A 57378-nucleotide genomic window follows, 5' to 3' on the forward strand; every position below is an offset into this window, starting at 1 on the left:
TTTTTGAAAGCCTCGGCGGCAAACGGGCTTGTGCCGCAATTGGTAAGCAATGTAGACGGCCTGAACATCAATGGCGGCAAGAGGCAGGATATCGGCCTTTACCTGCCGGCCCATGGCGACAACGAGCGCAAGTAACGAATGACGCGGACCGGATTCATTGAGGGCTTGAGACAGATTGCTGCCCGCGTGCGGCGCAATTACCGGGCCATGCGTCAGATTCTGGCCAGGCGCAAGGTGCGTGCCGCCCGGTTTAACGACCCTTTGCGTCCCGGGCAAAGACCGCAGGACATCCTGGCGGTGCTGATGCTGACTGTGGGCATTGCGGTGGTGGCCTTCGACGTGCCGACCTATCCCTGGATCAGATCCCTGCCGGATGAATATCGGCGGGCGTTTTCCGCTTTCACGGATTTCGGCAAGGCGCACTGGATCCTGTGGTCGACCGGGCTCGTCTGTCTTGCCTTGCTGGCGCTGGATGCCTCTAAGCTGACGTTCCGGTTGCGCACGGGGGTGGGTGCCGTCTTTACCTATGCGGCCTTCACCTTCTACACGGTCGCGGTCACCGGGATCCTGGCCCTGTTCCTGAAATGGGCCCTGGGGCGCGCGCGTCCGAAACTCTATGAGGAAGCCGGTCCGGTCGCCTTCGACTTCCTGTCGTTCCAGGGACACGGATACACCAGCTTTCCTTCCGGCCATTCCACGACAGTTGCGGCCCTCGCCACCGCGCTGGCGCTGATCTTCCCGACCTGGCGCTGGCTGATCGTGGTTGCCGCGTTCTGGGTCGCATTCAGCCGGATCATGGTCGGGGCCCATTATCCGAGCGACGTCATTGCGGGCACCTTGCTTGGCATGACGTTCACATTCTTTACGGCTCGCGCGCTCGCCCGCCGCCGTATCGGCTTTCACCTGTCGACGGCAGGGCGGATCGAGCCGATCATGAGCCGGCGATCGGCATCCTCTTGTCTGCGTGCCTTCCGGCAGGTCCTGCGCGGACGCCGCAGCCCGTGGCGGACCGATGAGCGGTTCGTGGCCGTGGCAGGCGAACGGGACGGAACGGAACGGTGAAATGACCCAGAGTTTTCGGGAAACCCTCGCAAATGCCACTGGCGATCTTGAGGTCACCGTGGTCGTCCCGGCCAAGGACGAGGCGGACAACCTGCCCATCCTGCTCGATGAAATCGGAGCCGCGCTCTCAGGTCGCAGGTTTGAGGTGATCGTCGTGGATGACGGTTCCTCCGACGGCACCGACAAGGTGCTCCAGGTCTATGCTGCGGAAAACCCCTGGCTGCGCCCGTTCCGGCACGAAACGTCCTGCGGGCAGAGCTGCGCGGTGCGGACCGGCGTGTTGAATGCGCGCGGAGATGTGGTCGCGACCATCGACGGCGACGGGGAAAACAACCCCGACTATATTCCGAAGCTTCTTGATGCCTTGACGGCGGGCGGTCCCGCCGTGGCCCTTGCCGCCGGTCAAAGACTTGGCCGCAAGGCCAGTCTCGCCAAGCGCCTGGCATCGAAATTCGCCAACCGGCTTCGCGGTGCGATCCTGAAGGACAACACACGCGACAGCGGTTGCGGCCTGAAGGCGCTCAAGCGCGAGGTTTTCCTGCAATTGCCCTATTTCGACAGCTGGCACCGGTTCTTGCCGGCGCTCGTCATCCGGGAAGGCTATGGGGTCGTGCATATCGACGTGCAGGATCGACAGCGCCGGCACGGCACATCGAAATACGGAATCTTCGACCGGGCCCTGATCGGGATCCTTGACCTTTTCGGCGTCTGGTGGCTGCGCCGCCGGCGCAAGACCATCCCAAGCGCACGTGCCCTTTCCGGCGCGCCTGACGCCTGATCTGAAACGGACGTACCCATGACCGCGCTCTTCGACTGGCTCCACACCGTCTTCATCGAGCAGTTCAATTTCTGGATCGTGCTCGGCTTCGTTGCCCAGGCAATGTTCATGATGCGATTCGTGATCCAGTGGATCGCATCGGAGCGGGTCGGACGCTCGATCGTTCCGGTCGCGTTCTGGTTCTTCTCGATCGCCGGGGGATCTCTATTGCTGGTTTATGCGATCCAGCGCCAGGATCCGGTGTTCATCGCCGGCCAGGGCCTCGGCCTGATCATCTACTTCCGGAACATCTGGCTGATTTTCAAGGAAAAGCGGCGCGATCCGACGATCTGATCGCGCCGTTTTTTATTGACGTCAGCCGAACGCCTTGCCGAAGGCGTGGGTGAGATCCTTGATCAGGTCTCCCGGGTCTTCAAGGCCGATATGCATGCGGATGGAGCATGTTTCAGGGTCCGGGGCGGTAGCCGTGCGGATGCCGGCCAGCTTCACCGGGATGGCCAGGCTTTCGAACCCTCCCCAGGAATACCCGAGGCCGAATAGCGTCAGCGCGTCCAGGAACACGGTGCGCTGGGCATCCGTCGTGCCGGTTTTGAAGTCGAAGGCAAACAACCCGCTGGCACCAGAAAAATCCCGTTTCCAGATGGCGTGGCCCGGATCGGTTTCCAGGGCAGGATAGTGGATTGCCGCGATCTCAGGCCGGCCCTGCAGCCAGGAAATGACTTCCAGAGTGTTCTTCATGTGCCGTTCGAGCCGGACGGAAAGGGTCCTCAGTCCGCGCAGCCCCAGGTAGACATCGTCGGGTGCGACATGAACGCCCATGAAGCCGTGGAAGTCGTTCAAGGCCGGCCAGGCCTTTTCGCTTGCGGCAATCGTGCCCAACATCACGTCGGAATGTCCGACGATGTATTTCGTGCCGGCCTGGATCGACAGATCGACCCCGAGCGATAAGGGCTGGCAATAGAGCGGGCTTGCCCAGGTGTTGTCCATGAGCACGGTCGCGTCGATTTCATGGGCAGCTTTCGCAATGGCCGGCACATCCTGCATCTCGAAGGTCAGCGACCCCGGCGCCTCGGTAAAGACCGCCTTCGTGTTGTCCTTGAACAGGCTGCTGATTTCTTTTCCAAGCGAGGGGTCATAATAGCTGACCTCGATACCGAACTTCGGCAGCACATTGTCCGAGAGCTTGCGGGTGGGGGCATAGGCCGTATCGGGGACGAGCATGTGGTCGCCCGCATTCAGACAGGAAAGACAGGCAAGCGAGATCGCATTCAATCCGGAGTTCGCGAGTTTCGTGCCCGCGGCGCCTTCCATGACCGTAATGGCTTCTTCCAGGGCTTCTGTGGTTGGGGTGCCCCGACGGCCGTAATGGTATTTCTGTCCGCCCGAAGCCATGGTCTCTACGTCGGGAAACAAAACAGTGGACGCATGGACCACCGGGGGATTCACAAAGCCATGAAATTCCGCAGGGGAACGTCCGGCATGCGCCACAACTGTGTCAATGTTATGGGCAGCGGTCGGCGTCTTTTTAGTCATGTTCACCTTCTGTGCATTGTACGGGTAATCATTTCTGCAGTGCGAAACCGGAAATGTCGGATTCAGCGGACCTTAACCCCTTGACCGGTCCCGTCAAATGCCATCGAATGGATCCGTCGGAACCACGGTGGTCCGCCTGGAGGAAAGAACCGGTAAATCCGGTTTGACGCAAGACCGCTAAGCGGGCGTCGAGGGCAACTGCCGTAGGGGGCGATGACTTAATGTATGGGTAAAAAACAAAGGCTGCATTTCCATGTCTAAAAAAATCCTTCCGCTGGTGCTGGGCGCTGCTATGGGCGTCGCGGCGTCGGCTGCGCATGCTGGTACGCTCGAAGACGTCAAGGCCAAGGGCTTTGTACAGTGTGGCGTGAGCCAGGGCCTGCCCGGTTTCTCCAACCCGGACGCACAGGGCAACTGGACCGGTCTGGACGTTGACCTTTGCCGCGCCGTTGCTGCCGCGGTCTTCGGTGACGCTTCCGCCGTCAAGTTCACCCCGCTGTCCGCCAAGGAGCGTTTCACAGCCCTTCAGTCCGGTGAAGTCGACATCCTGTCGCGCAACACCACCTGGACCATGTCCCGCGATACGGCCCTGGGCCTGAACTTCGCCGGCGTGAACTACTATGACGGTCAGGGCTTCATGGTCCGCAAGGACCTGGGCGTGACCTCGGCCCTGGAACTGTCCGGCGCATCCGTCTGTACCAACACCGGTACCACGACCGAGCTGAACGTTGCCGACTACTTCCGCGCCAACAACATGCCGTATGAAATCGTCGCCTTCGAAAAGGCCGACGAAGTTGTTGCCGCTTATGATGCCGGCCGTTGCGACGTCTACACCACGGACGCTTCCGGTCTCTATGCTCAGCGTCTGAAGCTGTCCAACCCGGGCGACCATATGGTTCTGCCGGAAATCATTTCCAAGGAGCCGCTCGGCCCGGTGGTTCGCCAGGGCGACGACCAGTGGTTCAACATCGCCAAGTGGACCCTGAATGCCATGATCAATGCCGAAGAACTCGGCGTGACCTCTGAAAACGTTGACGACATGAAGGGTTCTGACAACCCGTCCGTCAAGCGTCTTCTGGGTGCTGAAGGCGCCTTCGGTGAAGCAATCGGCCTGTCCAACGACTGGGCGTACAACATCATCAAGGGTGTCGGCAACTACGGCCAGTCCTTCGATGCCAACGTCGGTCCGGACACGCCTCTCGGTATTGCCCGCGGCGTCAACGCCCTGTGGTCGAAGGGTGGCGTTCTCTACGCTCCGCCGGTCCGCTAAGGCACGGTTGCGATCCTAAGCCTCAGAGGCCCGGCGACAATCGCCGCCGGGCCTCCCATAACCAGCCAGAAAAATACGCAATCAATGCGTTTGGCTTTTTCAGAGGGTGTGCCCGTTCCGGTCGACGGGGACCTGATGCAACGTCATCGGGATTGGATTTCGGAACAGGCAAATGCGAACGGCGATCTTGAAAAGGGGCCGTTGCAGCTGACTCGGTGAGGTTTTATGTCAGTTCAGGAGCAGCACACGGCGGGACCGCCGGCGCGTGCTTCGTTGATCAATGATCCGAAGGCACGCGGCCTGTTTTACCAGATCCTACTGGTTTCCGGTCTTGTCGCATTGGGTTATTTCATTGTCACGAACACGCTCGCCAACCTGGAGCGCCAGAATATTGCGTCCGGTTGGGATTTTCTGAATACCACGGCAGGCTTCGGCATTATTCAGGCTCTCGCTTCCTATTCGGAGACGTCGAGCTACGGACAGGCGCTATTTGTCGGATTTCTCAATACGCTACTGGTCGCCGTGATCGGCATTTTTTTCGCGACCATTATCGGTTTCGTCGTCGGCGTGGCGCGGTTGTCGAACAACTGGGTGATCTCGCGGCTGGCGTATTGTTACATCGAACTCCTGCGCAACATTCCGCTGCTTCTGCAGATCTTCTTCTGGTATTTCGCGGTTTTGAGAGCCGTCCCGGGCAAGCGGGAAAAGTGGTCTCTGTTTGATTTGTTCCACTTGAACATCGCAGGCTTGCGCGGACCGAAGCCCATTTTTGCGGCGGGGTCCGAGTTTATCGGATATGCGCTGATCATCGGTATTATCGCCACGGTCTTCGTTGCGCGCTGGGCGCACAAGCGTCAGGAAGCTACGGGGCAGCAGTTTCCGACCTTCTGGACTGGCGTCGGTCTCATCCTCGGTTTGCCGATCCTGACATTTTTCCTTTCAGGAATGCCTATTTCACTCGATTATCCGGTCTTCCTTGACACAGGGCCCAAGTTGCAGCGCGGGTTCCAGCTTGGAACCGGCTTCAATGTCATTCCGGAGTTTCTTGCACTGACGACGGCATTGGCGCTTTATACAGCGTCCTTCATCGCGGAGATCGTGCGGGCAGGGATCCAGGCCGTGAGCCACGGCCAGACGGAAGCGGCGCATGCGCTGGGGATCCGTCCCGGGCCGACCTTGAGGCTTGTGGTCATTCCGCAGGCCATGCGGGTGATCATTCCGCCGCTCACCAGCCAGTATCTGAATCTGACCAAAAACTCGTCCCTGGCTGTGGCGATCGCCTTCCCGGACCTGGTGTCCGTCGGCGGTACCGTGCTCAATCAGACGGGCCAGGCGATCGAGATCATCGCGATCTGGATGATCGTCTATCTGTCGCTCAGCCTGATCACGTCGGCCTTCATGAACTGGTACAACCAGCGCATGGCGCTTGTGGAACGATAGGAGCGACCCATGGCAAACGCTGATTTGTTTCACATTCGCACCGAGGAGGCGCCGGTCATGCCGGCGCCGGTCTCGACCACCGGTGTCATCGGATGGATGCGGCAGAACCTGTTCTCGTCCATCCCCAACACCATCCTGACCATCATCGGCATTCTGATCGCCTATTCGATCATCGAGCCTTTCATCAAGTTCGCAATTGTCGATGCGATCTGGACGGGTACGAATCGGGACGCCTGCCTTCCGGCCGAGGCCGGTGGGCATGTGGGCGCCTGCTGGGCCTATGTGAAGGCCTATTTCCCGCAGTTCATCTATGGACGGTATCCGGTAGAGGAAATCTACCGGGTCAATATCGTCTATGCGATGTTCGTGGTCCTGCTTGTGCCGCTGGCGATACCGAGTGCGCCGTTCAAGGCGCTCAACGCGATCCTGTTCCTCTTCGTGTTTCCGATCGTGGCCTATTTCCTTCTGACAGGCCTGGTATTCGGAGACACGGTGATCCTGCCGATTGTGGAAACGGCTGTGTGGGGCGGTCTGCTGGTGACACTCGTCATTGCGGTGACCGGGATCGTGGCGTCACTGCCGCTCGGCATTCTGCTGGCCCTCGGGCGGCGCTCCAAGATGCCGATCATCAAGCTGGTCTCGGTGATCTTCATCGAGTTCTGGCGGGGCGTGCCGCTGATCACGGTGCTGTTCATGTCCTCGGTCATGCTGCCGTTGTTCCTGCCGGAAGGCGTGGTCTTCGACAAGCTGTTGCGGGTTCTGATCGGGGTAACGCTGTTCTCCGCCGCCTATATGGCGGAAGTCGTGCGGGGCGGCCTGCAGGCCATCCCCAAAGGACAGTACGAGGGGGCGATGGCGCTCGGCCTCAGGTTCTGGCAGATGATGGGTCTCATCATTCTGCCCCAGGCGCTGAAGCTCGTCATCCCGGGCATCGTCAACACCTTCATCGGTCTGTTCAAGGATACCACCCTGGTTCTGATTGTCGGCATGTTCGACCTGCTCGGCCAGATCCAATCCTCCTTCTCGGATCCGAATTGGTCCACCCCGACCCAGGGGCACACCGGCTATCTCTTCGCGGCCATCGTATTCTGGTGCTTCTGTTTCGGCATGTCGCGCTACTCCATCTTCATGGAGAAGAAGCTGCACACCGGTCACAAACGCTAGCTGCGCACGGCAGCTCACGGAACGCGGCTGCCGCGTTCCGTCGATAACGAATTTCATGGAGTAGACACTCATGAGTGAGAACGCTGTAAGCAATGAAGAACTGGCGGCCGACCGTTCGAGAATGACGGTCTCGGAAACGGATGTGGCTGTCGAAATCATCAACATGAACAAGTGGTATGGCGACTTCCACGTGCTGCGCGACATCAATCTGAAGGTGATGCGCGGCGAGCGGATCGTCATCTGCGGGCCGTCCGGGTCCGGCAAGTCGACCATGATCCGTTGCATCAACCGGCTGGAGGAACACCAGAGCGGCCAAATCATCGTTGAGGGCAACGAACTCTCAGATGACCTGAAAAAGATCGATGAGATCCGCCGCGAAGTCGGTATGTGCTTCCAGCACTTCAACCTGTTTCCGCATCTGACCATCCTCGAGAACTGCACGCTTGCCCCGATCTGGGTGCGCAAGATGCCGAAGAAGGAAGCCGAAGACATCGCCATGCACTATCTGGAGCGGGTCAAGATCCCCGAACAGGCCGCGAAATATCCGGGGCAGCTTTCCGGTGGTCAGCAGCAGCGCGTCGCGATCGCCCGGTCGCTGTGCATGAATCCGAAGATCATGCTGTTCGATGAGCCAACGTCGGCTCTCGATCCGGAAATGATCAAGGAAGTGCTCGACGTGATGGTGGGGCTCGCCGAGGAAGGCATGACCATGCTCTGTGTGACCCACGAAATGGGCCTTCGCGCGCAAGGTCGCCAACCGGGTGATCTTCATGGACGCCGGGCAGATCGTCGAACAGAACGAGCCGGAAGAGTTCTTCACCAATCCTCAGCACGAGCGGACCCAGCTGTTCCTCAGCCAGATCCTGCATCACTGAGGACGGGTGTTGCACCGAAGCGGCATCGTTTCATGGATATTGCGAGGCCTCACGGGCCTCGCAATTTTCGTTTCGGGCCTTGTTATCCTGGGCCTGCTCGGGATTGTGGTTCCGCGTGGGGCATCCGGCGGGGCGCAAGCGGAAGCTGCCGCTCCGGAGGTTGCCCGCACGATCCTATTGCTGTCCAATCCGATCCATACCGATATCGCCTTGCCGGCAACGCCGGATGTGCTCAAGGAATTCGGCTTCGTCAGTGAAGGTGGCCTGGAACTGGATTACCCCGGCGTTCAATGGGTCATATTCGGTTGGGGCTCACGCCGGTTTTACGTGGAGACACCCCGCTGGGCGGATCTGAAGCCGGGACCGGTTGTCGCCGCGCTTACGCTCGACAGTTCGGTGATGCATGTCGCCCGTGCCGGATATATCGGCACGGAGACGCCGGAAGTGCGCAGCCTGACCCTTTCAGTCGACGGCTTCCGGAAAATGGTTGAGGCGATCCGGCAGGACTTTGCGCCCGAAGGGGATGGGTCCCGCAAGGCGATCGAAGGCGTGAGCTACACGGCCCATGACGCCTTCTTTCCGGCGAAGGGAACGTTCAATGCCCTGAACGGCTGCAACACCTGGACCGCGCGGATGTTGCGGCAGGCGGGGCTGACGACCGGCTGGTGGACGCCGCTTCCCCAGGGACTTCTCTGGTCGATCGATCTGCATAATTGAGGTGACCGATCCGGTCGGCTTACTCTTCTGCCGCCGACGGGTGTTTTTCGATGTTTACGTAACGTTATTTTCGGGGCGGTATTGCTGAGGTTGTGATTACAGCCTCAGGAGAAATTCATGCGGATCATCCGGGATCAATTAATGGCCGTACGTGTCCGGATCGCGCTGTGCGCCTTTCTGGTCCCGGTTCTGGCGAATGCAGCATCGGCACAGGATGTTCCGGCAGAGCTCATCAGAAGCTGGAAGGTCGAGGCAATTTCCGGCGAAACGGTGGATCCTGGTGTCATGGCCAACCTGGAATTCGAAGGCGCCGGCACCGTTGATGGTTCCGGCGGCTGCAATTCCCTGTTCGGTCCCTACAGCATGGAAGACGGCTTCAAGATCGGGCCGCTGGCGGTGACCCGGAAGGCCTGCCCGCCGACTGTCCTCAGCCAGGAGCAGGCCCTCATCAAGGCCATTTCCGCAGTCCGCAATTTCCGGCTGGAAGCGGATAACCAGCAGCTTCTGCTGTTGAATGGTTCGGGCGATGCGGTCGTCCAATTGTCCGCAGTCAAATAATCGCCCCGACAGTGTCAGTCCGTCACGACCTCGGTGTCGTCCCGTCCACCCCATTCAGTCCAGGATCCATCGTAAAGCGTGTGATCCTTGTGGCCCACGAGCGTGAGGGCGAGGGTAATGACGGCTGCGGTCACACCTGAGCCGCAACTGGTCGTAACCGGTTTTTCCAGGTCGACACCGGCATCGGCAAAGATTGCTTTCAGCTTGTCCGGCGCCAGGAAGGTGCCGTCCTCGGCGGTAAAGCCGGTCGAAGGCGTGTTGAAGGCGCCAGGCATGTGGCCACCGCGCAGGCCTGCACGGGGCTCGGGAACTTCCGCCTTGAACCGGGCGGCGGGCCGGGCGTCGAGGATCTGTCGGCTGTTTTCCTGGATCATTTGCTTGACGTCCGAGAGATCCGCGACGGCGCCGTGATTGAAGCGCGCCGTAAAGTGCCGTTCCGGGCGGGTGACCGTGCCGTCTTCCACCGGACGTCCTTCGGCTTTCCATTTCGGCAGTCCGCCGTTCAGAATGAAAACCTGCTCGGCGCCCATGACCTTGAACATCCACCAGGCGCGCGGTGCGGAGTAGAAACCCGCGGAATCGTAAACCACCACGGTCTGGCCGTCGCCGACGCCGAGCTTGCGCATCTTCGATGAAAACACATGCGGAGCGGGCAGGGTGTGCGGCAGGTCGGAGTTCGGATCGCTGACGTCGTCGATGTCGAAGCGGACGGCGCCGGGAATGTGTTCCGCCCGGTACTCCGCATTGGCGTCACGCCCGGCGTTGGGCAGGTACATCGAGGCGTCCAGGAGAACCAGGTCTGGCGCGTCCAGGTGCTCTGCGAGCCATTCGGTGCTGACAAGCGGATTTTCGATCATGGCGTTTCCTGTTTTTCAAGTTTCGTAGAGCCCATGGGACTTGTGCCAGTCCTCGATGGAGAGCTCCGGATAGCGCTGGAAATGAATATGCCCCGGTCCTTCGGGAACCTCCACCCAGGAAGGTTTGTACTCCAGCATGATATGCACTGTCTCCGGCGGTTGCGGCAAAGGTGTATCAATGGCAGAGGCAAGGGGATGGATCAGCTCCGGCCAGCGGGGATCCCACAGCCAGAGCGAGCTACCGCAGCTGCCGCAGAAATGTCGTTCGGCAACGCTTTCTCTTCCGTCGATCACGGCATGATAGGAGCGTTTCATGGCGCCTTTATCGCGGGCCTCGAGGCTTGCCGCTTCCCCCATGAGATTGATGGCATAGCCTCCGCCGCCATCGGTCTTGCGGCAAATGGAACAATAGCAGCGCATATAGGGGTAGGGCGTCTTGCTCTCCAGCGAGAAGGTGACGGCGCCGCACTGGCAGCTTCCTTCGAGTTTCATGGATCCGTACCGTTTTTTAAGCGCTACCAGCCTTCGGCTTACTTGAGCGCATGCGTGCTATGTTCGAAGTTTCTTTGCTCGAATGTTCAGTCCGTCAGGCGAATGCGTACCCGGCGGTTCTGCTTGCCCTTGTTCTCGATCTTGCCGAGCTCGAGCCGGCCGATTTCGGATGTGCGCTGGACATGGGTGCCGCCACAGGGCTGAAGATCGACATCGCCGCCGATGCGCACCAGCCGGACCTTGCCGGAGCCGCGCGGCGGCTTGACCGACATGGTCTTCACCAGTCCCGGATTGGCATCCAGCTGTTCGTCGGTGATCCATTCGGAAGTGACTTCATGATCGCCGGCGGCAAGGGTGTTGAGGGTTTCGACCAGCGCATCGCGGTCGATCTGACCGTCGCTCATATCGAAATCGAGCCGGCCTTCGGAATCGCCGATCTGGCCGCCGGTCACGGGATAGGGCAGGGCGACGGACAGAAGATGCAGGGCCGTATGCATGCGCATCAGCTTGTAGCGCCGAGACCAGTCCAGGTGGACAACGACTTTGGTTCCCGGTGCGGGCAGGGTCTGGCCTTCGGCCGGAACATGCACGATCTCGGTCCGGTCCGCGTCATAGACCGTGGTCGCGATTTCGATCCGGCTGCCGTCGTGCAGTTCCAGATGCCCGGCGTCACCGGGCTGGCCACCGCCGGTCGCATAGAAGATGGTGCGGTCGAGCAGGATACCGCCGCGGTCGTTGACCCCTACCACTTCCGCTTCGCAGGTCCGCAAATAGGCGTCGTCGCGGAACAGGGGCTCGGTCATCGCTCTCTCCTGGAAATGAAATTGATCGGGTGGTCAATTGAGCAATGAACGCGCACCGTTGCAAGCGCCTTTCGCCGCGAAAGTGTCGCCCTGGATCGGTGAAGCTGCTTCGAACTAACCGGCCGTCGCGCGGGAGGCGAGAAGCCGGACAGCGAAGGTGCCCATCAGGCCTGCGAGGGTCCAGTCGAAGATCCGCATGGCGCGCGGAGACTGCTTGAGGAATTGGGAGACAGCGCTTGCGCCGAGCATGATCACCATGCAGCCGCTGAAGCCGAGCACGATGAAATAAAGCGCCAGAAACAGGAGCTTTCCGGTCGCGTCCGGGTCCGAGGCGCTGACGAACTGCGGCAGGAAGGTCATGAAGAACAGGGCGATCTTCGGGTTCAGCAGGTTGATGCCCAGGCCTTGCAGCCAGACGCGCCGCAACGGCTGTCGGGAAGGGGCGGCGGCTTCCATGGAAAAGGAGGAACCGCGGCGGATTGCCTGAATAGCGAGCCAGAACAGATACCCGGCGCCAATCACCTTCAGAACCGTATAGGCGGTTTCCGAAGCGGCCAAGAGTGCCGCTACGCCGAACAGGGCCAGACCCGCGTGGATCGTGATACCGGTCGATGCGCCGAGGACTGCAACCGTGCCCGCTTTGCGACCGCGCATCAGCGTCCGGCTCATGTAGAACATCATGTCCGGACCGGGGGTGAGGATCAGCACCACGGCAGCGGCCGTAAAGGCGAGAAGGACGGACAGGTCGGGGACGAAGGTCATTGCGATTTCCGGAAGGGAGTGAACGGATCAATTGACATTGCAGGATATGGCCGCCGTGGGCAACTCGCCACTCCGCTTCCCAAACCTCCGTTTCACGGAAGAGCAGACATTTATGCCCCGTCCGGCCGCATCCTTTCAGCGGCGGCCGAATGCTTTTCGGCGGGGTGTGCCTACGGAACTCCCCGAAACGGTATGGTTTCTCGGCGGCGCTGCTTCAGGCAAGTCGATCCCGATGTTCCGGGCTGTCACGGATGGGGGATTAAGTCCCGACATACGGCGCGCCGCGGAGTAGAGAACAAGCAGCCCCAGCAGCGATAAAGCAGAAATCGTGAGGACACGATTCCAGAGATAGGCCATGCCGACGTCGGAGGTAATTGCTCCGCTTTCGCTGCTCTTGAGAAGCATTATGGTTTTCGGGGCCCCCAATGCGAAGAAGTCGTAATCCTGGCGGATTTTCTGACCGTTGACCTCGTATTTAAAACTGCATTGATGAAACAGATAGACCTTGGACCGGCATTTCCTGTCCGTGGTCGGAACGAGAGCGGGGCGGAGCTGCTCGCTGCGAAGATTGAAGTCCTGAATGATTGTGCCGTCGAGAAAGAAGAGGGCAGGACCCAATGCAATCAAAATGATCGACAAAATCAGCTTTTTCATCGCAGCCTCCTAAAAAATATCAAGCGTATCTTTCAGGGTTGCGCGTTAAAATTGTTATAATTCGGGTTGATTTTGGGCCCGTACCGCCTGTTCCATCGTCGGACGTATTGCCGGTGCTGATCCGATTGGTTGCTCTATACGGTCAAAGCACCGGAGAAAGGAGCTGGGCGCCCTTGGCGATCACTCGGAAGGCGTAGCTGCGCTTGTCCAGGTCATCGGGGCCGGTCTGCCGGGCGCTGGCGAAATCCTCCTCCAGCATCCGGCTTATCTTCTCGATCATGCGTTCATGGGTGAACCACAGGGTGATTTCGAAGTTGATGCGGAAGGAGCGGTTGTCGAAGTTGACCGTGCCGACCGATGCCAGGTCGTCGTCGACCAGGGTCACCTTCTGGTGCAGAAAGCCGTCCGTGTAGCGATAGACCTTGATGCCCCGGCCGACCATGGTGTCGGCATGGGCGTGACTGGCGAGCCAGACGGTGGTGTGATCGGCCTTTTCCGGCAACAGGATACGCACGTCGACGCCGCGCATGGCCGCAGCATAAAGGGCGGTCTGGATGTCCATGGACGGTACGAAATAGGGAGAGGTGATCCAGAGCCGCTTCCGGGCCCGCGCTGCAGCTTCGGCGAAGGCGATGGAGCAATCCTCCATGTCGTCGGCAGGACCCGTCGGCATCACCAGAATCGGTTCGTCTCCCGGCTGGTCGATATGATCGAGTCTCTCAAACGAGATTTCCTCGCCATTGGCCCATTTCCAGTCCTCCAGGAACGACAAGGCGCAGGCGAGCGCAGACGGACCCGTTACCTTGACATGGGTATCGCGCCAGCGGCCGAATTTCTCCAGCCGACCCATATATTCGTCGGCGACGTTGTGACCGCCGACCCATGCACTGGCGAAATCGGTGACGACGATCTTGCGGTGGTTGCGGTAATTCAGGCGCATGGGGCCGAGCATGCGCAGGTATCGATGCTGTTCGTTGAAGCCGCTGACGAAAATGCCGGCCTCGCTCAGCCGGTTCAGGTAGGCCTTGGACAGGCCATTGCAGCCGACTTCGTCGTAAAGCAGATAGATGGTCAGTCCGTCCTTTGCGCGCGCAATCAAGGCATCGGCGAACTGGCGGCCGAGAGTGTCGTCCCGGAAAATGAAAAACTGGACCAGGATCGTATGTCTGGCCTTGGCAATTCCGTCCAGGATCGAATTGAACGTCGCTTCTCCGTCTATCAGCAAATCGCAGCTGTTTCCGGCGAGAAACGGCAGTCCGGCTATCTTCGACAGCACAGGCCACTGGCGCGTTTCCTCCTGGTCGGTGAGGGACATGCGTTCGGCACGCTTGTGCCGCCCGAGCCGGCCCAGATCGGACTGGATCCGGAGATAATCACTGAAGGACTTCCAGCCGAAGACAAGATAAAGGGGAACTGTCAGGATCGGCAGGAAAAAAAGCGAGAGCAACCAGGCGATGGACCCTTGAGCGGTCCGGCTGTTCATGATTTCCCGCACCGCGCAGACAATGGCGGCGACATAGAAACAAAAAACGATGGCCGCGACGATACCGAGATTGTTGGCGACGGTGTCCACGACCGTTACATCGTGGACCGCGTCGGTTATCAGTCTGGCATCCTGGGTCGGGTCCATCTATTGGTCCTTGTCGGCCACCCTCAGACGAAAGGCGCCGTCAGAGTGCCCGATCGTTCAAGCCAGCCGGGCACGGGCAGGTTCTTCGAGCGCAGGAACTCCGGATTATAGAGCTTCGACTGGCTGCGGGTGCCATGATCGCACAGGATGGTGACGATGGTGTGCCCGCGGCCCAGGTCTTTCGCCAGACGCCGTGCTCCGGCCAGATTGATTGCTGTCGAGCCGCCGAGCAACAGGCCTTCCTTCTCCGCAAGGTCAAAGACCAGGGGCAATGCCTCCTCATCCGGGATCGCATAGGGATAATCGACCGTGATATCGCCGACGATCGGGGTGGAGCGGCCGAGGCCGATCCCTTCCGCGATGGACCCGCCATCCGTCGCCTTTGCCTCGCCGTCCTTGAACAGGTGATACATGCCTGCGCCCAGCGGATCCGCACAGCCAATGGCAATGGTCGGCTTCTGTTCGCGCAGATAGGTCGAGACGCCGGCCAGCGTGCCTCCGGACCCGACCGCGCAGATGAAGCCGTCGACCTTGCCGTCGGTCTGTTCCAGGATTTCAGGACCGGTGGTCAGGTAATGCGCCTTGCGGTTATCCAGGTTGTTCCACTGGTCGGCAAACAGAACGCCGTTGGGTTCGCTCTTCGCCAGCTCTTCGGCCAGCCTGCGGGCCACATGCTGGTAGTTGTTCGGATCGGAGTAGGGCTTGGCCGGGACTTCCAGGAGTTCTGCGCCGCACAGGCGCAGCATGTCCTTTTTTTCCTGTGTCTGGGTTTCGGGAATAACGATGACCGTCCGGTAGCCGCGGGCACTTGCCACGAGCGCAAGCCCGATCCCGGTGTTGCCGGCGGTTCCCTCCACGATCAGGCCGCCGGGCTTCAGATCGCCACGGGCTTCCGCCTCCAGGATCATCTGCCGGGCCGGCCTGTCCTTGACGGACTGCCCGGGGTTCATGAACTCCGCCTTGCCGAGTATTTCGCAGCCGGTTTCATCTGAAAGGCGGTTTAGCCGGATCAGAGGCGTGTTGCCGATGGCATCGACAACGGAAGGACACACAGTCATGAGGCGTTCCCAAATCTTGTTATTCGTCTCATGACCTAATCCGCCAGTCGTGTTTGTTCAAGTTTGCCGCGCAACTTAACGGAACAAATCGTCCTTTATCCGGTCGGCAATCATTCTACTGTCGGGCCTGATCGCTTGTCCGGGATCGATGTAAAATCGCGAAAGACGGTAATCCGACACTAGAAATCGGCCAAGAGACAAAAAAACATCCCTATTTTCAGGCTGGATCGAAATTCAAAAAAAAGCGGCCCGACCCGTAGGTCAGGCCGCGTTTCGCGGGGGGGGATGGAGGTAGGTAGATCGTCAGGCCTGGGCTGTTCCGAAAAGCCAGTTCCAGGCGACCTGAACGCGGGTGGCGGCGGCATGGAAGAAGGCCGTGATCTTATCCCAGATCGTTTCGCCGAGGCTGGCCATCGTTTCCGTCGAAGTCTGTTCTTCCGTGGGCTTTGCCTCGATGAACTCGATGGAAGTTGCCTGATTGCCCTCGTGAACGACACGTCGGGTGAAGACCAACTGGCCGTCTGTCATGACACGGGACTCATCCGTCTTGGCGACTGTCGTCGCGGGATCTGTGGAACTGACCACAATCGCTCGACCGTCCGGCAGGAGGTGGGTTTCATTGGTGCCGACTTCCGAGTCGTAGATGACTTCTCCGTAGGAATCGATCAATTCGACCCAGACGGTCTTCCGGCCCTGGATTTCGATCTCACCAACCCAGATGGTGAGTTCGCTCTCAAGGGGATCTGCTTCTTCCGGCGTGGCAGAGGCCACCGTCACGGCAAGATTATCATCCGGCAGGTTGAAGGTTTCCTGCGGCAGTGAGGCTGCGCTCGCACCAACGGTAAAACCGGCAGCGAGACACACAGCGAGTCCAACGCTTTTTATCAACTGGTACATTTGCGCCTCCCAAGGCAGCTATGACCGTTACGACGTCTCTTGTCCCGAATGTCTGCTTATATAACCGCCTGGCGGCTTCCGGGTTCCATTGTCCGTCGTCACTATTTGGTCATTATTGCACCACAAACCGGACAAAAGGTGTAATATGAATCACAAAACCCTGCGATTTTGATCACGTTTTGTTAATCAATATGTATTTTCAGAGTTTTTCTCTGGGGGATGTATGCTGAATTGGCGTTTTATGCTCGTGATTTCTACTGAGTGTCACAGCGTAGGAGAAAAACGCTCTGCCTTTTGCCGGGGATGCTGTGGCGCGGCCAAAGCGTGCCGGCTTCCGAAATAGCAAACAAAAAAAGCAGCCCTGCGGCTGCCGGGGAACGGGGCCGTTCCAGTGTCTCGAAGGGCGGTCGATGGGGCAACGCGCTTCAAGGGATTTCAGCTCGGGCGGTCACGATGATCTGTATTGTTATATTCCCGCCAAGCTGTCGGGCTGCCGTGGCCCATGATTATAAAAAGATTCCGGTTGCACTCCTGAAAGAGGGCAATGCCAGTTTCGTTCGATCTGCCGTTTGTTCTCAGGGAATTTTGTAGCAGCGACGCTCACATTTATTCTCTGTGATGCATCTTCCATGAGTGGCAGCTTTTAAAGAATAGAATGGGAACTTTGTGATTCCAGCAATATTGTCAAATTTACGATAATTGTATGGAGAACGTTACGTAGATGTCATTGCCTTATAATTAAGTTGTTGGAAAATCATATGATATATCGCTCGAATATGTTTCATGTGCACTATATTATTTTTGTGTATCTCTTTTCATGTCTGGTTATTTTTGCCTGAACCGACTTTTGGAGATTTCGTAAACAGAAGTCATTCTGGTTGCATGGTTTGCAACCATTGCAGGTGTTTTGAGATTTGCCGCTGTAAAACTCGGGCAGATGTCCGAAATGAAGGCACAAAAAGATCGGCATTGACCGGCGATAACCGGTTTCTTTGTGTTTGTGCGGGTCTGCTCTGGTGTGCCTAAGATTGTCCGAAATTCCTGTGCCCTGGCTCCGGTGATTATGCGTAGAAATGACGATCGTTACTCTTTCCAGGTATCTGATATCGTTGGGTATTTCGATAGATGTTTACCTTAGGTTCAGCGCAGAGCTTTCCGGGTGTCTTACCGGACCGGTCAACCGGGCGATGGTGCCGAATACGCCAAAAACGCTTTTGCAACTGAGAATTATCTGCTCCACTGATTTTGTTTAAAGGTCTGATTCGTATTCGTTTTCAGTATTGGTGTTCAAAAGCCAGGCCTCTGTTTAAGAATTTATTTCAGGGCGGCGGGGATTGTTTTGAACAATACGACCAAGTCTGGTCTTCCGGTTTTACGAATTGATGCACGGCCGGAACGACATTTTTTCAAATTTCGCGGAGACGGCGGTGCGGCCAAAACAGGCCGGTTGGAGTTGGCCGATTATGTGCTCCAATGGGGCAGGGCAGCTGTTCTTGCTTGTATCGGCCTGGTGCCTGTGACGTCTGCGGCGTTTGCCGAGGATGGATGGTGGCGCACCGATCTGGGAAAAGACTCTGAGGGCCGGAACCGGTACAAGGTCGAATCCGGCCCGATCGACCAGCATCCGGGTGCTTCGCTCGATACCCTGACCTTTTTAGCGAATTATGGTTTTGGCGCGAGCCGTCCCTTCACGCTTACGGGGTCTACTTCGGTCAATTACGACCTGACGAGTGTGATCCCGATCACCATACAAACGAACGGATATTCCGACTCCGAGGATTTCTTCCACTTGATCGAGGAGGGGAGCTTTCGGGCGAAGGGGGGAACGTATGGTATCGGGACCTTCCTGCAAAGTTATGCCTTTCCAGGCCTGAAGCTGACCGACAAAAAGGGAGGCGCGCTGATCGACCTGACAAACACCGGTTCGGTCAGTCTGAAAAGTCAGGGAACTACCGTCCTGATCGCTTCCTTCGGTACGGATGGAGCACACGGAACAGACAAGGGGCATTTATCGACCCATTCCGGAGGCGGCGGCAAGCCCGGACAGACGGGGGGCAATGTTGTGTTCCGGAATGGTGGCTCCATAGAAGGCAAGGGTGCCACCACCGCTTATGTCGGACGGTTTGACAGGGCTGGAACCGTATCCGTCATTTCCGCCGCAGGTAACGGCGGCCATGGCGGAAAGGCCGGGGGGCTTGCTGCTGGCGGACATGGCGGCGCCGGAGGCCGGGGCGGCAATGGCGGAATTGTCACCGTTGTCAATGGCCTCAATGGTCAGGGCACAATTTCCAGTGCCGCTGAAAATCAGTCAGGTATTCTTGCCTTATCCATCGGAGGGGAAGGCGGTTCGGCCGGCGGTTCGTCCATTGTCTCTTCCGGAAATGATGGCGGCGTCGGCGGCAATGGCGGTATCGTCAGTGTCGACAATGACGGCATCGTCACCACGACGGCCAGGAATGCGACGGGGATCGATGCGGAGAGCATCGGAGGTGGCGGCGGCGCCGGTTCGGGAGGCGGCTGGTTCGGTGGATCGGGGGATGGCGGCAACGGAAACGCCGGAAAAACGGTCGCGGTGGGAAATTCCGGATCTGTGCAAACGTCCGGCAATTCCTCGGTCGGTATTTTTGCATCAAGCACCGGCGGCAACGGTGGCGATGGCGGCAGCAGCTCTTCGATCATCGCGGTCGGGGCCTCCGGCGGGAAGGGCGGTCACGGCGGCGAAGTCCTGATCGGCATATCGGGCAAGGTTAAAACCACCGGGATCAGCGCCAATGGGGTCGTTGGGCAATCTGTCGGTGGCGGCGGCGGGCGCGGCGGCAATGCATCTTCAGCCGGACCCGTCAGCGTTTCGGTCGGGGGAAGCGGCGGAGCCGGGGGCAATGGCGGTGTTGTCCAGTCAGTCGTTACAGGGTCGGTTGCGGCCGAAGGACTGCATTCGGACGGGCTGGTGCTGCAATCGATCGGGGGCGGCGGCGGTCATGGCGGTTCGGCGAAGGGCGTTTCGCTCGGGTCTGTGGCTGTCAATGTTTCCGTCGGTGGCAGTGGTGGCTCCGGCGGCAGCGGTGGAGCGGTCATCGGTTACCTCAGGTCCGGTTCTGCAATCATCACCGGCAAGGAAGCCTTCATCGACGACAGCAGCGGCAAAACGCTTACGCCGGCGGATGTGTCCAAATCGGCCACGGATGCGAGCAAAGGCAATCATTCCTATGCAGTCCTGGCGCAGTCGATCGGCGGCGGTGGCGGCAAGGGCGGAAACGCGGTTTCCGTTGCGGCTGGCGTCAACCCGTCCGGAGCGTCCGTCGGGGTCGCTGTCGGGGTCGGAGGCACCGGAGGGACCGGTGGATCCGGCGGGGCTGTCACGATCAATAATGCCGGCAAATTGACGACCTATGGCCGCCAGGGTACCGCGATGGTGCTGCAGTCGATCGGCGGCGGTGGTGGGTCCGGTGGTTCGTCGACGACAGTCGCGGCCGGTGCGGGCGAAATCGGGGGCGCGGTCTCCGTCGGGATCGGCGGGAACGGCCAGTCCGGAGGGGACGGCGGCACTGTGATCGGGGGCAACAGCGGTGCGATCGAGACATGGTCCAGCCAGTCTCTCGGGATCCTGGCGCAGTCGATCGGCGGCGGCGGCGGTCATGGCGGCAATGTCGTCGACGTCGCAGCCGCTCTTGGAGAAAATGCGGCATCGGCAGGTGTCGGCGTCGGTGGCAGCGGTGGCAGTGGCGGCACGTCGGTGATGGCCTCTGTTGTCCAGGGGGGCACGATCGTCACCCAGGGCGCCCAGTCTCATGGCGCTGTCGTTCAATCGATCGCCGGCGGCGGTGGCGCGGGCGGCAACGTGCACAGCTATTCGGTTTCGGCCGCGACCGGGGCGGGAGGCAGTGGGGGCAAGGCGTTTTCGCCCAGTGTCAGCGTGGGCGGCAGCGGCGGCGTCGGTGGAAAAGCCGGGATCGCATCTCTGTCCAATTCCGGCTCGATTGCCACATACGGCGCCAATTCCTTTGGCGTTGTCGTCCAGTCCGTCGGTGGCGGCGGAGGGACAGGAGGCAACGTCTCGTCTCTTTCTGTCGCTGCTGCGCTCAACCGCAGTTCCGGCAGCGACAGCTATGGGGGAACATCCGTCAGCGCATCCGTTGCTGTCGGCGGCAGTGGCGGAGCCGGAGGCACCGGCGGAACAGCGTCCTTTGAAGCAGGTGCCAGATCCAGCATTCTGACCGATGGTCAGGAATCCAGCGCCGTGGTCGTTCAGTCGATCGGCGGCGGCGGCGGCGCGGGCGGGCATGCGCAATCGATTTCCGCCGCCACACTTGTTTCAAACCGGACCGAGGTCAATAACGGGGTCCTCAATTGGCTGCGTTCCAAATTTCCGGATGCGCCCTGGGACGACCCGGGAACGAACGACCCGGGCAAAAGCTACAGCGCCTCGGCTGCGGTCGGCGGGAAAGGCGGCCAGGGGGCGACCGGCGGGATCGTGGACGTCAAACTGGACGGATCGGCGGCGATCGAAACCAGGAGCGATCATTCCCACGGTGTTCTGGCGCAGTCGATCGGCGGTGGCGGCGGCAGTGGGGGCGTGGCGCATTCCATTGCGATCGCAGGCTATAAAACCGTGGGTCTCGGCCTGACTATCGGCGGTGAAGGCGGATCCGGCAATCATGGCGGCAAGGTCACCATCAGCGATCTGGGCATTGTCGACAGCACGACCATGATTGCCACCAAGGGCGACCAGTCCCACGGCATTCTGGCGCAATCGATTGGCGGCGGCGGTGGAGATGGTGGTACCGCGGGCGCAGGAACATTGAGCATCCCGGGCGTCTCGGGCGTGACCTTTACCACGGCGCTGGGCGGAAAGGCGGGCACCTCCGGGGATGGCGGCGTCGTCAGCGTCACGCGGGATGGAGCCATCGCGACGTCCGGGGCAAATTCCCACGGGATTGTCGCCCAGTCGGTTGGCGGCGGCGGCGGAACCGCATCCCATGGCGGGGCTTCGGACGGGGGCGGAGCCCTGTCGTTTTCCCTAGGCGGCGATGGCGGTGCAGGCGGCGCAGGAGGCAGTGTTACCATCGCCGGCGGTGGCACCATCCACACGACCGGCGAACAGGCCCATGGTCTGGTCGCCCAGTCGGTCGGCGGCGGTGGCGGGATTGGCGGCGCATCGTCCGGTGGTGTTCTGGGACTGTCTATCGGAGCGAGCGTTCATCTCGGCGGCGGCAGCGGGTCCGGCAGCGATGGCGGCACCGTGATGGTGACGAAAGGCGGGTCCGTCATGACGCAAGGGGCGCATGCCATTGGTGTGCTTGCCCAGTCGGTCGGCGGTGGCGGTGGTCTGGTCGGAACCGGAGAATTGACGGTCGGGGTCGGCCTGGATCAGAACATCCACCTCGATTCAGGCGGAAGTGGAGCCGGCGGAACCGTCACGGTTTCCGATGAGGGCCTTTCGACGCCGCTCAACGTCACCACATCGGGAAAAGGGGCACATGCCATTTTCGCCCAATCAGTCGGCGGTGGCGGCGGATTTGTGGTCTATGTGGACAATGATGACACCCGCGTCGACTACCACGCTCCGGCGTCTGCCACGAGTGGCGTCGGTGGCGAGGTCAAGGTTATTTCCCATGGTAGCCTGCAGACTTCGGGGACGAAGGCCTATGGCATTCTTGCCCAGTCGGCGGGTGGGGGATCCTTGGTCCATGCAACGGATTCCGGCTTGACCATTCTTTCGGGCAAGGGAACTTCCGGCATCGTCGATGTGGAACAGTCCGGTACCATCAAAACCACCGGTTACGAATCCCACGGCATTTATGCGGTCGCGGCAAAGGATTATTCCTCATCGGGTTCCGAAGGCTCGTTCAAGGGGGCAATTTCCGTCACGACACGGGGGACGCTTGATGTTTCCGGTTTGGCGAGCGCTGCCATCCGAACGGTCAACGGCTTTTCCGTTTCCGCGCGTTCCGCATCCGGGAAGACAACGACCGAAATCGATGTCGCGGCAGGCAGCAGAGTTGCCTTTACCGGCGATGCGCTTGAGGGGGACGGTATTTATGCCGAAGACCGCATCGGTGATATCAAGATAACCGTAAAGGGGACGGTCGAGACCAAGGGCGATGGGATCACGGACTATCAGTCCGCGATACGGGTCGAAGGCACGGGGTCGATCGATGTTGCCTCTGGCGGCTCCGTCATTGGAACCATCACCGGATCGGGCGGCACCGTCAACCTGAATAACTCCGGTACGATACGGGGCAAGACGTCCGGCCTGTCGCTCTACAATCTGAATTCAGGTGGGCTTCATTACCTGCCGGTCGATCTCCGGGCGAATACCGTTGCGGCGATAGCCACGGAAACGGCCAAGCTCAAGGGCGAAATCCGGCCGGTCCTCACATCCTTCGGCAGGTTTTCCGGGAGCGCCAACCTGCTGAGCGCGAGCCTCTCGCTCGATGGCGACGTCGATCGTGTGACCAATTCGCTCATCACCCAGTACAGCGTTGTGAAAGCCGGTGAAAATTTGGTTCTGAACGGCGTCGACATCGATTTTGGCCGGGCCAACGCGACCGGCAACGAAGGCAAGATCCTCGGCCGGATCTCGAGTTCGGTCGATAGTTGGGTTGTCGGCGGCACAATTGCTTCGGGGGACCAGGCCTTCTACGAGCTGGCGCTCGATGCCGCGAACGCCCATACATCCGATGAACTGTCCTCAACGCTCTCGGCATTGGATCCGAGCCAGCATTTCCACACCACGCAGTCCCAGGCGTCGGTCGGCTCTGCCGGTGCGACGACGCTGCTGAGCTGCGGTGTGGCAACCGGAGCCTTTGCAGCCATCAACGAAGGCGAATGTTCCTGGGCAAAGTCGATTTTCTCGGTTGAGAGAAACTTTGAAACCGGCAGCAAGATCAGCACATCAGGCCTTTCCCTGGGGCGTCAGGTAGCCATTGCCGATCATTGGCGCTTCGGTCTCTCGGCGGGGTATCAGGGGGCGTGGCTCAGCGGTGGCGGTATCAACAGCGAAGGCGATCGGTATCTTGGCGGTGCCGCTCTGAAATATGTCGAAGGCCCGTGGCTTGCCGCCACCACGATCGTCGGGGTCTATTCCGAAGCGGACGCATCCCGGCGGATCACCACCAGTGGCGGAAGGTATACGGCAACTTCGCAACAGCGTGCGGCGTCGCTGACCGGCCGGCTGCGTCTTGCCAGGTTGTTCGAGCTTGGAGCCTTGCAACTGACACCGCTGGTCGATTTCGACGCGCACTGGGTTCACGATTTCGGTTACAGGGAAACCGGTGCCGGGGCCCTGAACCTGATGGTAGAAGAGGAAGACCATGCGCTGTTCGATCTCCGGCCGGCGCTACGCTTAGGGACGGATCTCGCACTGGACGGCGATTTCGTCCTGCGTCCCTATCTGGAAGTGGGCGCCCGATTTGCCCTCAACGACAGCACCATGACCAGTTCCCTGCCGGACAGCGTGTTCGGCACCGATCCGGTCGTCCTTTCGCTCGAACGGGAAGACGTCTCCGGGACGGTGGGTGTCGGCTGGGATATGCTGGGAACGAACGGCTTCGAGGCAAAGTTGCGGTACAATGGAGAGTTGGGCGCGGAGACGCTGAGCCACAGTGTCAGTTTCAAACTGGGTTACAAATTCTGACGGTTCATTCGAAGCATTCCGGACATTTCCTGCGATCCCGTCATTTCGAAAGGTGCTCTTTTTCAGAAACCGAAGTTTCTAAAGGCGGTTACGGAGCGCGTAATGTCTGGCAGGTCGTTTCCGGCGAGTGGATGAAAGCCAGGGGGAAAGCGACCGCGGACGATTGTGCGTTCTCAAAACCCGCTGACACAGGTTTCGCAATGATCCACGCTGGGCGGCTCTGCGAAGAAGGGGCCTGCAAGGGCGCGCCATTTCTGGAAATCGTCGGAGCCGCGGAACTTGACCGTATGGTCTTCCAGGGTCGCCCACTGGACGATGAGGCGATAGAGCGATGGCGTCTCGATGACCTTTTCCAGGCGCATGCCCTGGCAGCCTTCAGCGGCCTTGAACAGGGGGACAGCCTTTTCGACCGCTGCCAGAAACTCTTCGTCGGTGCCTTCCTTGATGCGCAGTTCTGCCACTTCACGGATCATGATCGTTGTTCCATCCCTTGTCTGTTCGTTTTCGGCCATCGCTCCGGCCCACATGTATGGCTCCGGCCCCGGACTGCATCCTGTCCATGGGGAGCAGGAAGATGGTAGCGGAGGAGCGACACCTCCGCCAAGCGCGATCGCACCATTGCGCACATCAGACATGGTTCTGACATGTCCGCCGGCTAAATAATCGGCTGATGAAGCGACCTGTCGGGAAATGGATTTTGGAATGGATGCGAGACAGCTCGCCCGTGTCTTGACTCAGACGATCGAAGACGGTGCTCTTTCCGCGGGCACACAGCTCCCGTCCCAGTCCGAACTGATGAAGGAATACGGCGTTTCGCGTCACGTGGTCAGGAAGGCGCTGGGCCTTCTGGAGGAAAGGCACCTCATCACCAGCTGGCAGGGCAGCGGATCGGTCGTTCGGGGGCGGGAATGGCCCTATCCGATCACCAGCCGGACGCGTATCCATCTCAGCCTGCAGGAATCCGGCGCGCGGATGTGCATCAAGGTGCTCAAGACGCTTGAAAAGAAGCGCCCGTCGCCGGACGTGGCCCAGTTGCTGGGCGTTTCCCTGCGGGAGAAGCTTCCGTTCATCGAGTTCCTGCTGATCGCCGATGAGCTTCCCATCGCGCTGGGCCATCACTTTATCCACCCATCCGTCTCCGTCGATATCCTGCAGAGGGTGGAGGAGATTGGCGAGATTGCGGATGCCTATGCCGCGATCGGGATCGAGGACTATTTCCGGACCCGGACCATGGTGCGGGTCCGGATGCCGAGCGAACGGGAAACGGATCTTCTGGAGATCCCGCGCCAGCAGCCGCTCTTCGTTCTGCTCGGCCTGAACGTCAGCTTAGACCAGAAGCCACTCGAAGTGACCGAGGCGATCGTTCGCGGCGACCGGATCAGGCTGGATATCTAGGATGCTACCAACTTAGGCATTCTATGCATTTATCGCACCAAATCCCGCACTTGGTGCAAAGATTTCGTGACACCCGGTCCCTCTGGCGATCTTGTCACCCGAGTGTCATTCAAACTTGGTTTTAGCCTCTTCGTGCTTGCGGCAACGCGGCGCCTCTGACGTGACTGAGCGCGGGTCCTCCTTCGCGCCGTCAATCGAGTATCGAAACGAGGTCTTGAAGACATGCTTAAGAAACTCTCCCTTGCAATGCTTATGGTCAGCGTCAGTGTCGTTGCTGCCGAAGCCAAAACCGTCATCACCTGCCTGACGAATTCCGGTCACCTGACCCGCCAGCACGAGCCGCTGGTGAAGGAATTCAACGAAATGCAGGACCAGATCGAAGTGAAGTACGCAGCTCCTGCAAAGGACTATGCGGATTCTCACCTGAAGATGATGCGCGCTTCCGCGACCAACACCCTGCCGGATTGTGCCTTCGAAGCCTATAACCAGCTGCCGGCGCTGGCCCGTGCCATGGCCAAGCGCGGTCAGATCGTCGACCTTGCGCCGCTGATCAAGGCCGAAGGCGAAGGCTGGAAAGAGCTCAACTACACCGACAACATGCTGAACCTGGGCCGCGTCGACGGCGTGCAGTACGGCATGCCGTTCAACGCCTCCGTCATCCAGTGGTACTACAACGCCGACCTGTTCCGTAAGGCAGGTCTGGACCCGGATAACTTCCCCAAAGACTGGGACGGCCTGTTTGCCGCCACGCAGAAGATCGCAGCCCTTGGCGACGACATCACGCCGATGTTCATGTGGATGATCAACGGCGATGACTGGGGTTTCCAGACCCTGATCGAAATGCAGGGCGGCGCCATGGTTTCCGAAGACGGTCAGAAAGTGGTCTTCGACGAAAACGACCATGCTCTCAAAGCCATGCAGATGGCACGCCGTCTCGTGACCGACGGTGGCGCGCGTACCGATCAGGATCGTGGCACCCAGTTCACCGCCTTCACCGAAGGCAAGATGGGCATCTGGGGTCTTTCCCCGGCCGGCGCTCGTGACATGCAGGAACGCGTTGGCGATGCCTTCGATCTGCGCTCCACGACCTTCACTGTCTGGAACGATGAAAAAGGCACGCTGCCGACCGGTGGCAATGCCGCGATCATCACCACCCAGGACCCGGAAAAGGTTGCTGCCGTCTGGGAATACCTGAAGTTCGTGACCGGTCCGCGTGGCCAGCAGGTTGCTGCCCAGATCACCGGCTACCTGCCGACCAACCGCCGCACGCTCGACGACGAGTATCTCGGCAAGTTCTACGCGGAAAACCCGTACTACGCGACGCCGATCAAGCAGTATGACCGCGCAGGACCCTGGTATGGCTACCCGGGCACCCAGAACCAGAAGATCTGGAGCGAGCAGCGTTCGGTCATCAAGGCTGTCATGGAAGGCTCGACCTCTCCGGCAGACGGCGCTGCCGAACTCAAAGCCATCGCGGAAAAGCTCTCCGAGAAATAAGCGATTTCAGAAAAATCACGGCAGGCGGGCTCTGGGCCTGCCTGCCTTTTCCTCATTCAAGACGACAGGGGCGTGCCGTGGCAGGTCTGGAACTCAGAGACATCCGAAAGTCTTTCGGCAATACGCAGGTGCTGAAGGGATTGTCCTTTCAGATTGCCGACGGAGAATTCCTGTCGCTCGTCGGTGAATCCGGCTGCGGAAAATCGACCCTGCTGCGGATCATCTCCGGACTGGAAACGCCTGACAGCGGCGAAGTCCTGATCGGCGGCGAGGTGATGAACGCGGCCTCTCCGAAGGACCGCAACATTTCCATGGTCTTCCAGGACTACGCCCTTTATCCGCACATGAGTGTGGCCCAGAACATCTCGATGCCGCTGATCATGGCGCGTCTGCCTCTGCATGCGCGGCTGCCGCTCCTCAACAAGATCAGCCCGAGCGCACGCGCCATCCGGCCGGAAATCGCCTCCGAAGTGGAAGCCGTCGCGAAGCAGTTGCGCATCGAGCATCTCCTGAACCGCCGCCCGGCGGAACTCTCCGGCGGCCAGCGCCAGCGTGTTGCGCTCGGCCGGGCGCTGGTGCGCCATCCCAAACTGTTCCTCATGGACGAGCCGCTTTCCAACCTGGATGCGAAGCTGCGCGTCGAGGTGCGCAAGGAAATCACCGAGCTGCATCAAAGCACCGGTCTGACCTTTGTCTATGTCACCCACGACCAGACCGAAGCCATGACCATGTCTCACCGGGTCGCCTTGCTGGAAAAGGGCCATCTGCTGCAGTTGGCAACACCGAGCGCGCTCTATGCCGATCCGCATTCGGTTGCGGTTGCCCGGTTCATCGGTTCCCCGGAAATCAACATCCTGCCGGTGGACGTGAGTTCAGGCATTGCGCGGCTCGGCGAGACGACGGTTCCGGGCCGTGCGGTGAACATGGACGGCTCCACACTGTTTGCCCTTCGTCCGGAAGCTGCCCGGCTGGTCGACCGGCACGATACGTCGACCGACTTCAAGCTGGGTTTCACACGTCACCTGACCGAAGACCTCGGGCATGAAGTCCTGCTCCACGGCACCCTCGATGCCCTGCCGGAGGCCAGGTTCCGCATGCGTCTCCCGAAAACATCGGACCTGTTGTCCGGCACCAGCCTCGATACGGCGCTGCACGTCGGTTTCGATGCCCGAAGCCTGCTCTTCTTCAATGCCGATGGCGAGCGCCTGCGCGATGCGGCGATCGTTGCAGAGGTTCGGGAGGCAGCCCAATGAGCGCAGCCGCTCTTCCAAAGCAAGAGTGGGGACGGCGCCGGCTTGCCTATTTGTTGTCCGCGCCTGCATCGCTCCTCATCCTGCTGATCTATGTCCTGCCCATCGTTGCGGTCTTCGTGATCAGCTTCACCGACTATTCGCTTGTCTATGACGGCTTCAATTTCGTCGGACTGGACAATTACAAGCAGATGCTCACGGACGAGCATTTCGCCGAAGCGTTCCGGAACACGTTGATCTATGCGGCGATTTTCATTCCGGGCGCCTTCTTCCTTCCGCTGGTCCTGGCGATCGCGATCCAGCGGCGCCGGCGGTTCCGCTCCATACTGGAAGTGCTCTATTTCATGCCGGTCACCTCGACGCTAACCGCCATGACGCTGGTCTGGCGGGCGCTGCTCGACGGCAATCAGGGGGCGATCAACAACATGCTGGTCAGTCTCGGCCTGGACAAGGTCAACTGGCTCGGCGACGGCGATATCGTCCTGATCTCCATCGCTATGGTGTCGATCTGGGGCATCATCGGTTTCAACATGGTGCTGTTTCTCGCAGGGCTGACCGCCATTCCGCAGAACCTCTACGAGGCGGCGAGCATCGACGGCGCAGACCATCCGCTGGACCGCTTCTTCCAGGTGACCTGGCCGCTGCTGGCGCCGACCTCGCTGTTCGTTTCGGTGAACACCCTGGTCACAGCCTTCAAGCTGTTCGACACGGTCGCGGTGCTCACCCACGGCGGACCGGACCGGGCCAGCGAGGTCTATCTTTATCTCGCCTATCTGGAAGGCTTCGAGAATTTCAACATGGCCTATGCCTGCGCTTTGTCTCTCGTCTTTCTGGCGGTTCTGTTCCTTGTTGCCTGGCTGCAGACACGGATGGGCGATCGCAGGAGGACCCACGCATGAGTGTCACCTCGATCGAACAGCCGCAGGCCTCCTGGCTGCGCTTCCTCGCATCGTTCAAGCCGAAGTCGATCGCGGATGCCGTGGGGACGGGTCTCTTGTTCCTCGGCGCCTGGCTCGTCATCTTTCCCTTCATCTGGATGCTGTCGGCCAGCCTGAAACCCGCAGATGAGGTCTACGATTCCAATTTTCACTTCTGGCCTGAGACTTTCAGGGGGGACGTCAACTACTACGGTGTTCTCTTCGATCAGCCTTATCTGACGTTCCTGGCCAATAGTTTCATCGTCTGCGCCGGCATTCTGGTCGTGCAGCTCGTCACGGCGGTGCCAGCGGCCTATGCGCTGGCAAAGCTGAAGTTCAGGGGAAAGACGATCCTGTTCGGATTCGTCGTCGCTTCGCTGACCATTCCGATCAACGTGACGTCCATCCCGATCTACCTCGGGCTGGTCAAGGTCGGCCTGCTGGATACTTACTTTTCGCTGATGTTCCCGTTCTTCGTGTCGGTGTTCGCGATCTTCCTGTTCCGGCAGTTCTTCAAGGACTATCCGGACAGCATCATCGATGCAGCCCGCGTGGACGGTTTCAGCGAGATCGAGATTATCCTGCGCCTGATCCTGCCTGCGGCCATTCCAGCCGTCGCGGCTTTCTCGGTGTTCTCGGTGGTTGCTCACTGGAACGACCTCTACTGGCCGCTGATCGTCGTCCAGAGCCAGGAGAAAATGACCGCGGCGCTCTCCATGCTGCAGTACCAGTCTGAGTTCGACAACGACTACGGCCGGACCTTCGCGTCCGCGACCGTGGTCACCCTGCCGATGGTGGTTATCTTCCTCTTCGCCCGCCGTCTCTTCATCCGAAGCATCACCATGAGCGGGATCAAAGGGTAACGCCCCCTCACGCCGCTCCATCTCCAGAAAAGAAGCAAGACCAGAATGCTTAAGCTTATCGTGCTTTCCGACCTTCACATCGTACCTGAGGGGGATCTGTCACATGGTCTCGATACGACGGAACGGCTGGAAACCGGCATTGACTTCGTGAACCGGCATCATGACGACGCGGACCTGATCGTCATTGCCGGAGACCTCGCCGACCGCGGTGAGAAGGCGGCCTATGAGCGGCTGCAGACGTCGCTCGGAAAGTTCGCGCAAGCTCCCGTCCTGACCCTTGGAAACCATGACAGTCTCGAGGTTTTTGTCGACCACTTCGGCAAGGAGCATGTCAATGCCGAGACGGGCAAGGTCGATCATGTCATCGACAGGAACGGTCACAGGATCATCGTGCTCGACACATCCGTTGAGGGCCAGGCCGGTGGGCGCCTTGAAGAGGGGCAACTCGCGTGGCTGGAACAACAACTGAATGAAGCCGCCGACAAACCGGTGATCATCGTGATGCATCACAACATCACGCTGTTCGGGGTTCCGACCGACGGCATCATCCTGGAAAACGGCGAAGCCTTTGCCGAGTTGGTCAGCGGCAATCGCAATATCCGCTACGTCCTCTCAGGCCATGTGCACATGAGCGTGTCCGGAAACTTCAGGGGCGTGCCGTTCTGCACGATCTCCGGCGGCCACTACAGTATCGAGCCGACATTGGGGGCGCCGACACAGGAACGTTCGGCAGGATATGTTCCGCGCCGGGAAGGCCCCGGCCAGCTCGCGGTCGTTCTGAGCGATGACACGGCAACGGTCGTTCATATGGAAAACTACATCGACCGCCACCTGGTAATGTCGCCGGACCTCTTCTGAGGCGTCGCAAAATACCCCCTGTGGTCGCCATCTGTCGGGTAGCGGTCTCAGGCTGCTTGGCAGGCCAGGCAATGGCTTTGGAGTGGGATAGGACCATCAGCGAGGGAACAGATCCTCGATGATGATCGTGAGGTGTCGGTTCATGGCTTCCGAGGCGCCTTCGGAATCGCGCCGGGCGATCGCCTCGACGATTTCCTCGTGATGGCCGCAGTATTCGCGGCGTTTGGCGTCGGTGATCACCTTCTTCTTGAGCCGGATCCAGGGAGCGCGGTTGCGGATGTCGCCGAGAAGGTTGTTCAGGCTGATCAGAAGTTCGTTGCGCGTGGCGGCATAGATGCGGCTGTGCAATTCGGCGTCCCAGCGCTCGAAACTGGCGAGATCATCCGCATTCACCGCGTGCTCGTGGGCTTCGCGGATCAGCTTGATGTCGGCGCCTGTCGCGCTCGAGACGACGGAGGCCGCCGCCTGGGGTTCGATGATCAGGCGAACGGCCAGGATGTCGGCGGGACTTGCGCCGCTCAGCCGCTTCAGGATGTCGATGAAGTCGCGCGTCGTGCCGGCGGTCGAGACGATCTTGCGGAGTTTTGCCTGTGTGGCCATGGGACTGATTTCCTGAAACCGGCCTATTGGCCGAAATAGTTGCGGCGTCGGGACATAAGGTGGTCGCGCATGGCGCGCGCCGCTGCCTTGCCGTCCCAGTTTTTAAGGGCGATCAGGATTTCCTCGTGTTCGCGTCCATTGGCAAGGCGACGTTCTTCGGTAAAGGTCCGGCGGCGCAGCTCCATCATCGGCGCCTGGCAGCGGATAATCGAGAGGAGGTCGAACAGGTCTGTAAGAAAGGCGTTGTTTGCCGCCTGGTGGATCCGCTTGTGAAACTGGCTGTCCCAGTATTCATGCCGGTCGAGATCGATGGCCTCCACGCATTTCGCGTTCGCCTCGATAATGGCATCCAGTTCGGAAGACGAGGCGTTGCGGGCTGCCGCCTCAGCGCTGTGGGGCTCAATGAAGATCCGCAGGTTCAGGATGTCCAGCGGGCTGGCGTCGAGGAAGTGATCCAGGATGTCGGTGAACTGGTTGTCCGGCCGGTCCAGTACGACGGTTCCGCGGCCGACCTGGCGCTCGATCAGTCCTTCCTCCGCCATCTGGGTGAGGACCTTGCGCACCGTATTGCGCGCCACGCCGTACTCGGTTGCCAGCGCTCTTTCGTTGGGCATCAGTTCGCCCGGCTGCCATTCGCCGCTTTCCAGCCGTTGCTGCAGATCGGATCCCAGTGCAGATGCTTTTCTGACGGGCATATTGTCTCTTTTTACGTGATCCAATTATTTCAAAGGTTCACATAACGAGAACCAATTCAGACAACTTTCTGCATATTGGTTCAATAAATTCAAGAAAAATACTCTTGCAAGGGCCGAATAGTCCTCATACGCTGATGTCAAATATAAGCCAATATTAAATTGGCGCATATGGGAGGAGTGGATTATGCGGGTAGCCTCGATTAGGCATGCCGGGGAGAGGCGTGTCGGTATCGTGAGCGAGGACGGGCAGTCGATTGCCCCGATCGCGCTTTCGGTCGATGAGGCCGAGCACGGCGTCGCGGCGCTGGTCGGCAAGGACCTCGCAACGCTCGAGACCCTTTCTTCGCTGCCACTTTCCGAAGTCGAGCTTGAAGCGCCATTCCCGCGGCCGTCCCGCAATATCTTCTGCGTCGGCAAGAATTATCATGCCCATGCCCGCGAATTTTCGCGCAGCGGCTTCGATTCTTCCGCCGCCCAGGGCGAGGTGCCTGCGCACCCGATCATCTTTTCCAAGGTTCCCGAGACAGTGGTCGCGACCGGCGCACCGGTCATCATCGATCCGGCGATTTCCGAAGCGATCGATTACGAGGCGGAATTGGCTGTCATCATCGGAAAGGAAGGACGCGGTATCCGTGCCGAGGACGCGATGGACTACGTCTGGGGCTACACGATCGTCAACGACGTGACGGCTCGCGATCTGCAGGGCAAATACAGCCAGTGGCTGATCGGCAAGTCCCAGGACACGTTCTGCCCGATGGGTCCGTTCGCGGTGACGGCCGACGAGATCGATATTTCCGACACTGCCGTGATGACGTGGGTCAATGGCGAAGAGCGCCAGAACGCCAATACGCGCGATCTGATCTTCGATGTGCCCACCATTATTGCGACCATATCAGCAGGCGTCACGCTCAAGCCCGGCGACATCATCGCCACAGGTACGCCGGAAGGTGTCGGCATCGGCTTCAAGCCGCCGAAATACCTGCGCGACGGCGACGTGGTCCGGATCGACATCTCCGGCATCGGCACGCTCGAAAACCGGGTCACGGAGCGGCGCCCATGACCACGACGATGACCGCCGGCATGACCATCGAGCAGGAGGGCGAAGGCCCGGCCATCATCCTGCTCCACGGGCTCGGCGCCACGTCGAATTCCTTTCAGCCGCTGATGCCGGCACTCCGGGGACGGCGCGTCGTGCGCCCGGACCTGCCCGGTGCCGGACGGTCGGCCACGCCGCGCGGTCCGATCGACGTGCGTCTGCTCGTCGACGCGGTCCTTAAAGCCGCAAGCGATCTCGGCATCGCGGAAGCGGATCTGGTCGGACATTCCTTCGGGTCTCTGATCGCCCAGCATGTCGCCCAGGCGCGGCCGGCACTGGCCCGCACGCTAACCCTTTTCGGTCCGATCATCGAACCGGCGGACGCCGCGCGCGAACGCCTGAAGGGCAGGGCGCAATTGGCCCGCGACGAGGGCATGGCCGTTGTCGCCGAGCAGGTGGCATCAGCCGGACTTGCATCCGGATCCGACGAAACCAACGCGGCGGCGGTCGCCTTCGTGCGCGAAAGCCACATGCGCCAGGACGCGGAAGGATTTGCGAAGTCCTGCGAGGCCCTGGCCGGTGCGAGCCGTGCCGATGCCAAGGCGCTGAAAATGCCGGTGCTGGTCGTCACGGGCGATGAAGATGCGGTTGGTCCGCCTTCGGTCGCCCATCAACTGGCGGACGAGGTTGGGCGCAGTAAGGCGGTGATCCTGCCGGGCTGCGGACATTGGACGCCGATCGAGAAGCCGGCCGACTGCCGGCGGCTGTTATCCGAATTCGTCGGGAGTGCATGACCGACGCGAATTGAAGTTTGCCGGAAGCTTGGGAGGGCCGACGGCGCAAGGGAGGAACACATGGCTGGTTACACGAATGGCTTGAACGGCGGCGGATCCGTCCTGTTCACCAATGTGCGCATTCTGGATGCCACCGGCGAACAGCCCTATTCGGGTGAGGTTCTCGTTCAGGGCAACCGGATCAAGCAGATCACGCGGGGATCGTCCCGCTTCTCGCAGCCGATGACATCTTCCGGCGCGACGGTGATCGACGGCATGGGTGCAACGCTGATGCCCGGCATGATCGATGCCCACCTGCACCTGTCATGGAACAATGCGCCCGGTATCGACCCCATCCAGATGATGGAACTTGAGGAGCACATGCTCGTCACCATGGAGATGGCGAAGCTGGTGCTCGATGCCGGGTTTACCGCGGGCCGGGGTGCCGCGGCCGCCAAGCCGCGTCTCGACGTGGTCGCCAAACGCTTCATCAACGAAGGCCGCTTCCCCGGACCGCGTTATCTCGCAGCCGGTCCGGAGATCACCACGGTCGGCGGTCTGGGCGATGCCGCGCCGTCGCATATCCCCCACGAAGGGCTGAACCTCGGTATCGTCGTCTCGGGACCGGAGGAAGTCCGGCGCGTGGTCCGCACGCTGATCAAATACGGCGTGGATTCCATCAAGCTCAATCTCTCCGGCGAAGAAATCACCGGCATGGGCGCGGAAGAAACGCCCATGGCCGAAGAGGAAGTGGCGATGGCCGCCTCCGAGGCGCGTTGCCGCAACCGTGTGCTGTCCGCTCACGCCCGTTCGTCCGGGTCGGTGATGCAGTGCATTCGCCATGGCATCCAGAACATCTACCACGCGTCCTTTGCCAACGAGGAAGCGCTCGATGCGCTGGAGGCAGCCCGCGACCGGCATATCGTGGCGCCGGGAATGGCCTGGCTGATCAACACGGCACGCCATGCGGAGCAATGGGGCATCAAGCCCGGGTCCGAGGTTTCCATGCTTTACGAGCGGGAACTGGAGATGTGCATCGACACCATGAAGAAGATGCATCGCCGGGGCATTCGCATCTGTATCGGCGGCGACTACGGCTTTGCCTGGACCCCGCAGGGCACCAACGCCAAGGATCTTCAGATATTCGTCGACATGCTCGGTTTCTCGCCGATGGAGGCGATCCTGGCCGCGACGAAATACGGCGGCCAGATCATGAACATGGAAAACGAGCTGGGCATGATCAAGGAGGGCTATCTCGCCGACTTACTTCTGGTCGACGGCGATCCGCTCTCAGATGTCCGCATTCTGCAGAACCATGAACGCCTGCTCGCCATCATGAAGGACGGCAAGTTTCACAAGGCGCCGCGCGCCAGTGAAGCCCGCCGCCGGCTGACCGCATGATCCACCATGGTTGATACGCCCGACAGCCGTTACAATCCGCTTGCCCAGGGCCAGGGCATGACCCGCCGTCAGGCCTGGGGCCTGGTCGCGCTCGTGGTTGCGGCCGTCTTTATCTGGATGGTCTTCGCCCAGTGGCCGGACTGGCTGAACGCCATCCTGATCTCCAAGAAGGCTTTCCTGTCGGCAATCCTGAACGGGTTGACGCTCGCCGGCCTCTATTTTCTGGTCGCCAGCGGGTTCACGCTGGTGTTCGGGCTGATGCGCAACGTCAACCTCGCGCACGGGTCTCTTTATCTGCTCGGCGCCTATATCGGCTATGAATTTGCGGAATGGACCGGTTACTGGCTCATTGGCGTCGCTGCGGGCTTTCTCGTTCTGGCGGTCGTCGGTCTGGTCATGCAGATCCTCGTCTTCCGTCGGCTCGAGGGCCAGGACTTGCGCCAGACGCTGGTCACCATCGGCATTTCGGTGGTCGCGGCCGACCTGATGCTCGCCTACTGGGGCGGTACCACCTACCAGATCCTGACGCCTCATTGGCTGAGCGGTGCGATCAAGCTGCCGGTGGTCACGGCGGTGCGGTCCAACGGTACGGAAGTGTTCCTTGTCTATCCGTTCTACCGGCTGATCGTCCTTCTTTCGGCCATCGTAATCGGTGTCGGCCTGTGGCTGCTGATCAACCGCACGCGGATCGGATCGATGATCCGGGCCGGCGTCGATGACCGGGACATGCTGGCGGCCTCCGGCGTCAATGTTCACTTCGTCTTCGCGATCGTCTTCGCGCTTGGGGCGGGGCTTGCGGGCCTGGCCGGTGTCGTCGGCGGTTCGGCGCTCTCCGTGGCGCCCGGCGAGGACATCCGCTATCTGCTCGCCTCTCTGGTCGTGGTCATCGTCGGCGGCATGGGATCGATCGTGGGGGCTGCCATCGGAGCGCTGATCATCGGTCTCGCGGAGCAGATCGGGCTCGTCTATTTCCCGACCTACGGCGTGGTGCTGACCTTCGTCATCATGGTGATCACGCTGGCAATCCGGCCCCAGGGCCTGATGGGGAGGTCGCTGTGACGGATCTTTCCCTCAATCCGGCTGCCAGCCACACCGCGTCCCGAAGCTGGATCGAGAAGGTCGGCATCGGCCACGTCCTGCTGGCCTTCTTCCTGCTGATCTATCCGGTCATGGCGAGCGACTTCTTCCTGACCCAGATCGGCGGCTACTCGCTGGTCCTGGGCATGATCGCCCTGTCGCTGATGCTGCTCGCCGGTTACGGGGGCATGGTGTCGCTCGCCCAGATCACGGTCGCGGGAGCCGCCGGCTATGTGGTCGCGATCTTCGGCGAGAACAATTCCGGCGTCTACGGTTTCGGCTGGCCCTGGTGGATCTACGGCCCGCTCGCCATCATGATTGCATCGCTGTTGTCGGCGCTGATCGGCTGGATCGCGGTCCGGACCGAAGGCATCTACACCATCATGATCACGCTGGCCGTGGCGGACCGCGTGCTTCTACTTCGCCCAGCAGAACTACGCGCTGTTCAACGGCTTCCCGGGCTACAACGGTCTGAGGGCGCCGGAGGTCTTCGGCGTCTACTGGCGCGACGCGGTGCCGTTCTACTATCTGTGTCTCGCCAATGCGGTCGTTGCCTATGTCGCCGTCCTCTACGGTGCGCGTTCGACCTTCGGCCTGACCCTGCAGGCGATCCGTGACAATCCGCGCCGGATGCGCGCCATCGGGTTTAACGTCACCGCGCACAAGGTGTTTGCGTGGTGGCTGGCGGGCCTGATCGCCGGGGCGGCGGGCATCCTGCTCGTCTGGTTCAACGGTCGGATCTCGCCGGGAACGATCGCGGTCGGGCCATCGATCAACATTCTGGTCATCGCCATCATCGGCGGGCTGCGCCACCCGATCGGGCCGTTCATCGGCGCCGTCGTCGTCACCCTGATGCAGACCTTCGCGATCGATATCATCGGTGCGGAGCGGTTCAACACGCTCATCGGTCTCGTGTTTCTTCTGATTGTATTCATTTCGCCGGATGGAATTCTCGGCCTGTGGGAGCGGTTCAAACCGCAAGCGGGCAGGGACGATTGGCGGTCGTTCAAAAGGCCGCGAACAAAGCTGAAAAGAAAGGGAGGAATGCATGAATATCAACAGACGTACAATGCTGGCCCTCGCGCTGGCGACCGGTCTGACCGCGCCGACGCTTTCCGTGGCCCAGGCAGACGCCATCAAGATCGGGGTGCTCGCCACGTTCGAAGGCGCCTTCACCGTTCTCGGTGAGGACAGTGAGCGTGGCGCCCTGACCGCCGTTGACGAATTCGGCGGCAAGGTCGCCGGTATGGACATCGAGATCATCAAGGGCTCGTCGGACGCTTCCCCGGACAGCGCGGTGCGGGCTGCCCGCAAGCTGGTCGAGCAGGACGGGGTCAAGGTTCTCATCGGCCCGCTTTCGGGTGACGAGGGCATCGCCGTCAAGGACTATGCCAAGACCCAGCCCGATGTGACCTTCCTCAATGGCAGCTCCGCCGCACAGGACACCACGCTGCGCAATCCGGCGGAAAACTTCTTCCGTTTCTCGACGGACGGTGCGCAGTGGATGGCGGGCCTCGGCAACTATGCCTTCAACGAGAAGGGCTACAAGAAGGTCGCGACCGTGGCGGAAGACTATTCCTTCCCCTACACGCAGGTCTTCGGCTTCATGGCGGAGTTCTGCAAGGCAGGCGGTACCGTGCCGTCGAAGTCCTGGGTGCCGATCGGCAACAAGGACTATTCCTCGGTGATTGCCGCCATTCCGGATGACGTCGATGCGATCTACGTCGCCCTCGGCGGTGCGGATGCCGTCAACTTCCTGTCCCAGTACAACGATGCCGGCGGTCAGGCGCCGCTCATCGGCGGATCGATCACCGTCGACCAGACCGTGCTGACGGCCAAGGGACGCATGCGCGACGTGCTGATCGGCACGCCGGCGGCCGGCCCGACCGCCGACACCAATGACGCCCAGGCCTGGAAGGACTTCTCGGCCGCTTACAAGAAGCAGGATGGCGCGTTCCCGTCTCCGTCGCTCTTCGCCCATGCCTACTACATCAACATGAAGGCAGCGCTCCTGGCTCTTCAGGAAGTGAACGGCGATCTCTCCGACGGTGGCAAGAAGTTCCGCGAGGCTCTTTCCAAGCTCGAGTTCGAAACCCCGACCGGCAAGGTGTCGCTGGACGAGAACCGCAACGCGGTTGCCGACATGTTCCTCACGGAAGTGTCCGAGGCCGCCGACGGAACGCTCGTCAACAAGCTCATCAAGGTGACGCCGCAGGTCAACCAGACCCTCGGCATTCCGAAGGATGAGTTCCTGGCCCTCGGCGCGGTCAGCCGCGAAAACCCGAGCTGCCCGTAAGCGAAACCAACCGGAGAGGGTCTGATCATGGCAACGAATGTCGCCGCATCACGTCTGCAGGGAACCGGCGCCAATGCGCTGGAACTGGATGACGTCGGCCGGCAGTTCGGCGCCCTGACGGCCCTCTCCGGCATCTCGATGAGGATCGCGGCCGGGGAACGGCGCGCGGTCCTCGGATCGAACGGCGCTGGCAAGACCACGCTGTTCAACACGATCACGGGCGACTTCAATCCGACGAGCGGCACCATCCGCTTTTTCGGCGAGGACATCACCACGCTCGCGGCCCACGAACGGATCCGGCGCGGATTGCGCCGCACCTACCAGATCTCGCAGCTTTTCACCAATCTCACCGTGCTGGAATCGGTCTATCTCGCCTGCCGCGGCGTTTCCCGCCGCCGGTTCTCGCTGCTAAGGCCGAGCCCTTCCGACGGGGCGATGATGCAGGCGGAATCGATCGTGCACGCCGTCCATCTCGATGACGACCGGAAACGCCACGGTGGGCATGTTGTCCCACGGCCAGCAGCGGCAGCTGGAAATCGCGCTTGCCCTTGCCGGTGCGCCGCGTTTTATCCTTTTCGATGAGCCGGCCGCCGGCCTGTCGCCGACCGAACGCCGGGACCTGATCGAGATCCTCAACGCCCTGCCGAAGCACATCGGCTACATCATCATCGAACACGATCTCGACGTGGCGCTGCGCGTTTCCGAATACGTCTCCATGATGCACAACGGCCGGCTCTTTACCGAAGGCACGCCTGAGGAGATCGAGAACGATCCGACGGTCCAGGAAATCTATCTGGGAGGCGGGCATGGCTAGATCCTCCGAGAACAAGCCGCGCGCCGCACTCCAGATCGACGACCTACACGTATATTACGGCGAGGCTCATGTGGTGCAGGGCGTGTCGCTCTCGCTCCCGTCGGGCGTCATGAGCGTCGTCGGCCGCAACGGCATGGGCAAGACCACGCTCTGCAACGCGATCACCGGGCTCAAGGAGGTCCGCTCCGGCTCGATCCGGCTTCACGGCCGGGAAATCTCGCGCCTCGAACCGCACCAGATCCACAACGCCGGTGTTGCTTACGTTCCTCAGGGGCGCCGGGTCTGGCCGAGCCTGAGCGTCGACGAACATCTGCGGCTTGCCGCGACCGGCGGCGAGGAGGCCGCCTGGACGCTCGACCGTGTCTATCAGACCTTCCCACGGCTCTACGAGCGCCGCGGCAATGGCGGGTCTCAACTGTCGGGCGGCGAGCAGCAGATGCTGGCGATCTCGCGCGCGCTGCTTGCCAATCCGAAACTCCTGGTGATGGACGAACCGACCGAAGGGCTTGCCCCGGTCATCGTCGATCAAGTCGCCGACATGATGCTGCAACTCGGCCATGAAGGCGACATGGCGATCCTCGTCATCGAGCAGAATATCGGGGTCGCGACCTCCGTGTCCGACACGGTGGCGATCATGGTCAACGGCCAGATCAACCGGACACTGGAGGCGAGCGTGCTCGCCGCCGACCGGGACCTCCAGCAGCGCCTGCTGGGGGTCGGGCGCCATGCCGAGGATGACATTGAACCGGCGGAAGACACGACGGCGGCCGGCGAAAGCGCGCGCGAGCGGTTGGCCGACGTCTATGTGGTCGAACGTGGTGAGGGGAGTGGTGCACCGTCTTCCTCCGGCGCCATCCGGACCGTCACGCAAATGCCGAACCGCTGGAACCTGCCGGCGACCAGCCTGCGCGAGGAAATGGTCGGCGCGCGCGGCGGACAAGCTGAGGATGTCGGCAAGAAAGTCTTCCAGATCCCCTATTCGGAGCGGATCGGCAAGACCGCCTATATCGCCGGCACCTTCGACACCAAGGGCCAGGAACTGGGCTACCTGCGCGATTGTATCAAGAAGCTCGGAATCCCGGTCCGCACCATTGATCTTTCCACCTCTCAAAAGCCGTCGCGCGCCGATGTCACGCCGCTCCAGGTGGCCGGTTATCATCCGCTTGGATCCACGGCGGTGTTCAGTGACGACCGGGGCGCATCGGTCGCCGCCATGGCCGAGGCTTTTGCGCGTTTTATGGCCGCCCAGCGCGGCGTCGGCGGCCTGATTTCCGCAGGCGGATCCGGCGGCACGTCTATTGCGACCGCCGGCATGCGAGCGCTGCCCATCGGTATTCCGAAAGTGATGGTCTCCACCGTCGCGTCCGGCGACACGCGCGCCTATGTCGGCGCCTCCGACATCAACATGTTCCATTCGGTGACCGATGTTCAGGGGCTCAACCTGATCTCCGAACGGGTGCTCGCCAACGCAGCCCACGCGCTCGCCGGTATGGTCGCGCGCCTGCCGAGCGGCGAGGACATGGCGGCATCGCGGGCCAAGGCCCGCCCGACCGTCGGCATCACCATGTTCGGCGTAACAACGACCTGCGTTCAGGCCGTGCAGAAATCTCTGGAGCAGGATTACGACTGCCTCGTCTTCCACGCGACCGGCACCGGCGGCAAGGCGATGGAAACGCTCGGGTCTTCCGGACTGCTGACGGGCTTTCTCGACATCACCACCACAGAAGTCGCCGATATGATCGTCGGCGGGGTGTTCCCCTGCGACCGGGACCGTTTCGGCGCGGCAATCGCGACCGGGCTGCCGTGGGTCGGATCCTGCGGGGCGCTCGACATGGTCAATTTCGGTCCGCGCGACACGGTGCCTGAAAAGTTCAACAGCCGAAAATTCGTCATTCACAATCCGTCCGTGACCCTGATGCGCACGACGCCCGAGGAGAACCGCGCCTTCGGCGAATGGATCGGCGAGCGGATCAACCAGATGGAAGGTCCGGTCCGCTTCCTCATTCCTGAAGGCGGCGTGTCGATCCTGGACAAGCCGGGCGGCGCCTTCTTCGATCCGGCTGCCGACAAGGCGCTGTTCGACGCCATTGAAGCAACGGTGCGCCAGACTGCGCGCGCGCCAAATCATTCGCGTAAACGCAAACATCAACGATCCGGCATTCTCAGACGCGCTCGTCAGCGCGTTTGCAGCGGTCGCCGGTCCGGTCAGGAGGTCCGCCTAGTGCCCAGATTTGAACGCAAGGAACTGGTCGAGAAATTCCAGCAGATGAAGCGCGACCGGGTGCCGATCGTCGGCGGCGGTGCGGGCACCGGCCTGTCGGCCAAGTGCGAAGAGGCCGGCGGCATCGACCTGATCGTCATCTACAATTCCGGCCGGTACCGGATGGCCGGCCGAGGCTCCCTGTCGGGCCTGCTCGCCTACGGCAATGCCAACGACATCGTGGTCGAAATGGCCCATGAGATCCTGCCTGTCGTCACGAAGACACCGGTGCTTGCCGGGGTGAACGGCACCGATCCGTTCTGCGTGTTCGAGCCCTTCCTCAGACAGCTCAAGGACATGGGCTTCGCGGGCATCCAGAACTTTCCCGACCGTCGGCCTGATCGATGGCACCTTCCGGGCCAATCTGGAGGAGACGGGCATGTCCTACGCCCAGGAAGTGGACGTGATCCGCATGGCCCGCGAGCTGGACCTGCTGGACGACGCCTTATGTCTTCTCGCCGGACGACGCGACGGCAATGGCAAAGGGCCGGCGCCGATATCATCGTCTGCCATCTCGGGCTGACGACCGGCGGCTCGATCGGAGCGGAGACGTCCCTCAAGCTGGAGCAGTGCCCGGCACTTGTCGACGAGTGGTCAGAGGCAGCGCTGAAGGTCAACAAGGACGCGATCATCCTCGTGCACGGCGGTCCTGTGTCCTCACCGGAGGACGCGGCCTACATGCTCAACCGAAACCACGAACTGTCACGGTTTTTACGGCGCCTCCTCGATGGAGCGGCTGCCGACGGAAACCGCACTGACCGAACAGACAAAGAAATTCAAGGCGGTGACGTTCTGAGACCGGACGGCCCGAACCATCGCATGAAGGGAGGAAAACACATGTCAGGCGAAATGATTGGTCAGATGCTGATCTGGCTGGTGGTGGTCGTCATCGCAATCGTGGTGGCCGTCTACATACTCAGATGGCTCTACAGGCGCTCGACCAAGGAAGTGGCGTTCGTTCGAACCGGTTTCCTTGGCGAAAAGGTGGTCGTCAACGGCGGCGCCTTCGTCATCCCGGTGCTGCACGAGATCACACCGGTGAACATGAACGTCATGCGCATCGAGGTACCGCGCCGCGACGAACAGGCGCTGATCACCCGCAATCGCATGCGCGTCGACATCATCGCGGAGTTCTTCGTCCAGGTCGGCTCGTCGAAGGCGGCGGTCGGCAGCCGCCGCCCAGACGCTCGGCAGCCGGACCATGCAGGAAGACGGGCTCATCTCTCTGCTCGAAGGCAAGTTCGCCGCAGCCATGCGCACCGTTGCCGCCCGCATGACCCTGGAGGAAATGCACGAGCAGCGCGGCGAATATGCCGAAGCGGTGCGGGAAGTTGCCTCCCAGGCGCTCGCACGCAACGGTCTTGAGCTGGATGCGGTCGCGATCGCCGACCTGGACCAGACCGGCCTGGAGTTCTTCGATCCGTCCAATGCATTCGACGCCGAAGGTCTGACCCAGATCACCGAGTCCATCGAGGCGCGGCGCAAGATGCGCAACGAGATCGAGCAGCGGACGCTGGTGGAGATCCGGACCCAGAACCTGGCCGCCCAGAAGCAGGTCTTCGACATCGACCGGGACCAGGAATATGCCCGGCTCGAACAGGAACGGGAGCTTGAAATCCGGCGCGCGGCGCAGCGGGCCGAACTGGTGCGCGAACGTGCCCTGAAGGAACAGGAAAGCGAGCAGGCGCAGCTCGCCTCCCGCGAGGCGGTCGAAAAGGCGCGCCTGGCCCAGGAACGGTCGATCACCGACGAACGCATCAAGTCGGAAGAAGAGACCCAGCGCCGGGAAATCGCGCGCCGCAGGGCGATCGACGAGGCGGAAATCAAGAGCCGCGAACAGACCGAACGCGAGCAGATCACGCTTGAACTCGAAATCGAAAAGGTCCGGATCGCACGGGACCTGGAACGCCGGGAACGGGAGATCGCCAGCGAGAAGGCAATCGAGATCCATGCGCTCGAACGCCAGATCGCCATAGCGGAAAAGGCGGTCGAGGTCGCCAAGGCCGAGGCAGAGAAGCAGCGCAACGAGATCGTCCAGAACCAGATGACCGAGGCGGAGCGGGTCGCCCAGGAACGGGCCCTCGACGAAGTCCGGATCGAGCGGGAACGCCGTCTCGACGGGCTGCAGATCGCCAAGCGCCAGGCCTTCGAGGAAGCCGAACTTGCCATGTCCGAGGAGGTGGAACGCGCGCGTCTTGCCACGGAACGGGCTGTCGCCGAGGCGCGCATCGTCAACGAGCGCGAAATCTCCACCGCCCGGGTCAATCGCGACCGCGCCGTCGAGATCGCCGAGATCGAGAAGGCGGTGGAACTGGCCCAGAAATCCCAGGAGAGGTCGTCCGCATTGGCCGCGGCTGCAGCGGTCCGGTCCAAGGCCGTGCAGGCCGAGGAACAGGCGCTCACGGTGCGCGAGAAGGAAGTTGCCGAACGGCGCAGCCTGACCGAGCGGATCGCCACCGAACGCGAGGTCGCAAGGGAGACGCTGAAGGTGACTGGCCGTGCCGACGCGGAAATGAAAGCGGCCAAAAGCCTGGCCGAGGCACAGAAGATCGCAGCCCTTGCCAAGGCGGAAGCGGAGAAGATCGCCGCCCTTGCCGCCAGCGAGCGCTACAAGGTCGATGCCGACGGCCAGCGCGCTCTCAACGAGAGCGAGAACGCCCTGTCGGAAGATGCGCGCCAGGCCCGCATCCGCGAGAAGCTGCTTGAACGGCTTGAAGGCATCGTCCGTGAGAGCGTTCGTCCGATGGAGAAAATCGAGGGCATCAAGATCCTCCATGTCGACGGCATGAACGGGCATGACGGCAACCGCAAGAACGTTACCGACGAGGTGATCGACTCCGCGCTTCGCTACCGGGTCCAGGCGCCGATGATCGACAACCTGATGAAGGAGATCGGCATCGAGGGCGGGTCCATGGGACGCATGACCGACGTTCTCAGGGACGCCAAGGACATGGCTTCTCTGGTGGACAAGGCTTCGGGCAAGTCGGGGAAGGGAAAGGACGCTTCGAACGATGACGACGACCGTGACCGCGACCGCTAAAGCCGCCATGACCGGTTGCAGCAGGCGGGGGCGGACATGACCCGCGTCTATGTCTCCAGCGTCATCCCTGCGCCGGCCGCCAATGTCTGGCGGCGCGTGCGGGATTTCAACGGCCTGCCGGCAGTGGACGCCCTTCGTTGCCGAAAGCCGGATCGAACAGGGCCTGCCCGTCGGACAAGGTGGGGTGCATCCGCAACTTCACCCTGACCGACGGGGGAAAGATCCGCGAACAGCTGCTGGCCCTGTCGGACTACGACATGAGCTGCACATACTCGATCCTGGAAAGCCCCATGGGCGTCGAGGACTACATCGCCAAACTGTCGCTGACGGCCGGTGACCGACGGCAATGTCACCTTCGCCCAGTGGCAGGCGGATTTCGAATGTGCGCCGGAGCGGGAGCAGGCGTTGATCGAGCAGATCGGCAAGGGCGTGTTCCAGACCGCCTTCAACGCGCTCAAGCAATCCTTCGGCGGACGATGACAATGGCGGATCGCTTGTCAGCCCGCCAGCTTCCGGGGGCATGGCCGTGGCGCGCGTCTGTGAGAGTGCGATCGTCGACGTCCCGATCGAGGAGGTCTGGCGCTGGCTGAGGGACTTCAACAGCCATTGGGACTGGCATCCGGCAATTGCCGAGAGCGAGATCGAGAACGGCCTGCCTGCGGACAGCGTCGGTGCGTGTGCGCGCCTTCACCCTCCAGGACGGCGGCTTTCTGCGTGAGCAGCTCCTGAGCCTCGATGACGACACCCACGAACTCAGCTACTGCCTGATCGAATCCCCGCTGCCGCTCTATGACTATGTGGCGACCATCCGTCTCAAGCCGGTCACCGATACCGGCGCCACGTTCTGGCAGTGGGAAAGCGAATTCAATCCGCCGGCAGAGCGCGCGAGGGAACTGAAAGCTCTGGTCGCAAACGACATCTACCTTGCCGGCATGCGCGCCCTTGAACGGCGGTTGCGCGAAGGGCCGGAAGGCGGCGGTGACGGTGTCCTGCGTGTCGCCCGCGCTCCGGATAACCAACGCCCGTATGAGCCGACGAAGGATCGGACCGAAGCGCGGAGCCCGCAGACCTCGTCCGCATCGGTTGTTCAGGGAACGGACAGTCTGCAGGCCCGCGCGGTGGTGATGGACCAGTATGGCGGTCCCGAGGTGCTGTCCCTGCGCGAGATCGACGTGTCGCAGCCGGGACCCGGTGAGGTGCGGATCCGGCAGGCCCATATCGGGGTCAATTTCATCGATATCTATTGCCGGACCGGCTATTTCGACCTGGTGTCGTTGCCGGGCGTTCCGGGCATGGAGGCGGCCGGTGTCATTGAAAGCGTCGGACCCGGCGTGACCCACCTCGCGCCCGGCGACCGGGTGGCCTATGCCTGTCCGCCAACCGGGGCCTATGCCTCCGTTCGAACGATGGGCGCCGACCTTGTGGTGCGCATTCCTGACTGGCTCGATACCGCCCATGCGGCCGCCGGTTTGCTCAAGGGGGTGACTGCCGGGTTTCTGCTTCATGACGTCCATGCCGTCGAACGGGGCGAATGGGTCGTCGTCCATGCCGCTGCCGGCGGTGGTCGGTACCCTGATCACCCAATGGGCGACCGCTCTGGGCGCGCGGGTGATCGGGACTGTGTCGGATCATGAGAAGGCCAGGGTCGCCGAGGCGAATGGCGCGAGCGAGGTCGTTATCGGTCGCGGTGCGGAGTTCATTGACCGGGTCAGGCAATTGACCGGCGGACGGCGGCGCGGACGTCATTTTCGATGCCATCGGCCGCGACAGTTTCGATGCCTCGGTCGCAGCCCTTGCCATCCGCGGCCACCTCGTATCCTTCGGCCAAGCCTCCGGCGACATCGGCCCGCGCGAAATCGGTCCGATGGCGAGCAAGTCCATGACCCTGTCGCGGCCCAACTACGGCCACTACATCGCCGACCGGGCGATGATGACCCTGCAGGCAGAGCGGCTGTTTGAGGCCATCGATCAGGGATTCCTGACGATCCCTGAGCCGCAGGTCGCGCCGTTGGAAAGTGTCGCCGAGGTTCACCGCGAACTCGAGGCCGGCCGCACGACAGGGGCGATCGTGCTCGAGGTTTAAAAGTCTCGGCATTATTAGGGATTGAGCCGGACGGTACCGTTCATCGATATCGCGAAGCAGATGCATACTCTGCAAAAAACGGGTTTCGGGGGGAATGATGCGATCCTGCCCAGGGCGGAGACAAGAAGCTATGATTCCTTCGAAAGTTTGATCTTTGTCCGGGCCGGAGAGCTTCAGGGTGCTCCTCTTCGGAGCGTATATGCTGATGAAATCCGGCAAATACGGCCGATGGTTGCGCGGAAATCGATACTTAAGTCGTAATGTTGAGATCAATTATTATTTCGATCGGGCATTATTGATTGTCGTTGTCTTGCGCAGGCTTGCTTCTGATTGTTACTGTTATCTCCTCTTGGGAGGAGGCAGACGGATGAGCAAAAAATGCGATCCGCAAGAACACGTGGTTATTAAATCGATTTTAGTAATCGATGACCACCCGTTATATTGCGATGCACTTGCGGCAACGTTGGAAAAACTCTTTCGGTCCAGATCGGTCAAGAAGGCCACGTCGCTAAAGGAAGGGCTGCGCCTTGTGGGTGCGCGGTTTCAGCCGGACCTGGTGATGCTGGATCTGAAACTTCCGGACGTCACCGGTCTCAGCGGCATTCTGAAGGTCAAAGACCGCTTGCCCGATGTTCCGGTCCTCATGATATCCGCGGAATCTTCGGAAGAAACCGTTGCGACACTCATGACGGCGGGTGCGGCCGGCTTCATTCCGAAAGATGCGTCGCACAAGGTGTTTCAGCAGGCGCTGATGGAGATCCGGGAAGGCCGCCGGTTCCTGCCGCCGGGCTATGCGCTGCCGAAGCGCCTGAACCAGTCTGATCCGACCGTCCAGCAGATCGCGCACAAGATTGCGGATCTGACGCCGCAGCAGAACCGGATCATGAAACTGATCTGCGCGGGTAAGCCGAACAAGCAGATCGCCTACGAACTGTCGCTTGCGGAGGCCACGGTCAAGGCGCATATCACGGCCCTGCTGCGCCGCCTTGGCGTCAACAACCGGACACAAGCGGCCATCCTGGTCAAAAGCGCGAGCCTGGACGGCGGAGCCCAACTTTCGAATGGCGACGCCCGGGCATTGTTGAGCTAGGCGGGCCGCAATGAACATCCTGCCGCTCAACAAGTCCGGCCAGCCACTCACGGCCAAGGTCGGGGTATCTCATGCGAGAACCCCGGAAGAGGCCGTTCGCGAAGCGTCCATGGGCTTTGCCACCCATGCGACGTGTTTTGTTCTGGTCTTCGTCCCCGATCATCTCGAGCCGGCCGCGGTCGCGCGGGAAATGGCGAGCCTGCTGCCGTCGACCACCGTTTTCGGCTGCTCTACGGCCGGGCAGATCACGACCCAGGGTTATGAAAACGAGGCCCTGATGATGATCGCCTTCCCGAGGCGGCATTTCCGGTGCTCGTCAACCCTGATCAAGCCGCTGCGGCGTGCCTCCATCGAACGGACGGCCACCCAGGCCCGCATGCTGGCGTCCCGGTTTCCGCACACTGCCAACTGGAAACGGGTTGCGCTCGTTTTTGCCGACGGCCTGTCCAAGCAGGAAGATCTGCTCGTTGCCGCATTGAACGCGGGGCTGGGCGATGTCCCGGTCTTCGGAGGATCCGCCGGACACGGTCTGGCTTTCGACGAGACCTTTGTGCTGCATGAGGGAGAGGCCCATAGCGATGCGGCACTCCTCTTGCTTCTGGAAACGGATCTGTGCTTCCGGGCTCTCGGTTTCGACCATTTCCTGCCGACGTCCAAGCGCATGGTGGTGACGAGGGCCATTCCTGAGGAGCGCCTCGTTGTGGAAATCAACGGTGCGCCGGCAGCTCGCGAATATGCACGCTACGTGGGGTGCCAGGTTTCGGAGTTGTCGCCGAAGGTCTTTGCCGAAAATCCGGTGCTCGTCCGCAACGGAAAGAGCTGGCATGTGCGCGCCATCCAGCAGGTTGCCGACAATGGCGGTCTCTGGTTCCTGTCGGCAATCGATGACGGGCTGGTCCTGACCCTTGGACAGGGCACAGAGATCCTGGAAACGCTGGAAACCGGTCTCGATGTCAGGTGCAGCAAGGGAGACAGCCCGGATTTCATCCTCGGCTTCGATTGTTACCTGAGACGGCTTGAAATCGAACAGAACGACCTGGTCGAAGATGCATCCGATGTCCTGTGTAAGCATCGTGTCTTCGGCTTCAACACCTACGGCGAACAGCATCTCGGTGTTCATGTGAACCAGACTTTCGTGGGTGTGGCGTTTTATCCGCCGACAGGGGACATGTTGTTTTGATCGATCCGAGCGAACCTCTGGAACAGCAGGTCGAGCGTCAGGAAAAGATCATCGAGGCGCTCATCCAGCGTGCCAGCCGGGAGCACGACGTGGGCAGTTCGGCCTATTCCCTGTTCCAGTCGGCCATCACCCTGCAAGGCGAGGTCTGGGAAAAGACCAGGGATCTGGAAAAGGCGCTCGATACGCTCGGCCGTGCCAGCAGCCAGCTGAAGATTGCCGAATACGCGCGCGAGCAGACCGAACGCAATCTCGCGGATGCGCTGGATTCGATGGAAGGCGGCTTTGCGCTCTTCACCGAAGGCAGGCTGGAAATCTGCAACGACCAGTTCAAGGCCATGGTGCCCGACATCGCCGAAGGAATCCTCGCGGGTCTGGATATCGGCGACTATTTCGAGGCCCTGCGGTTGAGCAAGGACGTGGTTTCCCGCGCGACGTCGGAAAACGGGGCGGACCGGAGGTCCGTCCGGTCGGGGAACGGCATCAACACGACCTATCCGTCCGTTGTGGGCCTGCGAAACGACCGTTGGTTTCAGATCACTCATAAAACAGCGTCGTCGAGCAAGATCGTGCTTCTTTCGACCGAGATCACCAGCATCGTCCGGCAAAACCGTCTGGAAAAGGACCGGTTGATCGACGAACAGGCGGTCTTTCTGCAAGGCGCATTCGATCATATGACACAGGGCGTGTGTACCTTTTCCGCCGAAGGCACATTGCTCATCCATAACGAGCGTTTCCGGGAGCTTCTCCGGCTGCCGATGTCTCTCGTGCGCAAGGGAACGGCCTTCAACCAGACCCTGGAATTTATCGTCAAGCACAAGCTCCTGGAGAGCATGACGCCGGGAGAGGAACTCGACAATTGGGTGGCGACCGTTCGCGCCGGACAGGGGCTGGAGAAGAAGGTGCGCCATATCAGTGGCGACATACTGAACATTCGGGTTCATGGCCTGCCCGACCGGGGGTTCATCATGAATGTGATGGACATTACCGCTGAAACGCAGACGACGGCTTTGCTTGAACAGCGGGTCCGGGAGCGGACACTGGAACTGACCCAGGCGAACGAGCGCTTGCGCCGGCAGAATGAAGAGCAGGCAATCGTCGACGAACAGTTGCGGCTTGCGAAGGAACAGGCCGAGGAGGCGATGTCGTCGAAGACGAAGTTTTTCGCCGCTGCCAGTCACGACCTGCTACAGCCAATCAATGCGGCAAAGCTGCTGATCTCGACCATGAGCGAAGGCGCTCAGGATACGCCCCTGGCCGACAATGTGTTGCGTCTGGAACGGTCCTTCAACTCGATCGAATCCCTGCTTCATGCGCTGCTCGATATTTCACGGTTGGAATCGACCGGGACGGAAATGACCGTTACCAGCTTCTGCATCGGCGACCTGCTGAATTCAGTCAAGGAAGACTACACGCAGCTGGCGGAGGAAAAGGATATCCGCCTCGACGTCGTTCCCTGCAGTCTCTGGGTTTCAAGCGACCAGCGCTACCTGTTGCGCTCGCTCCAGAACCTGGTGGTCAATGCCATCCAGTATACCGAGAAAGGGCGTGTGTTGGCCGGGTGCCGCCGGAAAGGCGCGGAAGTGGTCCTGGAGGTCTGGGACACCGGGGTCGGTATCTCCATGGAGGATCAGCAGCGGATTTTTTCTGAATTCACAAGAGCATCGTCGAATGGAGGCGGCTTCGGGATGGGGCTTGGTCTGTCCATTGTCGATCGCGCCTGCCGCCGGCTGGGACATCAGGTGGTCGTGCAATCCGAACCGGGCACGGGGTCCGTTTTCTCGATCACGCTTCCCGTTGTCGCCGCTCTGGATCAGCAAGGCAGCCGGGAGACCGATGACCCGCATGCCCTGCCTGAAGATATGGATCTGATCGTCCTGATCATCGAAAACAATCCGGACGTGTTGTTTGCAACCGCCCGGAAAATCGAAAGCTGGGGCGGCAGCGTTCTGACCGCCGCGTCTACCGATGAGGCCCTGGAGCAGGTCCGTGAAATCGGCATGGCGCCTGACATTATTCTGGCCGACTACCAGCTTGATGGGGACGATAACGGGATCAAGACGATCCTGGCCGTCCGGCAGGAAACAGGCACGGAGGTTCCGGCCATCATGATTACCGCCAGCCGGGAGGAGACACTGACGGAGGACAGCCGGCGTCATAATTTCACGGTCTTGACCAAGCCGGTGAAATTGTCCCGGCTGCGTCCGCTCATCGACTGGAAGACGCGTCGGCTGGCGCAGGTGTAAATGTGCGGCAAAACGCAGACAAAAGTCTGCAGTGACAGACCGGGAGAGCCGGATAGGCTTTCATCAGGGGCGGCCCGGATCATCAAGGTCCGAGAGACGGTCCGGTAATGGCACTGGGAGGAAGCCATGGTTCGATTTCAGGTGAGGCGGAAACAGGCCCTCGGTCTGTTCGTGGCCTGGCTGGTCCTCGTCGGAATGACGGCGCCGGGCTTTGCTGCCGAGGTCTACGACCTACTTTTCAAGATGGGCACGCTCGATGGTGTTTCCCGGACGTCGGTTCTCGATTATGAGCGCCAGGTTTCTGCCCGGGACAACAAGGAGCTTTCCGCCCGGGAGAGCGGAACCATCAGCCTGAGTTTCGGGCCGGATGAAATGGCCGAACTGCAATTCAGGCAGGGAGACAAGCACCGCACCCTCGGGTCTTTTCCGGCGACGGTCGGCAATCCGATGATCATGTATTTTGTCGAAACCGTTATCAGGGATATGGCGAGCACAGCGGGCGGCAGCCCGTACTATATTCGCAACCGGGTCAAAGCGGCGCTGGTGAAAAAGGTACCGATCCGCGAAGAGACCATCCGGGTCAACGGACATGACATCCCGGCGCGCTCGGTCACCTTGTATCCGTTCGAAGGCGATCCCAATCGGGATAGAATGCGTGGCTTTGAGGACCTTGCGCTGACGATCACCATGTCGGACCAGGTGCCCGGCTGGTATTACGAGCTAAAGGCGGAAACCGGAGGGGAAAAGGGCGCGGACACGGCCCAAAAGGGCGAAGTGCCGGTTTATTCAAGCTCGATCGTGCTTGCCTCATCGGAGGCTTTGCAGTGAGCGGCCGTAAATCAACCGATCTTGCTTCCATCTCTGGCGGACAGAAGGAGTGCGAAAAATGCGCGCTGTAATCCTGACCGCGCTCATCGTACTTGCGGTCTGTGCGACCGGTCAGGCGCAGGCGCAAAGCGCTGCCGACCGGCTTAACGACTACCCCACGGAAGCCCGGGCCGACTACGTGTTCGGGTGCATGGCGACAAACGGGCGAAGCAGCGATGTGCTTCGCCGCTGCGCCTGCTCGATCGACGTGATTGCGTCCATCGTCCCTTACGACAAATACGTGGAAGCGGAGACCGTTCTTTCGCTGCAGCAAGTGGGCGGTGAGCGCATGTCCATCTTCCGTACGACGGCGATGGCAAAGGAGCTGGTCGCGAGCGTGCGCCGGGCCCAGGCCGAAGCGGATATCCTCTGTTTCTAGAGCAAAGTCACGTGAACACGGACGATACCGTTCCCGAGCCAGGTCTGGGGTGACTTTAGCTTGCCGGTTCCTTCGGGATGGTTTTGTTCCAGACATTGCCTTCCGTGTCCTCCACGCGGACGTTGAGCGCCTTTGCGCCGTTGTCCGTGTAGGCAAAGCGGATGACCGGATTTTCCGAAAGGGAAATGCCGCCATTGACGGTAAACAGCAGTTCGTCGCCCTGCTTTACCTCGATCTGGTCGACGAAATGAGAGGGGATGAACAGCTGGGTCATCTGGTTGCGCTGCAGGCCGGAATAATTTGGATGCCGGATCATGAGCTGGGCTTCGCGGCGTGTGCTCGCCGACTCGTTTGCCGGGGTGAAGTATTTGACCCGGATCTGACCCATGGTTGACAGGGCAACCTCCGGATCTTTCGTGGCCGGCGCCGAACAGCCGCCGGATGCCTTGACGAAACGCCCGGTCATCACCGGCCCTTCCGCGGTATGGGCGATCAGACGCACGTTGGAATATTGATTGACGCGGACACGCAGCTCGAGATCGAGCGGGTGCATGGCCGGCCCGAAGGTCATTTCAGCGGCAACCGGCGCCGGGTTTTCGTCGATGACCAGCTTGACGCTGTCAATTGCAGGAGCTGTTGGCCCTGGCTGCTTTATGCTGATCGGAACCGTTGCCGCGTCATGGGCTCGGTAGGGGGCAGCAAGATCGACAATCCCGTCGGCTCTTGCCGGATCCTTGTCGCCGACGATGTCAGCGCGCAGGTCCATCCAGCTACCTTTGTCTGTGAGGGGATTGCCCTGTTCGGTTTCCTCTGCCGCATTTGCCTGCTCGACGACCGAAGGCATTGCCAGCGGTAAAGCGACTGCCAGGGCGAAGAGCGTCCCTGAGCGGAATGTGAATTTTTGAAGAGCCGTCATATCAAGTCAGCGCCCTGTTTCGCGATCCCCAGGAACGGAAATGATATCACGTAACGTCATCCCCACGAACCGAGCCTTTAGGATGTATTGCCTGACGGGATCGGGATTGGGATCGTGGCCGGACCCTGAAAACCGGATTGCCCCGATGGGCATGGGTCCGGAACTGCGCGGGATCCCATCGATCCATGTTCGAGATTGTCGTCACCCTCTGTCTCATGACGGAACCGGACATATGCCGGCAGCAACTCGCGCCGGGTTTCGAAACGAGTGCGCGCGCAGACTGTGAGGCGGTGCTTACGGGCGACACTATCCGGAACCGGATGCAGATGGCCGACGGGCTCGTTTTCCGGGAAACCCATTGTCGACCGATGGCCGACGGCCTTCAGCTGACGGAGATCGCGGATAATATCTTCGTCCATCTCGGCAGGATTGCCGAAGCCGATCCGGCCAATCTCGGTGATGTGTCCAATATCGGTGTGATCATCGGGGAAACCTCGATTGCTGTTATCGATACCGGGGGCTCTCGGGCCGTCGGAGAGGCGCTTTACAGGGCGATCCGCCAGCGCAGTTCTCTGCCGATCAGCCATGTGATCCTGACCCATGTTCATCCGGATCACATATTCGGCGCTTCTGTCTTTGCGGAGACGGGGGCGAAAGTCGACGGTCATCCGGATCTGCATCGTGCACTTCTGGATCGGGAACAGTCCTATCTGACCGGATTTGAGGACCTGATCGGCCGGCGTGGCTTTCTGGGGACCTGGCCGGTCCGGCCTGAAACGGCTCCCCAGGAGATCGACCTTGGAGGTCGGGTGCTGACGCTCAATATCTGGCCGGCAGCGCATACGACGACGGATCTCACGGTTATGGATTCGGCGACGGGCACGCTGTTTGCCGGCGATCTCATTTTTCACCGGCACATGCCGGCGCTCGACGGATCATTGAAAGGCTGGCTTCGCGTTCTGGAGTTGTTGCCGGACCTGAAACCTTCCCGGATCGTGCCAGGTCATGGCGGGCCGGTTCTGACCATGGAGGAGGCACTGATGCCCATGCGCCGGTATCTGGGCGTGCTGGAAGCCGATACGCGTCAGGCGTTGGAGAATGGAGAGCGGCTCGGCGAGGCCGTCAATCATGTGGGGAAGAGCGAAACGGATGCGTGGGAGCTGTTCGATCTCTTCAATACGCGGAATGCGACGGAGGCCTATACCGAACTTGAGTGGGAGTAACGTCCCAAGCCGGTTCGGCCTTTCGGCGCGGTTTATTCGGGCGCGTGCTTCATCAGGATCTGGGCCAGTGCATAAAGCCGCTTTTCGATCAGGACCGGCGTCTCGCAGACATATGTCAGCGATCTGGAGCGGTCCTCGTAAACCCTCTGGTCCCAGTCGAGTTCCTCTTCCAGCTTGTCGACCTTGTCGAAGTCCGGTTCGCTCGCGGCCATCAGAGCGTCCATTTTGCTCCGGGTCGCATCGATTTTCTCCGACAGCACGATTTGCTTCTCGGAATAGCGTCCGATGCCGGTGATGATCTTGTGCCGGGTCTTGCCGAGGCGGTCGAAGACGTCGGCGAAGATTTTGCCCATGAGGTCCGCCGTCACATCCGGATGATCTTTAACAAAGGCCGCAACGAGCTTGTCAGCATCTTCCAGGGAAACGCGCCTGAGCTCGAGCTTGCCGGCAAGTTCCTGCGCATCCGGCGGTAATTCGGCCTGGTTCCCGCTATCGGCATTGTCCGGCAGGGGGATGGGCCACATCAGCGCAAGAGAGAGCTTCTCAACCTTCCGTTGCTGGCAGGGCCATGTCGGGTCGTCGAATGTGGCCGCTTCGGCGAAGTGCGAAGAATTCGCGGCCAGGAATACAGACGTAAGTATTAAAAACGGTGCGTATAAATATTTCCGCATGATGACATACCTCCCAGTCTGAAAGGTTATCTGGTCTCGAAGTTTTGTCCATGTCGAAAAACACACACTAAGGTCGCAATTGCTCGAGGAGTCCGTCCACTTATAGTCGAAGGATAACGTCCGCCCGTGCGTGAAATGATGGCGGATCCGGGACAATGTGGAGACTGTTTTATGCAGACACGTGCAGCCATCGCAGTTGCAGCAGGCAAGCCGCTCGAAGTGACGACCGTCAACCTGGAAGGCCCCAAGGCTTTTGAAGTCCTGGTTGAAATAAAGGCCACAGGTATCTGTCATACTGATGAGTTCACGCTTTCGGGTGCGGACCCGGAAGGTCTGTTTCCGGCGATCCTCGGCCATGAAGGTGCCGGTGTCGTCGTGGAAGTCGGCCCGGGTGTCACGACCCTGAAGCCGGGCGACCACGTCATTCCGCTCTACACGCCCGAATGCCGGACCTGCGAATACTGCCTCAACCCGAAGACCAACCTGTGCCAGTCGATCCGCGTCACCCAGGGCCAGGGCCTGATGCCGGACGGCTCCTCACGCTTTACCACGCTCGATGGCGACCCGATCCTGCACTACATGGGCACCTCGACCTTCTCCAACTACACGGTGGTGCCGGAGATCGCGCTGGCGAAGATCCGTGAGGACGCACCGTTCGACAAGGTCTGCTACATCGGCTGCGGCGTGACCACGGGCATTGGTGCCGTGATCAACACCGCCAAGGTGGAAATCGGGTCGCGCGCGGTCGTTTTCGGCCTGGGCGGCATCGGCCTCAACGTGATCCAGGGCCTGCGCCTTGCGGGTGCGGACCAGATCGTCGGTGTCGACCTGAACCCGGACAAGAAGGCGATGGCGGAACGTTTCGGCATGACCGACTTCGTCAACCCGAAGGAGGTCGAGGGCGACCTGGTGCCTTATCTGGTCAACCTGACCAAGGGCGGGGCCGACTACACCTTCGACGCCACCGGCAATGTCGGCGTGATGCGGACCGCGCTCGAGTGCGCTCACAAGGGCTGGGGCGAATCCATCATCATCGGTGTCGCTGCGGCGGGTGCGGAGATCTCCACCCGTCCGTTCCAGCTGGTCACCGGCCGGTCCTGGCGCGGCACGGCCTTCGGCGGTGCGCGCGGTCGCACCGATGTGCCGAAGATCGTCGACTGGTACATGGACGGCAAGATCGAGATCGATCCGATGATCACCCACACCATGCCGCTGGAAGACATCAACAAGGGCTTCGACCTGATGCACGCCGGCGAGTCGATCCGCTCCGTCGTGCTTTACTGAGGACGGGCCAGGAATGGAAATCGTCTCTGAAAATCGGTGTTTCGGCGGAGTACAGACGGTCTATCGGCACAGATCGGAGGTCTGCGGTGTCGACATGACCTTCGCTGTCTTCCTGCCCCCGCAGGCCGAGGATGGACCGGTTCCGTGCCTGTGGTACCTGTCCGGACTGACCTGTACCCATGAAAACGCGATGACCAAAGCCGGACTCCAGGCCCATGCCGCCGGGCATGGTCTGGCGCTGGTCTTCCCGGACACCAGTCCTCGCGGTGAGGGGGTTGCGGATGACGAGGCTTATGATCTCGGGCAGGGGGCCGGGTTTTATGTGAATGCGACCAAGGCGCCCTGGAATACGCATTTCAGGATGTATGACTACGTCATCGGCGAATTGCGGACCCTGCTGGACGACCGGCTGCCGTTGACAGGCCGTCATGGCATTACCGGCCATTCCATGGGAGGCCATGGCGCGCTGATGATCGCCCTGCGC

General features: G+C 60.8%; 50 protein-coding genes and 6 pseudogenes (1 of these 56 only partly in view). 42 read left to right on the plus strand and 14 right to left on the minus strand.

Annotated elements, in window-relative coordinates:
* The 4 genes in view from ABIN98_RS17850 to ABIN98_RS17865 are tightly spaced (at most 30 nt apart) and all read left to right on the plus strand, a layout consistent with a single transcriptional unit that may run on beyond the window.
* A protein-coding gene (locus tag ABIN98_RS17850) for a glycosyltransferase family 39 protein (protein ID WP_346911928.1) crosses the window boundary here: on the plus strand, positions 1 to 135 show its 3' end. It extends 1623 nt beyond the left edge of the window; only the last 135 of its 1758 coding nucleotides appear in the window; its start codon lies off the left edge, out of view; it ends in the stop codon at positions 133 to 135.
* 30 nt (positions 136 to 165) lie between these two features.
* On the plus strand, positions 166 to 1062 hold the full coding sequence (locus ABIN98_RS17855) for a phosphatase PAP2 family protein (RefSeq protein ID WP_346911929.1): 897 nt from the start codon (positions 166 to 168) through the stop codon (positions 1060 to 1062).
* A gap of 1 nt (position 1063) precedes the next feature.
* The gene (locus tag ABIN98_RS17860) at positions 1064 to 1840 is read left to right on the plus strand and encodes a glycosyltransferase family 2 protein (RefSeq protein ID WP_346911930.1); all 777 of its coding nucleotides are present in this window, start codon (positions 1064 to 1066) and stop codon (positions 1838 to 1840) included.
* 18 nt (positions 1841 to 1858) lie between these two features.
* Positions 1859 to 2173, plus strand: coding sequence for a lipid-A-disaccharide synthase N-terminal domain-containing protein (locus tag ABIN98_RS17865; RefSeq protein WP_346911931.1), 315 nt, complete (start codon positions 1859 to 1861; stop codon positions 2171 to 2173).
* A gap of 21 nt (positions 2174 to 2194) precedes the next feature.
* Here ABIN98_RS17865 and metC read toward each other — a convergent pair whose 3' ends face one another.
* Positions 2195 to 3373: a cystathionine beta-lyase gene (gene metC / locus ABIN98_RS17870; protein ID WP_346911932.1), complete on the minus strand. Its 1179-nt coding sequence runs from the start codon at positions 3371 to 3373 to the stop codon at positions 2195 to 2197.
* Positions 3374 to 3626: 253 nt separating this feature from the next.
* Here metC and ABIN98_RS17875 point away from each other — a divergent pair, with 253 nt between their 5' ends.
* The 6 genes and pseudogenes from ABIN98_RS17875 to ABIN98_RS17900 all read left to right on the plus strand — a co-directional run bounded on the left by ABIN98_RS17875 (position 3627) and on the right by ABIN98_RS17900 (position 9397).
* Positions 3627 to 4643, plus strand: a complete 1017-nt coding sequence (locus ABIN98_RS17875; protein WP_346911933.1) for an amino acid ABC transporter substrate-binding protein — start codon at positions 3627 to 3629, stop codon at positions 4641 to 4643.
* A gap of 225 nt (positions 4644 to 4868) precedes the next feature.
* Complete coding sequence (locus ABIN98_RS17880) at positions 4869 to 6083, plus strand: amino acid ABC transporter permease (protein ID WP_346911934.1); 1215 nt, start codon at positions 4869 to 4871, stop codon at positions 6081 to 6083.
* A 9-nt stretch (positions 6084 to 6092) separates the two neighbouring features.
* Positions 6093 to 7247, plus strand: a complete 1155-nt coding sequence (locus ABIN98_RS17885; protein ID WP_346911935.1) for an amino acid ABC transporter permease — start codon at positions 6093 to 6095, stop codon at positions 7245 to 7247.
* Between the two features lie 70 nt (positions 7248 to 7317).
* Positions 7318 to 8122, plus strand: a pseudogene (locus ABIN98_RS17890) (amino acid ABC transporter ATP-binding protein).
* A 93-nt stretch (positions 8123 to 8215) separates the two neighbouring features.
* Complete coding sequence (locus tag ABIN98_RS17895) at positions 8216 to 8839, plus strand: TIGR02117 family protein (RefSeq protein ID WP_394701549.1); 624 nt, start codon at positions 8216 to 8218, stop codon at positions 8837 to 8839.
* Positions 8840 to 8980: 141 nt separating this feature from the next.
* The gene (locus tag ABIN98_RS17900) at positions 8981 to 9397 is read left to right on the plus strand and encodes an META domain-containing protein (RefSeq protein WP_346911937.1); all 417 of its coding nucleotides are present in this window, start codon (positions 8981 to 8983) and stop codon (positions 9395 to 9397) included.
* Between the two features lie 14 nt (positions 9398 to 9411).
* On the opposite strand, the gene sseA is transcribed toward ABIN98_RS17900, so the two are convergent.
* From sseA to ABIN98_RS17940, 8 genes are all read right to left on the minus strand, one after another.
* Positions 9412 to 10254 carry a 3-mercaptopyruvate sulfurtransferase gene (gene sseA, locus ABIN98_RS17905; RefSeq protein WP_346911938.1) on the minus strand — a complete coding sequence of 281 codons (843 nt, stop codon included), beginning with the start codon at positions 10252 to 10254 and terminating at the stop codon, positions 9412 to 9414.
* Positions 10255 to 10269: 15 nt separating this feature from the next.
* The gene (locus ABIN98_RS17910; RefSeq protein ID WP_346911939.1) at positions 10270 to 10746 is read right to left on the minus strand and encodes a GFA family protein; all 477 of its coding nucleotides are present in this window, start codon (positions 10744 to 10746) and stop codon (positions 10270 to 10272) included.
* Positions 10747 to 10832: 86 nt separating this feature from the next.
* On the minus strand, positions 10833 to 11549 hold the full coding sequence (locus ABIN98_RS17915) for an alanyl-tRNA editing protein (RefSeq protein ID WP_346911940.1): 717 nt from the start codon (positions 11547 to 11549) through the stop codon (positions 10833 to 10835).
* A gap of 114 nt (positions 11550 to 11663) precedes the next feature.
* The gene (locus ABIN98_RS17920; RefSeq protein ID WP_346911941.1) at positions 11664 to 12311 is read right to left on the minus strand and encodes a LysE family translocator; all 648 of its coding nucleotides are present in this window, start codon (positions 12309 to 12311) and stop codon (positions 11664 to 11666) included.
* A gap of 135 nt (positions 12312 to 12446) precedes the next feature.
* The gene (locus ABIN98_RS17925) at positions 12447 to 12965 is read right to left on the minus strand and encodes a hypothetical protein (RefSeq protein ID WP_346911942.1); all 519 of its coding nucleotides are present in this window, start codon (positions 12963 to 12965) and stop codon (positions 12447 to 12449) included.
* A gap of 142 nt (positions 12966 to 13107) precedes the next feature.
* Positions 13108 to 14595, minus strand: a complete 1488-nt coding sequence (gene cls / locus ABIN98_RS17930) for a cardiolipin synthase (RefSeq protein ID WP_346911943.1) — start codon at positions 14593 to 14595, stop codon at positions 13108 to 13110.
* Positions 14596 to 14618: 23 nt separating this feature from the next.
* The gene (locus ABIN98_RS17935; protein ID WP_346911944.1) at positions 14619 to 15653 is read right to left on the minus strand and encodes a cysteine synthase A; all 1035 of its coding nucleotides are present in this window, start codon (positions 15651 to 15653) and stop codon (positions 14619 to 14621) included.
* A gap of 303 nt (positions 15654 to 15956) precedes the next feature.
* The gene (locus tag ABIN98_RS17940; protein WP_346911945.1) at positions 15957 to 16550 is read right to left on the minus strand and encodes a hypothetical protein; all 594 of its coding nucleotides are present in this window, start codon (positions 16548 to 16550) and stop codon (positions 15957 to 15959) included.
* 1465 nt (positions 16551 to 18015) lie between these two features.
* Between ABIN98_RS17940 and ABIN98_RS17945 the strand changes: the two genes are divergently transcribed.
* Positions 18016 to 24186: a hypothetical protein gene (locus ABIN98_RS17945; protein WP_346911946.1), complete on the plus strand. Its 6171-nt coding sequence runs from the start codon at positions 18016 to 18018 to the stop codon at positions 24184 to 24186.
* Between the two features lie 173 nt (positions 24187 to 24359).
* Here the strand turns inward: ABIN98_RS17945 and ABIN98_RS17950 are convergent, their stop codons facing one another.
* Positions 24360 to 24713 (minus strand): antibiotic biosynthesis monooxygenase family protein, encoded by a 354-nt coding sequence (locus ABIN98_RS17950; RefSeq protein WP_394701545.1) that lies wholly within the window; start codon positions 24711 to 24713, stop codon positions 24360 to 24362.
* A gap of 175 nt (positions 24714 to 24888) precedes the next feature.
* On the opposite strand from ABIN98_RS17950, the gene ABIN98_RS17955 reads away from it, so the two are divergent.
* The 6 genes from ABIN98_RS17955 (at position 24889) to ABIN98_RS17980 (ending at position 30966) form a co-directional block, all read left to right on the plus strand.
* Positions 24889 to 25581: a GntR family transcriptional regulator gene (locus ABIN98_RS17955; protein ID WP_346911947.1), complete on the plus strand. Its 693-nt coding sequence runs from the start codon at positions 24889 to 24891 to the stop codon at positions 25579 to 25581.
* Positions 25582 to 25803: 222 nt separating this feature from the next.
* Positions 25804 to 27078, plus strand: coding sequence for an ABC transporter substrate-binding protein (locus ABIN98_RS17960; RefSeq protein ID WP_346911948.1), 1275 nt, complete (start codon positions 25804 to 25806; stop codon positions 27076 to 27078).
* A 77-nt stretch (positions 27079 to 27155) separates the two neighbouring features.
* Positions 27156 to 28331 (plus strand): ABC transporter ATP-binding protein, encoded by a 1176-nt coding sequence (locus ABIN98_RS17965; protein WP_346911949.1) that lies wholly within the window; start codon positions 27156 to 27158, stop codon positions 28329 to 28331.
* A complete protein-coding gene (locus ABIN98_RS17970) occupies positions 28328 to 29227 on the plus strand; it encodes a sugar ABC transporter permease (protein WP_346911950.1) in 900 nt (299 codons plus the stop codon). The genes ABIN98_RS17965 and ABIN98_RS17970 overlap by 4 nt, the downstream gene beginning before the upstream one ends.
* Positions 29224 to 30108 (plus strand): carbohydrate ABC transporter permease, encoded by an 885-nt coding sequence (locus ABIN98_RS17975; RefSeq protein WP_346911951.1) that lies wholly within the window; start codon positions 29224 to 29226, stop codon positions 30106 to 30108. The genes ABIN98_RS17970 and ABIN98_RS17975 overlap by 4 nt, the downstream gene beginning before the upstream one ends.
* Before the next feature lie 45 nt (positions 30109 to 30153).
* Positions 30154 to 30966, plus strand: a complete 813-nt coding sequence (locus tag ABIN98_RS17980) for a phosphodiesterase (RefSeq protein WP_346911952.1) — start codon at positions 30154 to 30156, stop codon at positions 30964 to 30966.
* 96 nt (positions 30967 to 31062) lie between these two features.
* Here ABIN98_RS17980 and ABIN98_RS17985 read toward each other — a convergent pair whose 3' ends face one another.
* Both ABIN98_RS17985 and ABIN98_RS17990 read right to left on the minus strand, forming a co-directional pair.
* Positions 31063 to 31566 carry an FCD domain-containing protein gene (locus ABIN98_RS17985; RefSeq protein ID WP_346911953.1) on the minus strand — a complete coding sequence of 168 codons (504 nt, stop codon included), beginning with the start codon at positions 31564 to 31566 and terminating at the stop codon, positions 31063 to 31065.
* 23 nt (positions 31567 to 31589) lie between these two features.
* Complete coding sequence (locus tag ABIN98_RS17990; RefSeq protein WP_346911954.1) at positions 31590 to 32261, minus strand: GntR family transcriptional regulator; 672 nt, start codon at positions 32259 to 32261, stop codon at positions 31590 to 31592.
* Positions 32262 to 32445: 184 nt separating this feature from the next.
* On the opposite strand from ABIN98_RS17990, the gene ABIN98_RS17995 reads away from it, so the two are divergent.
* The 22 genes and pseudogenes from ABIN98_RS17995 to ABIN98_RS18100 all read left to right on the plus strand — a co-directional run bounded on the left by ABIN98_RS17995 (position 32446) and on the right by ABIN98_RS18100 (position 52800).
* Complete coding sequence (locus ABIN98_RS17995) at positions 32446 to 33321, plus strand: fumarylacetoacetate hydrolase family protein (protein ID WP_346911955.1); 876 nt, start codon at positions 32446 to 32448, stop codon at positions 33319 to 33321.
* Positions 33318 to 34091, plus strand: coding sequence for an alpha/beta fold hydrolase (locus tag ABIN98_RS18000; RefSeq protein ID WP_346911956.1), 774 nt, complete (start codon positions 33318 to 33320; stop codon positions 34089 to 34091). The genes ABIN98_RS17995 and ABIN98_RS18000 overlap by 4 nt, the downstream gene beginning before the upstream one ends.
* A 60-nt stretch (positions 34092 to 34151) precedes the next feature.
* Complete coding sequence (locus ABIN98_RS18005) at positions 34152 to 35471, plus strand: amidohydrolase family protein (RefSeq protein ID WP_346911957.1); 1320 nt, start codon at positions 34152 to 34154, stop codon at positions 35469 to 35471.
* A 6-nt stretch (positions 35472 to 35477) separates the two neighbouring features.
* Positions 35478 to 36530, plus strand: a complete 1053-nt coding sequence (locus ABIN98_RS18010) for a branched-chain amino acid ABC transporter permease (RefSeq protein ID WP_394701546.1) — start codon at positions 35478 to 35480, stop codon at positions 36528 to 36530.
* The gene (locus ABIN98_RS18015; RefSeq protein ID WP_346911958.1) at positions 36527 to 37165 is read left to right on the plus strand and encodes a hypothetical protein; all 639 of its coding nucleotides are present in this window, start codon (positions 36527 to 36529) and stop codon (positions 37163 to 37165) included. The genes ABIN98_RS18010 and ABIN98_RS18015 overlap by 4 nt, the downstream gene beginning before the upstream one ends.
* Positions 37062 to 37736 carry a branched-chain amino acid ABC transporter permease gene (locus tag ABIN98_RS18020; RefSeq protein WP_346911959.1) on the plus strand — a complete coding sequence of 225 codons (675 nt, stop codon included), beginning with the start codon at positions 37062 to 37064 and terminating at the stop codon, positions 37734 to 37736. The genes ABIN98_RS18015 and ABIN98_RS18020 overlap by 104 nt, the downstream gene beginning before the upstream one ends.
* The gene (locus ABIN98_RS18025; RefSeq protein ID WP_346911975.1) at positions 37618 to 38844 is read left to right on the plus strand and encodes an ABC transporter substrate-binding protein; all 1227 of its coding nucleotides are present in this window, start codon (positions 37618 to 37620) and stop codon (positions 38842 to 38844) included. Before ABIN98_RS18020 ends, ABIN98_RS18025 begins: the two co-directional genes overlap by 119 nt.
* A 27-nt stretch (positions 38845 to 38871) precedes the next feature.
* Positions 38872 to 39658 (plus strand): annotated as a pseudogene (locus ABIN98_RS18030) (ABC transporter ATP-binding protein).
* 133 nt (positions 39659 to 39791) lie between these two features.
* Positions 39792 to 41714, plus strand: a pseudogene (locus ABIN98_RS18035) (ABC transporter permease); the annotation flags it as partial.
* 165 nt (positions 41715 to 41879) lie between these two features.
* A pseudogene (locus tag ABIN98_RS18040) lies at positions 41880 to 42714 on the plus strand (phosphoenolpyruvate hydrolase family protein).
* Positions 42715 to 43119: 405 nt separating this feature from the next.
* The gene (locus ABIN98_RS18045) at positions 43120 to 44958 is read left to right on the plus strand and encodes a flotillin domain-containing protein (RefSeq protein WP_346911960.1); all 1839 of its coding nucleotides are present in this window, start codon (positions 43120 to 43122) and stop codon (positions 44956 to 44958) included.
* Positions 44959 to 44994: 36 nt separating this feature from the next.
* A complete protein-coding gene (locus tag ABIN98_RS18050) occupies positions 44995 to 45165 on the plus strand; it encodes an SRPBCC family protein (protein WP_394701547.1) in 171 nt (56 codons plus the stop codon).
* A gap of 126 nt (positions 45166 to 45291) precedes the next feature.
* Entirely contained in the window at positions 45292 to 45438 is a 147-nt protein-coding gene (locus ABIN98_RS18055) for a hypothetical protein (RefSeq protein WP_394701548.1), read from the plus strand.
* Between the two features lie 46 nt (positions 45439 to 45484).
* Complete coding sequence (locus ABIN98_RS18060; protein WP_346911961.1) at positions 45485 to 45676, plus strand: SRPBCC family protein; 192 nt, start codon at positions 45485 to 45487, stop codon at positions 45674 to 45676.
* On the plus strand, positions 45630 to 46592 hold the full coding sequence (locus ABIN98_RS18065) for an alcohol dehydrogenase catalytic domain-containing protein (RefSeq protein ID WP_346911962.1): 963 nt from the start codon (positions 45630 to 45632) through the stop codon (positions 46590 to 46592). Before ABIN98_RS18060 ends, ABIN98_RS18065 begins: the two co-directional genes overlap by 47 nt.
* A pseudogene (locus ABIN98_RS18070) lies at positions 46579 to 46629 on the plus strand (hypothetical protein); the annotation flags it as partial. The gene ABIN98_RS18065 and the pseudogene ABIN98_RS18070, both read left to right, overlap by 14 nt.
* Before the next feature lie 70 nt (positions 46630 to 46699).
* Positions 46700 to 47041, plus strand: a pseudogene (locus ABIN98_RS18075) (zinc-binding dehydrogenase); the annotation flags it as partial.
* A gap of 367 nt (positions 47042 to 47408) precedes the next feature.
* Positions 47409 to 48131 (plus strand): response regulator transcription factor, encoded by a 723-nt coding sequence (locus ABIN98_RS18080; protein WP_346911976.1) that lies wholly within the window; start codon positions 47409 to 47411, stop codon positions 48129 to 48131.
* 10 nt (positions 48132 to 48141) lie between these two features.
* On the plus strand, positions 48142 to 49311 hold the full coding sequence (locus ABIN98_RS18085) for an FIST N-terminal domain-containing protein (RefSeq protein WP_346911963.1): 1170 nt from the start codon (positions 48142 to 48144) through the stop codon (positions 49309 to 49311).
* Positions 49308 to 51554 carry a PAS-domain containing protein gene (locus ABIN98_RS18090; RefSeq protein ID WP_346911964.1) on the plus strand — a complete coding sequence of 749 codons (2247 nt, stop codon included), beginning with the start codon at positions 49308 to 49310 and terminating at the stop codon, positions 51552 to 51554. The genes ABIN98_RS18085 and ABIN98_RS18090 overlap by 4 nt, the downstream gene beginning before the upstream one ends.
* A gap of 126 nt (positions 51555 to 51680) precedes the next feature.
* The gene (locus tag ABIN98_RS18095; protein WP_346911965.1) at positions 51681 to 52382 is read left to right on the plus strand and encodes a hypothetical protein; all 702 of its coding nucleotides are present in this window, start codon (positions 51681 to 51683) and stop codon (positions 52380 to 52382) included.
* A gap of 58 nt (positions 52383 to 52440) precedes the next feature.
* Positions 52441 to 52800 carry a hypothetical protein gene (locus tag ABIN98_RS18100; protein WP_346911966.1) on the plus strand — a complete coding sequence of 120 codons (360 nt, stop codon included), beginning with the start codon at positions 52441 to 52443 and terminating at the stop codon, positions 52798 to 52800.
* 55 nt (positions 52801 to 52855) lie between these two features.
* Here the strand turns inward: ABIN98_RS18100 and ABIN98_RS18105 are convergent, their stop codons facing one another.
* The gene (locus tag ABIN98_RS18105) at positions 52856 to 53716 is read right to left on the minus strand and encodes a quinoprotein dehydrogenase-associated SoxYZ-like carrier (protein WP_346911967.1); all 861 of its coding nucleotides are present in this window, start codon (positions 53714 to 53716) and stop codon (positions 52856 to 52858) included.
* 185 nt (positions 53717 to 53901) lie between these two features.
* Between ABIN98_RS18105 and ABIN98_RS18110 the strand changes: the two genes are divergently transcribed.
* A complete protein-coding gene (locus ABIN98_RS18110) occupies positions 53902 to 54939 on the plus strand; it encodes a quinoprotein relay system zinc metallohydrolase 2 (protein WP_346911968.1) in 1038 nt (345 codons plus the stop codon).
* A gap of 32 nt (positions 54940 to 54971) precedes the next feature.
* On the opposite strand, the gene ABIN98_RS18115 is transcribed toward ABIN98_RS18110, so the two are convergent.
* Complete coding sequence (locus tag ABIN98_RS18115) at positions 54972 to 55610, minus strand: hypothetical protein (RefSeq protein WP_346911969.1); 639 nt, start codon at positions 55608 to 55610, stop codon at positions 54972 to 54974.
* Positions 55611 to 55781: 171 nt separating this feature from the next.
* Between ABIN98_RS18115 and ABIN98_RS18120 the strand changes: the two genes are divergently transcribed.
* Complete coding sequence (locus ABIN98_RS18120) at positions 55782 to 56894, plus strand: S-(hydroxymethyl)glutathione dehydrogenase/class III alcohol dehydrogenase (RefSeq protein ID WP_346911970.1); 1113 nt, start codon at positions 55782 to 55784, stop codon at positions 56892 to 56894.
* Between the two features lie 13 nt (positions 56895 to 56907).
* Positions 56908 to 57378 (plus strand): alpha/beta hydrolase-fold protein (locus ABIN98_RS18125; protein WP_346911971.1); only part of this gene is annotated, 471 nt, incomplete at its 3' end.

Origin of the sequence: uncultured Roseibium sp., from assembly GCF_963675095.2 — a bacterium.
Classification (GTDB): domain Bacteria; phylum Pseudomonadota; class Alphaproteobacteria; order Rhizobiales; family Stappiaceae; genus Roseibium.

Excerpts from the sequence above, each read along its gene's own strand:
- ABIN98_RS17860 (WP_346911930.1), top strand. The coding sequence starts at position 1,064 with ATGACCCAGAGTTTTCGGGAAACCCTCGCAAATGCCACTGGCGATCTT.
- ABIN98_RS17865 (WP_346911931.1), top strand. The coding sequence starts at position 1,859 with ATGACCGCGCTCTTCGACTGGCTCCACACCGTCTTCATCGAGCAGTTC.
- metC (WP_346911932.1), bottom strand. The coding sequence starts at position 3,373 with ATGACTAAAAAGACGCCGACCGCTGCCCATAACATTGACACAGTTGTG.
- ABIN98_RS17875 (WP_346911933.1), top strand. The coding sequence starts at position 3,627 with ATGTCTAAAAAAATCCTTCCGCTGGTGCTGGGCGCTGCTATGGGCGTC.
- ABIN98_RS17880 (WP_346911934.1), top strand. The coding sequence starts at position 4,869 with ATGTCAGTTCAGGAGCAGCACACGGCGGGACCGCCGGCGCGTGCTTCG.
- ABIN98_RS17885 (WP_346911935.1), top strand. The coding sequence starts at position 6,093 with ATGGCAAACGCTGATTTGTTTCACATTCGCACCGAGGAGGCGCCGGTC.
- ABIN98_RS17900 (WP_346911937.1), top strand. The coding sequence starts at position 8,981 with ATGGCCGTACGTGTCCGGATCGCGCTGTGCGCCTTTCTGGTCCCGGTT.
- sseA (WP_346911938.1), bottom strand. The coding sequence starts at position 10,254 with ATGATCGAAAATCCGCTTGTCAGCACCGAATGGCTCGCAGAGCACCTG.
- ABIN98_RS17910 (WP_346911939.1), bottom strand. The coding sequence starts at position 10,746 with ATGAAACTCGAAGGAAGCTGCCAGTGCGGCGCCGTCACCTTCTCGCTG.
- ABIN98_RS17915 (WP_346911940.1), bottom strand. The coding sequence starts at position 11,549 with ATGACCGAGCCCCTGTTCCGCGACGACGCCTATTTGCGGACCTGCGAA.
- ABIN98_RS17920 (WP_346911941.1), bottom strand. The coding sequence starts at position 12,311 with ATGACCTTCGTCCCCGACCTGTCCGTCCTTCTCGCCTTTACGGCCGCT.
- ABIN98_RS17925 (WP_346911942.1), bottom strand. The coding sequence starts at position 12,965 with ATGAAAAAGCTGATTTTGTCGATCATTTTGATTGCATTGGGTCCTGCC.
- cls (WP_346911943.1), bottom strand. The coding sequence starts at position 14,595 with ATGGACCCGACCCAGGATGCCAGACTGATAACCGACGCGGTCCACGAT.
- ABIN98_RS17935 (WP_346911944.1), bottom strand. The coding sequence starts at position 15,653 with ATGACTGTGTGTCCTTCCGTTGTCGATGCCATCGGCAACACGCCTCTG.
- ABIN98_RS17940 (WP_346911945.1), bottom strand. The coding sequence starts at position 16,550 with ATGTACCAGTTGATAAAAAGCGTTGGACTCGCTGTGTGTCTCGCTGCC.
- ABIN98_RS17950 (WP_394701545.1), bottom strand. The coding sequence starts at position 24,713 with ATGTGGGCCGGAGCGATGGCCGAAAACGAACAGACAAGGGATGGAACA.
- ABIN98_RS17955 (WP_346911947.1), top strand. The coding sequence starts at position 24,889 with ATGGATGCGAGACAGCTCGCCCGTGTCTTGACTCAGACGATCGAAGAC.
- ABIN98_RS17960 (WP_346911948.1), top strand. The coding sequence starts at position 25,804 with ATGCTTAAGAAACTCTCCCTTGCAATGCTTATGGTCAGCGTCAGTGTC.
- ABIN98_RS17970 (WP_346911950.1), top strand. The coding sequence starts at position 28,328 with ATGAGCGCAGCCGCTCTTCCAAAGCAAGAGTGGGGACGGCGCCGGCTT.
- ABIN98_RS17975 (WP_346911951.1), top strand. The coding sequence starts at position 29,224 with ATGAGTGTCACCTCGATCGAACAGCCGCAGGCCTCCTGGCTGCGCTTC.
- ABIN98_RS17980 (WP_346911952.1), top strand. The coding sequence starts at position 30,154 with ATGCTTAAGCTTATCGTGCTTTCCGACCTTCACATCGTACCTGAGGGG.
- ABIN98_RS17985 (WP_346911953.1), bottom strand. The coding sequence starts at position 31,566 with ATGGCCACACAGGCAAAACTCCGCAAGATCGTCTCGACCGCCGGCACG.
- ABIN98_RS17990 (WP_346911954.1), bottom strand. The coding sequence starts at position 32,261 with ATGCCCGTCAGAAAAGCATCTGCACTGGGATCCGATCTGCAGCAACGG.
- ABIN98_RS17995 (WP_346911955.1), top strand. The coding sequence starts at position 32,446 with ATGCGGGTAGCCTCGATTAGGCATGCCGGGGAGAGGCGTGTCGGTATC.
- ABIN98_RS18000 (WP_346911956.1), top strand. The coding sequence starts at position 33,318 with ATGACCACGACGATGACCGCCGGCATGACCATCGAGCAGGAGGGCGAA.
- ABIN98_RS18005 (WP_346911957.1), top strand. The coding sequence starts at position 34,152 with ATGGCTGGTTACACGAATGGCTTGAACGGCGGCGGATCCGTCCTGTTC.
- ABIN98_RS18010 (WP_394701546.1), top strand. The coding sequence starts at position 35,478 with ATGGTTGATACGCCCGACAGCCGTTACAATCCGCTTGCCCAGGGCCAG.
- ABIN98_RS18025 (WP_346911975.1), top strand. The coding sequence starts at position 37,618 with ATGCTGGCCCTCGCGCTGGCGACCGGTCTGACCGCGCCGACGCTTTCC.
- ABIN98_RS18045 (WP_346911960.1), top strand. The coding sequence starts at position 43,120 with ATGCAGGAAGACGGGCTCATCTCTCTGCTCGAAGGCAAGTTCGCCGCA.
- ABIN98_RS18050 (WP_394701547.1), top strand. The coding sequence starts at position 44,995 with ATGACCCGCGTCTATGTCTCCAGCGTCATCCCTGCGCCGGCCGCCAAT.
- ABIN98_RS18080 (WP_346911976.1), top strand. The coding sequence starts at position 47,409 with ATGAGCAAAAAATGCGATCCGCAAGAACACGTGGTTATTAAATCGATT.
- ABIN98_RS18085 (WP_346911963.1), top strand. The coding sequence starts at position 48,142 with ATGAACATCCTGCCGCTCAACAAGTCCGGCCAGCCACTCACGGCCAAG.
- ABIN98_RS18095 (WP_346911965.1), top strand. The coding sequence starts at position 51,681 with ATGGTTCGATTTCAGGTGAGGCGGAAACAGGCCCTCGGTCTGTTCGTG.
- ABIN98_RS18100 (WP_346911966.1), top strand. The coding sequence starts at position 52,441 with ATGCGCGCTGTAATCCTGACCGCGCTCATCGTACTTGCGGTCTGTGCG.
- ABIN98_RS18105 (WP_346911967.1), bottom strand. The coding sequence starts at position 53,716 with ATGACGGCTCTTCAAAAATTCACATTCCGCTCAGGGACGCTCTTCGCC.
- ABIN98_RS18110 (WP_346911968.1), top strand. The coding sequence starts at position 53,902 with ATGTTCGAGATTGTCGTCACCCTCTGTCTCATGACGGAACCGGACATA.
- ABIN98_RS18115 (WP_346911969.1), bottom strand. The coding sequence starts at position 55,610 with ATGCGGAAATATTTATACGCACCGTTTTTAATACTTACGTCTGTATTC.
- ABIN98_RS18120 (WP_346911970.1), top strand. The coding sequence starts at position 55,782 with ATGCAGACACGTGCAGCCATCGCAGTTGCAGCAGGCAAGCCGCTCGAA.